Annotated in this window: 53 protein-coding genes (1 of these 53 cut by a window edge); 15 read left to right on the top strand and 38 right to left on the bottom strand. The window is 68.4% G+C overall.

Annotated features, from left to right (window positions below; genetic code table 11):
• On the top strand, positions 1–966 hold the 3' portion of the coding sequence (locus BLT64_RS12215) for a glycosyltransferase family 2 protein (protein WP_041530454.1). 48 nt of this gene lie to the left of the window's left edge; 966 of the gene's 1014 nt are visible here — the last part of the coding sequence; the start codon falls outside the window, past its left edge; its stop codon occupies positions 964–966.
• Entirely contained in the window at positions 963–2036 is a 1074-nt protein-coding gene (locus BLT64_RS12210) for a hypothetical protein (protein WP_041530455.1), read from the top strand. The genes BLT64_RS12215 and BLT64_RS12210 overlap by 4 nt, the downstream gene beginning before the upstream one ends.
• A 15-nt stretch (positions 2037–2051) precedes the next feature.
• On the opposite strand, the gene BLT64_RS12205 is transcribed toward BLT64_RS12210, so the two are convergent.
• Positions 2052–2420, bottom strand: a complete 369-nt coding sequence (locus tag BLT64_RS12205; RefSeq protein ID WP_011750393.1) for a winged helix-turn-helix transcriptional regulator — start codon at positions 2418–2420, stop codon at positions 2052–2054.
• A 135-nt stretch (positions 2421–2555) separates the two neighbouring features.
• Here BLT64_RS12205 and BLT64_RS12200 point away from each other — a divergent pair, with 135 nt between their 5' ends.
• Positions 2556–3104, top strand: a complete 549-nt coding sequence (locus BLT64_RS12200; protein WP_011750394.1) for an FMN-dependent NADH-azoreductase — start codon at positions 2556–2558, stop codon at positions 3102–3104.
• Between the two features lie 19 nt (positions 3105–3123).
• On the opposite strand, the gene BLT64_RS12195 is transcribed toward BLT64_RS12200, so the two are convergent.
• From BLT64_RS12195 to BLT64_RS12160, 8 genes are all read right to left on the bottom strand, one after another.
• Entirely contained in the window at positions 3124–4293 is a 1170-nt protein-coding gene (locus BLT64_RS12195; RefSeq protein WP_011750395.1) for an NnrS family protein, read from the bottom strand.
• Positions 4290–5039: an ABC transporter ATP-binding protein gene (locus BLT64_RS12190; protein WP_011750396.1), complete on the bottom strand. Its 750-nt coding sequence runs from the start codon at positions 5037–5039 to the stop codon at positions 4290–4292. The genes BLT64_RS12195 and BLT64_RS12190 overlap by 4 nt, the downstream gene beginning before the upstream one ends.
• On the bottom strand, positions 5036–5854 hold the full coding sequence (locus BLT64_RS12185) for an ABC transporter permease (protein ID WP_011750397.1): 819 nt from the start codon (positions 5852–5854) through the stop codon (positions 5036–5038). Before BLT64_RS12185 ends, BLT64_RS12190 begins: the two co-directional genes overlap by 4 nt.
• Positions 5851–6846 (bottom strand): ABC transporter substrate-binding protein, encoded by a 996-nt coding sequence (locus BLT64_RS12180; RefSeq protein ID WP_011750398.1) that lies wholly within the window; start codon positions 6844–6846, stop codon positions 5851–5853. The genes BLT64_RS12185 and BLT64_RS12180 overlap by 4 nt, the downstream gene beginning before the upstream one ends.
• 105 nt (positions 6847–6951) lie before the next feature.
• Complete coding sequence (locus BLT64_RS12175) at positions 6952–7257, bottom strand: TehB family protein (protein WP_011750399.1); 306 nt, start codon at positions 7255–7257, stop codon at positions 6952–6954.
• Complete coding sequence (locus BLT64_RS12170) at positions 7254–7874, bottom strand: hypothetical protein (RefSeq protein ID WP_011750400.1); 621 nt, start codon at positions 7872–7874, stop codon at positions 7254–7256. Before BLT64_RS12170 ends, BLT64_RS12175 begins: the two co-directional genes overlap by 4 nt.
• A 3-nt stretch (positions 7875–7877) precedes the next feature.
• Positions 7878–8285, bottom strand: coding sequence for an RrF2 family transcriptional regulator (locus tag BLT64_RS12165; RefSeq protein WP_041530657.1), 408 nt, complete (start codon positions 8283–8285; stop codon positions 7878–7880).
• A gap of 140 nt (positions 8286–8425) precedes the next feature.
• The gene (locus BLT64_RS12160; RefSeq protein WP_011750402.1) at positions 8426–10645 is read right to left on the bottom strand and encodes a TonB-dependent receptor family protein; all 2220 of its coding nucleotides are present in this window, start codon (positions 10643–10645) and stop codon (positions 8426–8428) included.
• 323 nt (positions 10646–10968) lie between these two features.
• Here BLT64_RS12160 and BLT64_RS12155 point away from each other — a divergent pair, with 323 nt between their 5' ends.
• Positions 10969–11901 carry a sugar-binding transcriptional regulator gene (locus tag BLT64_RS12155; RefSeq protein ID WP_011750403.1) on the top strand — a complete coding sequence of 311 codons (933 nt, stop codon included), beginning with the start codon at positions 10969–10971 and terminating at the stop codon, positions 11899–11901.
• 3 nt (positions 11902–11904) lie between these two features.
• Here the strand turns inward: BLT64_RS12155 and BLT64_RS12150 are convergent, their stop codons facing one another.
• The 12 genes from BLT64_RS12150 to BLT64_RS26840 form a co-directional block, all read right to left on the bottom strand.
• The gene (locus BLT64_RS12150) at positions 11905–13347 is read right to left on the bottom strand and encodes an FGGY-family carbohydrate kinase (protein ID WP_011750404.1); all 1443 of its coding nucleotides are present in this window, start codon (positions 13345–13347) and stop codon (positions 11905–11907) included.
• Positions 13348–13361: 14 nt separating this feature from the next.
• Positions 13362–14018, bottom strand: coding sequence for an HAD family hydrolase (locus tag BLT64_RS12145; protein WP_011750405.1), 657 nt, complete (start codon positions 14016–14018; stop codon positions 13362–13364).
• Between the two features lie 3 nt (positions 14019–14021).
• On the bottom strand, positions 14022–15485 hold the full coding sequence (locus BLT64_RS12140) for a mannitol dehydrogenase family protein (RefSeq protein ID WP_011750406.1): 1464 nt from the start codon (positions 15483–15485) through the stop codon (positions 14022–14024).
• Positions 15486–15554: 69 nt separating this feature from the next.
• On the bottom strand, positions 15555–16553 hold the full coding sequence (locus BLT64_RS12135) for an ABC transporter ATP-binding protein (protein WP_011750407.1): 999 nt from the start codon (positions 16551–16553) through the stop codon (positions 15555–15557).
• A gap of 11 nt (positions 16554–16564) precedes the next feature.
• Entirely contained in the window at positions 16565–17395 is an 831-nt protein-coding gene (locus BLT64_RS12130) for a carbohydrate ABC transporter permease (protein WP_011750408.1), read from the bottom strand.
• A gap of 5 nt (positions 17396–17400) precedes the next feature.
• On the bottom strand, positions 17401–18270 hold the full coding sequence (locus tag BLT64_RS12125) for a carbohydrate ABC transporter permease (protein WP_011750409.1): 870 nt from the start codon (positions 18268–18270) through the stop codon (positions 17401–17403).
• Positions 18271–18368: 98 nt separating this feature from the next.
• Positions 18369–19676, bottom strand: a complete 1308-nt coding sequence (locus BLT64_RS12120; protein WP_011750410.1) for an ABC transporter substrate-binding protein — start codon at positions 19674–19676, stop codon at positions 18369–18371.
• 148 nt (positions 19677–19824) lie between these two features.
• Positions 19825–20289 carry a preQ(1) synthase gene (gene queF, locus BLT64_RS12115; RefSeq protein ID WP_011750411.1) on the bottom strand — a complete coding sequence of 155 codons (465 nt, stop codon included), beginning with the start codon at positions 20287–20289 and terminating at the stop codon, positions 19825–19827.
• A 15-nt stretch (positions 20290–20304) separates the two neighbouring features.
• The gene (queE, locus tag BLT64_RS12110) at positions 20305–21012 is read right to left on the bottom strand and encodes a 7-carboxy-7-deazaguanine synthase QueE (protein ID WP_011750412.1); all 708 of its coding nucleotides are present in this window, start codon (positions 21010–21012) and stop codon (positions 20305–20307) included.
• Entirely contained in the window at positions 21009–21362 is a 354-nt protein-coding gene (locus BLT64_RS12105; protein WP_011750413.1) for a 6-pyruvoyl trahydropterin synthase family protein, read from the bottom strand. Before BLT64_RS12105 ends, queE begins: the two co-directional genes overlap by 4 nt.
• Positions 21362–22063 (bottom strand): 7-cyano-7-deazaguanine synthase QueC, encoded by a 702-nt coding sequence (queC, locus tag BLT64_RS12100; protein WP_011750414.1) that lies wholly within the window; start codon positions 22061–22063, stop codon positions 21362–21364. Before queC ends, BLT64_RS12105 begins: the two co-directional genes overlap by 1 nt.
• A gap of 94 nt (positions 22064–22157) precedes the next feature.
• Positions 22158–22364 carry a hypothetical protein gene (locus tag BLT64_RS26840; RefSeq protein ID WP_157137459.1) on the bottom strand — a complete coding sequence of 69 codons (207 nt, stop codon included), beginning with the start codon at positions 22362–22364 and terminating at the stop codon, positions 22158–22160.
• Between BLT64_RS26840 and ligD the strand changes: the two genes are divergently transcribed.
• Positions 22336–23253 carry a non-homologous end-joining DNA ligase gene (ligD, locus tag BLT64_RS12095; protein WP_041530658.1) on the top strand — a complete coding sequence of 306 codons (918 nt, stop codon included), beginning with the start codon at positions 22336–22338 and terminating at the stop codon, positions 23251–23253. The two genes, BLT64_RS26840 and ligD, sit on opposite strands and share 29 nt — an antisense overlap.
• Before the next feature lie 9 nt (positions 23254–23262).
• Here ligD and BLT64_RS12090 read toward each other — a convergent pair whose 3' ends face one another.
• Genes BLT64_RS12090 through ugpB form a run of 4 tightly spaced genes read right to left on the bottom strand, consistent with a single transcriptional unit; the run spans position 23263 to position 27407 of the window.
• Entirely contained in the window at positions 23263–24324 is a 1062-nt protein-coding gene (locus BLT64_RS12090; protein ID WP_011750416.1) for a sn-glycerol-3-phosphate import ATP-binding protein UgpC, read from the bottom strand.
• Positions 24325–25188: a sn-glycerol-3-phosphate ABC transporter permease UgpE gene (ugpE, locus tag BLT64_RS12085; RefSeq protein ID WP_011750417.1), complete on the bottom strand. Its 864-nt coding sequence runs from the start codon at positions 25186–25188 to the stop codon at positions 24325–24327.
• Positions 25181–26062 (bottom strand): sn-glycerol-3-phosphate ABC transporter permease UgpA, encoded by an 882-nt coding sequence (ugpA, locus tag BLT64_RS12080; RefSeq protein ID WP_011750418.1) that lies wholly within the window; start codon positions 26060–26062, stop codon positions 25181–25183. Before ugpA ends, ugpE begins: the two co-directional genes overlap by 8 nt.
• A gap of 49 nt (positions 26063–26111) precedes the next feature.
• Positions 26112–27407 (bottom strand): sn-glycerol-3-phosphate ABC transporter substrate-binding protein UgpB, encoded by a 1296-nt coding sequence (gene ugpB / locus BLT64_RS12075; protein WP_011750419.1) that lies wholly within the window; start codon positions 27405–27407, stop codon positions 26112–26114.
• A gap of 439 nt (positions 27408–27846) precedes the next feature.
• On the opposite strand from ugpB, the gene BLT64_RS12070 reads away from it, so the two are divergent.
• The 3 genes from BLT64_RS12070 to BLT64_RS12060 are packed head-to-tail and all read left to right on the top strand — an operon-like array spanning position 27847 to position 30891.
• Positions 27847–28725, top strand: coding sequence for a YcaO-like family protein (locus BLT64_RS12070; protein WP_128493070.1), 879 nt, complete (start codon positions 27847–27849; stop codon positions 28723–28725).
• Between the two features lie 8 nt (positions 28726–28733).
• Positions 28734–30149: a peroxidase family protein gene (locus BLT64_RS12065; protein WP_011750421.1), complete on the top strand. Its 1416-nt coding sequence runs from the start codon at positions 28734–28736 to the stop codon at positions 30147–30149.
• A gap of 13 nt (positions 30150–30162) precedes the next feature.
• A complete protein-coding gene (locus BLT64_RS12060) occupies positions 30163–30891 on the top strand; it encodes a hypothetical protein (protein WP_011750422.1) in 729 nt (242 codons plus the stop codon).
• Here BLT64_RS12060 and BLT64_RS12055 read toward each other — a convergent pair.
• The 6 genes from BLT64_RS12055 to BLT64_RS12030 all read right to left on the bottom strand — a co-directional run bounded on the left by BLT64_RS12055 (position 30888) and on the right by BLT64_RS12030 (position 38369).
• Entirely contained in the window at positions 30888–32777 is a 1890-nt protein-coding gene (locus BLT64_RS12055; protein WP_011750423.1) for an AfsR/SARP family transcriptional regulator, read from the bottom strand. The genes BLT64_RS12060 and BLT64_RS12055 overlap by 4 nt on opposite strands.
• A 127-nt stretch (positions 32778–32904) precedes the next feature.
• Positions 32905–33684 (bottom strand): SagB/ThcOx family dehydrogenase, encoded by a 780-nt coding sequence (locus BLT64_RS12050; RefSeq protein WP_011750424.1) that lies wholly within the window; start codon positions 33682–33684, stop codon positions 32905–32907.
• A 4-nt stretch (positions 33685–33688) separates the two neighbouring features.
• Positions 33689–34999: a YcaO-like family protein gene (locus BLT64_RS12045; protein WP_011750425.1), complete on the bottom strand. Its 1311-nt coding sequence runs from the start codon at positions 34997–34999 to the stop codon at positions 33689–33691.
• The gene (locus tag BLT64_RS12040) at positions 34996–36090 is read right to left on the bottom strand and encodes a TOMM precursor leader peptide-binding protein (protein ID WP_157137460.1); all 1095 of its coding nucleotides are present in this window, start codon (positions 36088–36090) and stop codon (positions 34996–34998) included. Before BLT64_RS12040 ends, BLT64_RS12045 begins: the two co-directional genes overlap by 4 nt.
• Entirely contained in the window at positions 36083–37945 is a 1863-nt protein-coding gene (locus BLT64_RS12035) for a RiPP maturation radical SAM C-methyltransferase (RefSeq protein WP_011750427.1), read from the bottom strand. The genes BLT64_RS12040 and BLT64_RS12035 overlap by 8 nt, the downstream gene beginning before the upstream one ends.
• A 31-nt stretch (positions 37946–37976) precedes the next feature.
• On the bottom strand, positions 37977–38369 hold the full coding sequence (locus BLT64_RS12030) for a hypothetical protein (RefSeq protein ID WP_011750428.1): 393 nt from the start codon (positions 38367–38369) through the stop codon (positions 37977–37979).
• Between the two features lie 605 nt (positions 38370–38974).
• Between BLT64_RS12030 and BLT64_RS12025 the strand changes: the two genes are divergently transcribed.
• Positions 38975–40675 (top strand): ABC transporter ATP-binding protein, encoded by a 1701-nt coding sequence (locus BLT64_RS12025; protein WP_011750429.1) that lies wholly within the window; start codon positions 38975–38977, stop codon positions 40673–40675.
• A gap of 105 nt (positions 40676–40780) precedes the next feature.
• On the opposite strand, the gene BLT64_RS12020 is transcribed toward BLT64_RS12025, so the two are convergent.
• Positions 40781–42841: a TonB-dependent receptor domain-containing protein gene (locus BLT64_RS12020; protein ID WP_011750430.1), complete on the bottom strand. Its 2061-nt coding sequence runs from the start codon at positions 42839–42841 to the stop codon at positions 40781–40783.
• A gap of 159 nt (positions 42842–43000) precedes the next feature.
• On the opposite strand from BLT64_RS12020, the gene BLT64_RS12015 reads away from it, so the two are divergent.
• From BLT64_RS12015 to BLT64_RS11990, 6 genes are all read left to right on the top strand, one after another.
• Entirely contained in the window at positions 43001–44041 is a 1041-nt protein-coding gene (locus tag BLT64_RS12015; RefSeq protein WP_011750431.1) for a hemin-degrading factor, read from the top strand.
• Entirely contained in the window at positions 44038–44913 is an 876-nt protein-coding gene (locus BLT64_RS12010; RefSeq protein WP_011750432.1) for a heme/hemin ABC transporter substrate-binding protein, read from the top strand. Before BLT64_RS12015 ends, BLT64_RS12010 begins: the two co-directional genes overlap by 4 nt.
• On the top strand, positions 44913–45989 hold the full coding sequence (locus tag BLT64_RS12005) for a FecCD family ABC transporter permease (RefSeq protein WP_011750433.1): 1077 nt from the start codon (positions 44913–44915) through the stop codon (positions 45987–45989). The genes BLT64_RS12010 and BLT64_RS12005 overlap by 1 nt, the downstream gene beginning before the upstream one ends.
• Positions 45986–46759, top strand: coding sequence for a heme ABC transporter ATP-binding protein (locus BLT64_RS12000; RefSeq protein WP_011750434.1), 774 nt, complete (start codon positions 45986–45988; stop codon positions 46757–46759). The genes BLT64_RS12005 and BLT64_RS12000 overlap by 4 nt, the downstream gene beginning before the upstream one ends.
• A 109-nt stretch (positions 46760–46868) precedes the next feature.
• The gene (locus BLT64_RS11995; protein ID WP_232290555.1) at positions 46869–47843 is read left to right on the top strand and encodes a zinc-dependent alcohol dehydrogenase family protein; all 975 of its coding nucleotides are present in this window, start codon (positions 46869–46871) and stop codon (positions 47841–47843) included.
• A gap of 57 nt (positions 47844–47900) precedes the next feature.
• Positions 47901–49670, top strand: a complete 1770-nt coding sequence (locus tag BLT64_RS11990) for a PHA/PHB synthase family protein (protein ID WP_011750436.1) — start codon at positions 47901–47903, stop codon at positions 49668–49670.
• Here BLT64_RS11990 and BLT64_RS11985 read toward each other — a convergent pair.
• From BLT64_RS11985 to acs, 6 genes are all read right to left on the bottom strand, one after another.
• Complete coding sequence (locus tag BLT64_RS11985; protein ID WP_011750437.1) at positions 49667–50770, bottom strand: acetate/propionate family kinase; 1104 nt, start codon at positions 50768–50770, stop codon at positions 49667–49669. The genes BLT64_RS11990 and BLT64_RS11985 overlap by 4 nt on opposite strands.
• A complete protein-coding gene (locus BLT64_RS11980) occupies positions 50767–51801 on the bottom strand; it encodes a bifunctional enoyl-CoA hydratase/phosphate acetyltransferase (RefSeq protein ID WP_261766718.1) in 1035 nt (344 codons plus the stop codon). The genes BLT64_RS11985 and BLT64_RS11980 overlap by 4 nt, the downstream gene beginning before the upstream one ends.
• A 65-nt stretch (positions 51802–51866) precedes the next feature.
• Positions 51867–52238, bottom strand: coding sequence for a response regulator transcription factor (locus BLT64_RS11975; RefSeq protein ID WP_011750439.1), 372 nt, complete (start codon positions 52236–52238; stop codon positions 51867–51869).
• Positions 52239–52331: 93 nt separating this feature from the next.
• Complete coding sequence (locus BLT64_RS11970; protein ID WP_011750440.1) at positions 52332–54047, bottom strand: cation acetate symporter; 1716 nt, start codon at positions 54045–54047, stop codon at positions 52332–52334.
• Positions 54044–54352 carry a DUF485 domain-containing protein gene (locus BLT64_RS11965; protein WP_011750441.1) on the bottom strand — a complete coding sequence of 103 codons (309 nt, stop codon included), beginning with the start codon at positions 54350–54352 and terminating at the stop codon, positions 54044–54046. The genes BLT64_RS11970 and BLT64_RS11965 overlap by 4 nt, the downstream gene beginning before the upstream one ends.
• A 206-nt stretch (positions 54353–54558) precedes the next feature.
• Entirely contained in the window at positions 54559–56514 is a 1956-nt protein-coding gene (gene acs / locus BLT64_RS11960) for an acetate--CoA ligase (RefSeq protein ID WP_011750442.1), read from the bottom strand.
• Between the last annotated feature and the right edge of the window lies 1 nt (position 56515).

The following is a 56515-nucleotide window of genomic DNA, read 5'->3' as shown; positions in this document are numbered from 1 at the left end:
ACGCAAGCCATGGTGACATTGCTTGCACGCAACTCTTCCTGGTTCATTCGGAAGTTCATCGAGCATCATTTTTCGCTTGGCGCAGCACATATCCTTGTGATCGACAACGGCTCGACCGATGCAACCGTAGATATTTGCAGGAATTATGATCGGCTGACCGTTCTGCAGAACGACCTTCCGGCCAAGCTGTATGAAAGCGCATTGCGCTCGGAATTGTCGCAAAGGGTTGCAAAGGGCGGATGGATACTGTTCGCCGATTCCGACGAGCTGATCGAAATTCCCACCGGCGGGTTGACCCGGTTGCTGGGATATTGCAACGATCGGGGATATACTTCGGTCTTGGGGCAAATGCTCGATCACTTCTCAACCCTGCCCTATCGTGAGTTGCGATATATGGATTATGCGGAATCCATCAAGGCGCATAATCTCTATTCCCTCAGGCAGATCGAGGTCATTCCATATTTCGACCAACATGCCACGAGCTTCAACTGGTTCCTTCGCAACAACATATGCGACCATCCGCAAATAAGCTTTCGGCGCGGCGGCGTGCGGGCCGAGCTTTTCGGGGAAAATCCCTTTCTGTCGAAACATTCCCTCGTGCGGAACCTGCCCGGCATAACGCCGATGCCGCACCCGCATTGCGCCACGAACGTCACGCTGGCCGATACCATGCTGCTTGTCCGCCATTACAAACTGGCCGGGGATTGGGTGGCGCGCGACCGGCTGGCGATCCGCGAGGGCCGGTGGGATCACGGCGAGGACAGCAGGCGCATTTCCGCCATCGGCGACGAAAACGCCATGCGGCTGGACCCGCAGGAGCCTCGTCCATGGCGCGGGATCGATACCTTGCGGGACGAGGGCTTTCTGTTCTCGTCAGCGGAGTTTCTCGCCGCCATGCAGGACGATCCCGAAACATCCGGCCAAGTCGCATGCGCCCAGATCAGAGCAGGGGGAGCGGGTCTTTGAAAATCCTTCTTTTCCAGATCTACGGAAATCAGCGCGCCTATCATCTTGAACTGACCTACTGCGTCCTTTCCGCCATGCGCTTTCTGCAGGACGACCCGGCCGGGATTCGCATTGTCCTGGCCGCGGATGCGGAAAACCGTCGCCCCGATCTTCCCGCCGATCACCTGCCGATCACGCCCGATACGCTTCTGGAATGGCAGATGAACGGCAGCTATACCCATGCCATCCAGGCCCATGCGCTGCACCATGCCGTCCGGCATTTCGACGCGCCGACGATCCTGATCGACAGCGATACCGTTTTCCACGCCCACCCCAAGCACCTGTTCGACCGGATAGGGCCGGGCAAGACCCTGATGCATGCCCGCGAAGGAATATTGCGGGACAGCCCGGAATGGCCGGAATGGGAAAGCCTGATCCGCAATACCGGCGGCGTATTGGCAGGCTGGCCGGTCGACCGGAATACGGTCATGCACAATGCCGGCGTTCTGGGCCTGCACCCCAGCGACGCCGCGCTCATGGAGCGCGTAAAGGCCGCGATGCAGGAAATCCGCGCACAAAGCTCGGTGTTCACGGCCGTGCAACTGGCCGCGTCGCTGGGTTTCGGCAATGAGACGGAACTGTCGGATTGCGACGACCTGGTCGAGCATTATTGGAACGGGCCGCGGGCCTATTACCACTATCAGATCAAGCGCATGTTTCCGAAAATCCTGCAAGGCGGCGGGATAGAGGGAATGAACATGCCGCTTGCACCGCTGGAAAGAAACCCGCCCTGCCGGATGGGAAACCGCATTGCCGCGCGAATCAAGCGGATGCGGCGGGGCGGCGATGGCGAATATGCCTATGCCTATCTGGCCTATCTCAATGCGCTGTCGCTGCGCAGAAGCGATATGGACATGGCGAATGTGTGGGCGGTCACGGCATTGGACATGCTGTCATGGGGCGTATCGCGCCAACACCAGGAAATCACTACGGATTTCTCGCATTTCTCTCCGGCAGGCCTGGACGCGCAAGACTGGATGCAACCCACCTTGCGCCGGCGTTGGCATGATTACTGGGCGGCGCGGACATGACCTGAAAAGGCGGGGCTAGACCTTTTCGCCATTCGCCCGGTCGAAGCGCGACTGGGCGGTATGGATCGCGTCGATATTCGCCATCGCCCATTCCGCAAGGGCGCAGACCGGCTTGCGCAGCGATTGGCCAAGCTCGGTCAGTTCGTAATCGACGCGGGGCGGGATGCTGGGCGTCACCGTGCGCGACACCAGCCCGTCGCGTTCCAGCCCGCGCAGGGTCAGCGTCAGCATGCGCTGGGAAATGCTGGGGATCTCGCGCCGCAATTCGTTGAACCGCTTCGGCCCTTCGGCCAGGACCGAGACGATCAGCAAGCTCCATTTGTCGCCGATCCTTTGCAGGACGGCGGTGAAGGCCCTGCAACCGAAACTGTTCGGATCATGCATCTGGTTTCTCCGGTTACCTCGGTGTGACCAGGTCACAGCCATGTAAGTGCGGCACAGGATTGTGCCTTCTTGCGGGGGGTTCCCCGATGGTTACTTAGGGGATCTCAGTATAGATTCCATACCTAGGAGACAAGAGTGACCATCCTGCATATCGACAGCAGCATCACCGGCGAGAACAGCGTCAGCCGCATCGTCAGCCAGGCGATCATCGACCGGCTGGCCGAGGCGCAGCCCGGCATCCCCGTCATTCGCCGCGATCTTGCCAGCGCGCCGCTGCCGCACCTGACGCTGGATGCGCTTGGCGACACTTCGGTGCTGGACGAGTTCCTGGCCGCCGATACGGTGGTGATCGGCGCGCCGATGTATAACTTCACCCTGCCCAGCCAGCTCAAGGCATGGATCGACCGCATCGTCGTTGCCGGCAAGACCTTCCGCTATACCGCCGAAGGGCCGGAGGGGCTGGCCAAGGGCAAGCGCGTGATCGTCGCCCTGGCGCGCGGCGGTTTTTACAGCGACGAGGCCAGGATCGCGCTGGAGCATCTGGAAAGCTATCTGCGCTCGGTCTTTGCCTTCATCGGCATCGAGGCCGAATTCGTGATGGCCGATGGCGTGAGCATCGGTCCCGAACAGCGCCAGGCCGCCATCGACCAGGCGCTTGGCCAGACCCGGCAGCTTGCCGCCTGAGCGCGCCGCCGCCTGTCCTTCACGGCAGGCGGCTGATCGCCGGCCAGTAATCGGCCAGCCACAGCAGGAACGCCGCCGCCCACAGGACCGCCGCGACCAGATGCAGCGGGCCGGGCGGCCAGGGCATCAGCCCCATCTCGGGCAGGGCGCGCAGCAGCACCGCCGCGGCGGCCAGCACGAAAGCGGCCCGGGTCTGCCAGTTCAGGCCCAGCCCCTGCCCGGTATGGAACCGCCCCGCAATCGCCAGCACCGCCAGGACGCCCAGGCCCAAGCCCCCCATCAGCGCCAGATGCAGCGGCCCGGCCTCGGCCCAGGGCGCACCCAAGGCTGCGGCACCCAGACCCAGCAGCCCCACTCCGGCAAAGCCCGCCGCCGCCATCAGCACCATGATCTCGGCGCAAAACGCCTCGGGGCCGACAAAGCCCTCGGCCATGCGGTCCATGAAGGCGGCGCCGGCGGCGATCCACAGAAAGCCCGCGACCGCCGGCGACAGGCCCGCAACCTGCCCGATCAGCGCCAGGGCCACCAGCCCGGCCGACAGGTTCAGCCGCCCCGGATGCGGTCGGAAGGGCGAGGTCCTTTCGCTGGGGTCCAGCACGATGTTCGTGACCGGCACGGTGATCCGCGCCAGGGCAAGGGCGAGCAGCCCCAGAAACACCAGCCCCGCGATGCGCAGCCATTCCGCCGCCGCCTCGACCTGCCCCGCCAGCATCGCCATGCGCGCCATCAGCCCCGCCAGCGTCAGCGCGAAAAGCCAGCCCGCAAAGCTTAGCAGCCGCGTCGTGCGCTGCTCCAGCGAGACCTTCAGGAAATAGGCCAGCAGCAGCACCAGCCAGGCCAGATCCGCCAGCATCGCCGGCAGGATCAGCGCGTCCGCGCCCATAAGCCCCGCGATCCGCGCCAGCCCCCAAAGCGCGGCAAGCCACCACAGCGGCCGCCCGCGCAGGCGCGGCGTGTCCGTCCATTCCGGCGCGGCAGTGGTCAGAAAGCCCAGCAGCGCCGCGCCCCAGGCGCCGAAGATCATCTCGTTCGCATGCCAGATGCCGGGCGGGATCCGGCGCGCAAAGGGCAGGTCAAAGGACCAGAGCGCCACCCAAAGCAGCGGCCACAACGCCGCATGCAGCGCCGCCAGCGGAAAGAACAGCCTGAAGCCTTCGTCGGAAAGCACGCGATGCAAGGGGGGCTTCATGGGCGCAGCCGTTCGTCGATGTCGTGGATATGCGCAAACAGCGGGTCGGCGGTCAGGTAATGCTGGCGCAGGGCAAAGATCGCCGCCTCGTCGCGGGTTCCGGGGTTGCCGGGCGGCAGGCGCTCGCCCGCGATGCCGCGCCCGCCCGCGTCCAGCACCAGGATGCGGTGGCTGATGCGGATGGCCTCCAGCAGGTCGTGGGTGATGAACAGCGCCGCGAACCGCGCCGAGGCGGCGGCCTCGATCACCAGGTCCTGCATCCGCCGTTTCAGCGCGACATCCAGCGCCGTAAAGGGTTCGTCGAAATAGATGAAATCCGGGTCGGTCACCAGCGCGCGGGCGATGGCGGCGCGCTGGCGCATGCCGCCCGAAAGCTCGGAGGGGTATTTCCCCAGATCCTCGGGCAAGAGCCCGGCGCGCAGCGCGGCATCTCCGATCATCCGGCGCCGCATCCGGCGCGGCGCGCGCGACAGGCGCAGCGGAAAGCCGATATTGCCGGCCGCCGTCGCCCAAGGCATCAGTCGCGGATCCTGGAACACCATCGCATGGCGAAGGTAGCGGCGGGCGACGCGCCCCTCGCGCGGCTCGACCAGCCCGGCGGCGATATGGGCGAGGGTCGACTTGCCCGAACCCGACGGCCCGACCAGCGCCACGATCTCTTGCCGCTCGACGGTCAGGGTGATGCCCTCCAGCACGGTGCGGCCGAAAAAGGCGTGGCCGATGCGATTCAGCTCCAGCAGGCTCATCGCTTGACGCCCCAGGGTGCGGCGGCTTCGCGCCAGCGTTCCAGTTCGGCCCGGACCGGACGGATCAGGACGTATTCGACAGCGATCAGCGCGGCGACGGCCAGGCTGACCCAGGCCAGCGCCTCGGCAATGTCCAGCATGGCCCGCGCCCGCGCCAGCGCGCCGCCGATGCCACCGGCATTGGCCAGCAGTTCCGCCATGATCGCGACCTTGAAGGCCGAGCCGAGTGCCAGGATCAGCGCCGGGAACAGCTGCGCCGAAATCTGCCGGGCCGATACGAACAGAAAGCGCCGCAAGGGGCCGGCGCCAAAGACCCGCGCCATGTCGTCAAGGCCGCGGTCGCGCGTCACCACCCCCTCGACCGCGCCGACAAAGACCACAGGCGTGGCCGAGATCAGGATCGTCACCGCCACGGTCATGTCCGAGGGGCCGAACCAGATCATCGCCAGCACGATCCAGGCGATCGGCGGCACGCCCAGAAGCAGGGTCAGGACCGGCCGCGACAGCCGCAGCGTGGCCGGCGAATAGCCCGCCGCCACCCCGGCCAGCGTGCCGATCAGCGCACAAAGCCCGAAACCGGCCAGCGCTCGGGCGGTGGTCAGCGCCAGCAGTTCCTGCGCCCTGCCCTCGTGCAAAAGCCGCGCCGCGGCGGCCAGCGTGTCCAGCGGCGCGGTCAGGATGAAGTCGCCATAGGCCTCGTGCCCCGCCTGCCACAGCGCACCGATCAGCGCGAGCCCCGCCAGCCCGGCCCAGGCCGACCACAGGAACCGGCCCAGCCGCGCCAGCCGGTCGAGACAGGCCGCAAGCAGGCTCACAGCAGATAGAACCCCGCATCGGGCAGCTTGCCGCCGATGATCGCGGCATCGGTTTCCGCCATCAGCGACAGGATCGCCTCGACGGCCGGCCGCGCCTCTCCGGCCGGGCGCACGGCCAGCCGGGAATGGGGAACCGACAGCGCCAGGATCGGGGCGGGCATGTCCAGCGGGCCGGAGGCTTCGGTCGCGGCCTGCACCGGATCGGCCAGAACCTCGTCATTCGCCCGCACCAGCGCGGCCTGCAACGGCTCCAGCAGTTCCACGCCCCCGGCCAGAAAAGCGTCGGTCGCGGCCAGCCCGGCCTGCGGCAGCACCGGGCCGACATCGCCCTGCCGGCCCCATTCCGCTTGCAGGTCGATCACCCGGGCGAAAGCCTTGCCCACCGTCCGGCCGCGCATGATCGCGACGCTGGAGGCAGGCTCGCTCAGCAGCGCCGCCTCGATCTGGCCGGCCAGCAGCATCTGCGCGGCCTCGATGGGGCTGCCGACGGGCACCAGTTGCACCTTGTCGGCGATGCCCTGCCGCGCCAGCAGCGCGCGCAGCACGAAATCGGGCGTGTCGTTGACGAAGGGCACGGCCAGCCGCATGCCCTCCAGCGCCGCGAGATCCGCGACCGTGCCGGATTCGGCCACGATGAACAGCAGCCCGTCCGTCATCGTATTGACCAGCCGCAGCCCCATGCCGCGGTTGTAAAGGTTCGCCGCGACCTGCACCGGCACCACCGACAGGTCGATGGTCCCCGAGGTCAGGCCGGCGCGCAACTCGTCCGGGCTGCGCCAGACGGTCAGCGACACCTCGGCCGACAGATCCTTCAGCGCGCCGCTGGCCACGGCATGGGCCAGGGTGATGCTGGGTCCGGCAGGCGGGCCGAACAGCGCCAGACGGGCAAGCGGCGCAGCGCGCAGGAGGCGGGGTGCCGCCAGCGTGGCGGCCAGCGTCCCCGCCCCGGCAAGGACGGTGCGGCGCGAGGGATTGCGAAGGATAAGGGACATGGCTGCCCTCCTGGCAGGCGCAAGGTGAACGGGGGTCGCTGGCGGAGGGCTGGCGCGGCGTTGTCGATACCATAGGCCGGTACGGCCGGGCATCCTTGACATAGGTCAGGTCGAGGCCGCGAAATCGCCCGGCCGGGCACAGAACTCGACGAAAAACCGCACCGGCGCCGGGGCCGCAACCTCGTGCGGCCGCTCTGGATGGATCAGCGGATGGATGCCCGGCCCCAGCAGCAGTTCGGCACCGTCCACCAGATCGCGAAAGAGCAGCCGCCCCTCCAGCACATGCAGCCGCGCCCAGGTGCCGGAGCGGGTCGCATGGGCACGCAAGAGGCCGCCCGGCACGGTGGTTTCGGTGAATTCCGGGGTGCGCCGATAGGGGGCGGCGTCACCGGGCCAAGCCGGGCGGTTCATTCCGCCGGCCAGTCGTAGAGATGGATCAGCTTGGGGTCGTCGGCCGCCGCCAGCATCCGGCGCACCCGGTCCTGGAACAATACCGCGAAACGGGCCTGTTCGGCCGGATCGGCCAGTCCCGCGACCGCGGGCGGCATCAGGTCGGCGATGGCCGGGTCGTGCGGGACATGGCCGGTGTCGATGTCGATGACCACACCCGCGCCATCATCGCGCCGCCGCAGCGCCATGACGCCGTCGATCGGCGCCTCGAAGCGCAAAAGCCCGCGGCGCGAGAACAGATGCCCCGACCCGATGCCGTGAAAGCCGCCCTCGGCCGCGGCACCCGTGACCAGCGTCGCGACCGAGGCGGTGACGCCGGTCGTGCCCTGCGCAACACCGTCGCGCATATGGACCTCGATGCCGCCGCGTTCGGGCAGGTCGTCGCCGTAAAGCCATTCCAGCCCGGCCAGCACCATCAGCCAGGCGCCGGCGACCACCGGGCAGGAATGGCCGCAAAGCCGCACGGCATCGGCATAGCGATAGGTCATCGCCCCGCCCTCGGCCGTGCCGAGAAAACCCGCCAGCGGATCACGGACCCGGATCACCGGCGCATCGTCGAAGAAGGCGGGAAAACCCATGGCTCACTCCTGTTCGTCGGCCAGCAGGTCGGCCAGCGTGCGGCGGTCCATCACCTGCAGGAAGGCGGCAAGCGCATCCCGGATCGCCGCGTCCAGCGCGCCGGGGCGGTTGGGATCGCGGATCTCTTCGGGGCCGAAGCATTCGGCGGCGGCCATGTCCGGCTCGGTCACCCGCAGCACCTCGCCCAGCCGCAGCGCGGCCGGATCGCGGCCCAGCTCCAACCCGCCCGAGCGGCCGCGAACCGAGTTCAGGAACCCTGCCCGCGTCAGCACATTGGCCACCTTGGTCAGATGGCTGCGCGAGATGTCATAGGCAAGGGCCGCCCCTTCGATGGTCACCAGCCGGTCGGGATGGCGCGCCGCATAGATCAGCAGCCGCAGCGCATAATCCGAAAAGCTGGTCAGTCGCATGAAGGGGGCTTCCTCGATCCGCCCGCACAAAAGCACGGCCCGCGCCCGCCGGTCAATGGCACGCACCGGGACACGGTGCGGCCCTCTCGCATGAACCGCAGGCAAGGCATGGGGCATCCGGGCGGCGGCGCGCTCCATCATCAGAACCGCAGCCGCGTGCCCAGATAGAAGGCCCGCCCTTCGCCCGGGATGAAGGCCGCCTGCCCCGCCGATGCCTGGTCCACGACCAGCGTCGAGGCGGCATATCGTTCATCCGTCAGGTTGGTGACCTGGAGATGGACCAGGGCATTCGGCGTCAGCGCGTATTCGACCCCCAGATCGACCAGCGCATAAGGGTCGTTGAATACCGTGTTCATGTTGTCCACCGGCGTCTTGCCCGGCACCCAATGCAACTTGCCGGTGACCGTCAGCCGCTCGACCGGGCGCCAGTCCAGCACCAGCGAGATCACGTTGCGCGGCGCGCCGGCAATGCGGTTGTCGCCGCGCAAGGGATCGTCGTCGAAGCGGAAATCCTGCCAGGTCCATGCCAGCCGCGCCGCCAGCGTTTCCGCAAGATCGCCCGACAGGCCAAGCTCGACCCCGCTGTGCCGCGTCCGCCCGGCATTGACCGAGGCCAGCGTGGCGCCGGTCACGTCGCGCAGCGAAAGCAGTTCGTTCTTCAGCCGCGCGTGATAGACGGTCGCGTCCCAGGACAGGTTCTGCCACGTCCCGCGCCAGCCCAGCTCCAGCGTGGTCGAGGTCTGCGCCTCCAGGTCGGGCGTCGCGAACATCGCCGCCGGCGCCGCGGGATCGGCGGGGTTCGGCCGGCCCGGCCCGCTGTTCGGCGTGCCGCCCACCGTGCCCAGCAGGTCGTCATGGGTCGGCGGCTCGAAACCCCGCGCCAGCGAGATCCAGGCGAACTGCCCCTCGGCCGGGGTCCAGGACAGGGCCAGCGCCGGGGTGAAGCCGCTATAGCTGCGGTCGTAGCTGGTCGAGACCGCCGGCACCGCCCCATCGGGCAGGCGCATGCCGGGGTTCATCGGGCTGTAGGCCACCGTCGGCCGGGTCGCCCCGCCCCAGCGGTCATCGCTTTCGCGACTGGCATGGTTGAAGGCGATCGAGGGCGACAAGGTGAACCCACCCAGCGGCAGGTTCGCCCCGGCAAAGACCGACACCGTATCGGCCGTCAGCCGGTTGCGGCCGAAGGCCGGGCCGCGCGCGCCGCCCAAGTTGTGGAAATAATCGCGGTCGGCCTTGCCGAAGGACCAGGTCAGGCCGGTCTCGAACAACGGCAACGCCCCCTCGCCCAGTCGGCTGTAGCGCGCGGTCAGCGTCGCGTCGGTGCCCTCGGTGTCGCGGAACCCGGCCGAGATCGGAAAGGCGAAGCTGTCATCCGTCCGCGACAGGCTCAGGCCGAAGTCATAGATGTTCTCGCCGCGCTCCAGCGTCGTCCGCGCCCCGGCCAGGGTCTGCCGGGTCTCGCGCCGGGGCCGGTCGCGCAGCACGTTCGGCCCCGGCCCCTCCGGCACGCCGCCGACGATCACCGGCCCGGCATGGTTGCTTTCTGGATCGTTCCGGATCGCGTCCCAGGTCAGCGGCCCGGCCACGTCGAATTCCAGGTCGGTATGGCTGAGGAACAGCCGCGTCACAGCCTCGCCCGTCTGCAAGGTGACGTTGCCGCCGATCCCCGTGCGGCGCGAGCCGTTGTAGTCGCGATAGCCGTCCTTCTGCGCGTGTTCGAAGCGCAGCAGCACATCGGCGCGCTCGCCGTCGATGCCATAGCTGCCCGCGACCTCGCCCCGCCCGAAGCTGCCGCCGCCGAAGCTGAGCCGCATCCCCGGCGCCGAGGCCCCCGAGGGCGAGGCGAAGTTGATCGCACCGCCCAGCACGTTCGCGCCGATGCGGTTGGCCGAGGCGCCGCGAAACACCTCGATGCTCTCGGCCTGGCCGGGCGCCGCAAGGCCGACGACATAGGAGCCGTCGGCGCGGTTCACCGGCATGCCGTCCTGAAGGATCAGCAGGCCGCGCTCGGCCGGGTTCTGTTGCAGGCCCGAGCCGCGGATCTGGATGCGCGGCTGGTCGTTGCCGCCGAAGAACTCCTGCACGACGACGCCGGGCACCTCGGACAGCGTGTCGGCCAGCGTCGGCGCCGCCTCGCCCGACGCATCGCTGCGGTCGATCAGCGCCACAGCGCCCGGCGTCGCCTCGAAGCGCCGCGCGGTGGTGTCGGCGCGGATCTCGATCTGGTCCAGCACGATCACCGCGCCGGGCGAGGCCGATTGCGCCAGCGCAGCACCCGCCTGCAAGGACAGGCCGGCGGCCAGCCCGGTCAGCGCGGGGATCATCCGGGGAAAGGCTCTGGTCTTGTCGTCTGCATCCATGGCGGCACGTCCTTGATCTTCCCGCGAGGGACAGCGCCGGCGGCGATGCACAGGCGCGAGGGTGGCAATGAGACGGCTGGCACAAGGCTTGCGATGCGGCATGGCGGCTGCGGGCATGGGCTGCGGGCGCGCCGGAATGAGCCCGTCTTGGATAGGCCAATCAAACATGAATGTGAAGGTCATATTTTAGCCAAGGCACTTTTGCCGCAGCCCGGCGCGCGCGGGGATGCGCGGGGTGCGCGCTGGACAGCCCGGTCGCCGGCAAGCTACACAGGGACGGCAAAAGCGACCCGAAACAGCGCGAAAGACGGAAAAGCCAACCCATGTCGAACCAGGGCCGGAAACTGGAACAGGCGGCCAAGGCGGCGTGGCTCTCTTACGTCGCGGGCAAGACCCAGGACGAGATCGCGGGGATCATGGGCATCTCGCGCCAGACCGCGCAGCGCCTGGTCGCGCAGGCCATGGCCGAGGGCATCGTCAAGATCCGCATCGACCATCCCTTTGCCCATTGCATGGACCTTGCCGCCGAATTGCAGCGCAAATACCGGCTGGATTTCTGCCAGATCGCGCCCTCGGACGCACCCGAGGCCGGGGTGGCCCTGATGCTGGCCGACGTGATCGAGCAATGGCTGCGCCGGGCCGAGCCGATGACCATGGCGATCGGCACCGGCCGCACCCTGCGCAGCGCCATCGCGCAATTGCCGCATATCGACTGCCCGCAGCACCGCATCGTCTCGCTGACCGGCAATATCGCGCCGGACGGCTCGACTGCCTATTACAACGTGCTGTTCACGCTTTCGGACCTGGTCAGCGCGCGCAGCTTTCCCCTGCCGCTGCCGGTCATCGCCCCCAGCGTGCGCGAACGGCAGGCAGTCAACAGCCAGCCCAGCATCGAGCGGCTGATCCGCATGTCCGCCGGGGCCGCGGTCGCCTTCGTCGGCATCGGCACGGTGGGCGCGCAGGCTCCGCTGATGCTGGACGGGTTCCTGTCGCAGCCCGACCTGGACGCGCTGGTCGCGGCCGGCGCGGTGGGCGAGATCACCGGCTGGGCCTACGACGCGCGGGGCGCGCTGGTGGCGGGGCTCAGCAACGACCGCGTGGCCTCGGCACCGATCCCGCCGCGCGAGACGACGCTGGTGATCGGCGCGGCCCATGGCGCCGAAAAGGTGCCGGCGATCCGCGGCGCGCTGCGCGGCGGGCTGATCAGCGGGCTGATCACCGATGCCGCGACCGGGGCCGCATTGCTGGCCGATTGATCGCTACATCGCCGCGATCTCGGCGCGCTGCTGCTGCATGCGCAGAAAGATGCGCCAGTCCCGCTCGCGCCGGGCACGGGCGGCGGGGTCGGGGCGGGTCACCTCGACCGGCCTTGCGAAACGGTCGCGCGCCGGGCGGATTCCGCCCAGCAAAGGCGCGGCGGCGGCGATGGCGGTGCCGCGCAGCACCGCATCCTCGGGCTGCCAGTGGATCTCGGCCCCGGTCGCATCAGCGTAAAGCTGGCGCAGCAGGGCCGAACGCGCCTGGCCCCCGGCCATGGCCAGCGCGGCGGGCGCCAGGCCCATATGCGCGATGACCTGCCGCGTCCCCAGCGCGATGCCGACCGCCGCGCGCCAGTAAAGCGCATCCAGCGCCGGCGCGCTGCGTTCCAGCGTCAGGCCGTGGATCGCGCCGCGCAGCAGCGGATCGGCAAAGGGCGTGCGGCTGCCCTTGATGTCGGGCAGGACATGCAGGTCGGGCTCCGGCTCGGGATCGGCGGCGATGCGGGCCAGGATCTCATCATGGCTGACCGGCTGCGGATAAAGCCCGCGCACCCGCTCCAGCAACGCGCCGGTGGCGGATTGGCCTCCCTCGGTCACGCTTTCCCCGGGCAGGATCGCACCGGGATAGGGGCCCCACAGCGCCGGGCGCGGCGCGAGCCCTGTCGCCATGACGCAATTCGATGTGCCGGCGATCAGCGCCGGCATGTCCGGCGCCGCGCCAAGCGCGCCGGCAAAGGCGTCGATCAGCCCGGTGGCGACCAGCGCTTCGGGCTCCAGCCCCAGCTCGGCCGCGCCCTGCGGCGACAGCGGACCGATCCGCGTGCCGGGCGGCAGGACCGCGCCGGGGCGCGGGAAATCGGTAATGCCGAGCTTTTCCAGCAGATCCGCCTGCCAGCCGCCCCGGTCGGGCAGCCAGGGCCATTTCGCCGCGGCCGCGCAAAGCGACCGCGCCTCGATCCCGGTGGCGCGAAAGGCCAGGTGGTCGCAAAGATCGCGCACCCCAGCCAGCACGGCCCAGACCTCGGGCCGATGGCGGGCCAGCCACATCAGCTTCGGCGTCTGCATCTCGGGCGAGACCGAGCCGCCGGCCCGCGCGACGATCTCATGCGGAATGCGGCTGAGTTCGCCCGCCTCGGCGATGGCGCGGTGGTCGTGCCAGGCGATCACGTCGGGCGCAAAGCCCGGCGCCTCGACCACCAGCGAGCAGGTGGCGTCGAAGGCCAGCGCGCCCACCTGTGCCGGGCTGGCGCCGGCCTGCCGCCGCGCCTCGGCCAGCGCTTCGGCCACGGCCTGCCAGATCTCGGCGAAATCGTGCATGGATTGCCGGTCCGGCCCCGGAATGGTGGCGAAACCCCGGCTCGCGCGGGCGACCAACCGGCCGTCGAGGGTAAAGAGCCCCGCTCGCGCACGGGCCGAGCCCACATCCACGGCCCCGATCAGCACGCCGATTCCCCTTCCTAGCCCAGACCGGCGAGAGTCTTGGGCAAATCCCGGGCATGGTCAATCAGCGCGTCGGGGGCCAGCGCCGCCAGCTTTTCGGCCAGGCGCGCGGGCGCGGCATGGCTGCCGCCCAGAAAGCCGATCACCCGCATCCCCGCGGCACGGGCGGCGGACAGGCCGGCCGGGCTGTCCTCGATCACCACGCAATCGGCCGGCGCGATGCCCAGATGCCGGGCGGTGAACAGGAACAGGTCCGGCTCGGGCTTGCCGCGCGCCACCTGCGTCGCGGAATAGACATGCGGCCCGAAAAGCGGCGCGAGGCCCGTCAGCGACAAGGACAGCCGCAACCGCTCGGGCGCGCTGGAGGAGGCCACGGCGCGCGGCCCGGAAAGCTGCGCCAGCGCTTCGGCCATGCCGGGCACCGGGCGCAATTCGCGGCGCAAGCGCAGGGCCAGCGCTTCGGCATAGCCGGGCAGCGCCGGACCCAGGTCGACGCCATGGTCCCGCGCCGCATCGACGATGGTCGAGAACGAGCGGCCCAGGAATTCGTCATAGATGCGGGTGCGGGTGATGGGCGCACCCAGCCTTTGTAAAAGCGCCTCGATCTCGGCCGCGGCAAGCGGTTCGGAATCGACCAGCACGCCGTCGCAATCGAAGATCAGCCCCCGCGCCACCGCCTAGCCCTTGAGATAGGCATCAAGCGTCGAGCGCGTGCCCCTGTCCCACAGCATGGCGAGCCATCGCGCGAAAGGCTCGGCCAGGCGCGGATCGCGGCCGGTCCCGCCATAGATCTCGGCCATGCCGAGCCAGGCCGAAGGGTCGGTCCGGGCCGCCTGCGCCACCTGGACGAGCTTGTCCCAATCCGGGTCGTTCGGCTCGATCACCGCGCCGCTGTCGGTGGTCCCGGCGCAATAGCGGCACCACAGCGCCGATTCCAGCGCCAGCCCCTCGACCGGCAACCCGCGCTCCAGCCGGTGCGCGATGGTCGGCACGATGAATTTCGGCTGCCGGTTCGAGCCGTCCAGGCAAAGCCGGCGCACCGTATCGCCGATCTTGGGATTGGCGCAGCGTTCGGCCACCTTGGCGAAATAGGCGCCAAGGTCAGTGCCGGGCACCGGCGGCACGGCGGGGATGATCTCATCCGCCTCGATCTTTTCCAGGAAGGCGCGGACCTGCGCGTCCTCCATCGCCTCATGCACGAAATGGATGTCCAGAAGCCCGGCCGGATAGGCGATCACCGCATGGCCGCCGTTCAGGATGCGGATCTTCATCAGCTCCCATGGCGTCACGTCGGCGACGAACTCGACACCGGCCTTTTCCAGCGGCGGCCGGCCGGCGGGAAAGTTGTCCTCGAGCACCCATTGGATGAAATCCTCGCAAAACACCGGGGCTTCGTCATGGATGCCGAAATCCTCGCGCACCATGCGGCGCTCGCGATCCGAGGTCGCCGGCGTGATGCGGTCCACCATGGCATTCGGAAAGGCGACATTCGCCAGGATCCACTCGGCCAGCTGCGTGTCCAAGAGCCGCGCTGTTTCGGCCACCGCCTCGCGGGTGACATGGCCGTTATGCGGGATGTTGTCGCAGCACATGACGGTGAAGGGCGCGTGCCCCGCCGCCCGGCGCGCCTTGAGCCCCGCGACGATCAGGCCGAAGACGGTCTGCGGCGCGTCGGGGCTGGCGGCATCGGCGGCGATGGCGGGATGCGTGGGGTCGAAATGCCCGGTGGCGGCGTCGATGAAATAGCCGCCCTCGGTGATGGTCAGCGCCACGATGCGGATCGCCGGATCGGCCAGCGCCGCAATCACCCGCCGATGGTCGCCCGGCGCGATATAGTCCACGATCGGCCCCAGCACGCGCGCGTCCGAGCGCTCGGCCGATTGCTCGACCAGCGTATAGAGGTAATCCTGCGCGGCCAGCGTGTCGCGCATCCTGGCGTCGCCCGGCATGACGCCGGCGCCGATGATGGCGAAGTCCTGCGCCAGCCCCATGTTCATCAGCCGGTCCAGATAGGCGGCCTGATGGGCGCGAAAGAAGTTGCCGACCCCGAAATGCAGGATGCCGGCGCGCAGGGCGGCGCGGTCGTAGCCCGGCACCGGCTGGCCGAGGCGGTCGAGGGTCTGGTTGGAAAGCCTGTCCATCCGAATTCATCCCGGTTCTGTATTGCAGGAAATAGGGCCGCCGACGCGACCCCGAGGGGAAAGGCGCGGCTAGAGCGCCAGCCCCTGCTGGTCGAAGCGATAGACCCGGCCGTCCTGCGGGGTCAGGTAGATGCGGTCGCCGTGATGAACCGGAAACTCGCCCGCCGCCCGCGCGACGATATGGGTGCCGCCGTCCAGGTCGACATGCAGGAAGGTATCCGACCCCAGATGCTCGGCCACGCCCACGGTGCCGGCGAACTGGCCCTCGCTGGTGGACATGGCGAAATGCTCGGGGCGCACGCCGATGGCATGGGCGCCCAGCCGGGCCGCCGCCTCGCCCTCGATGAAGTTCATGTTCGGGCTGCCGATGAAGCCGGCGACGAAGCGGTTCCGCGGCGTGCGGTACAGCTCCAGCGGGCTGCCGACCTGCTCGACCAGGCCGGCGCGCAGGACGACGATCTTGTCGGCCATGGTCATCGCCTCGACCTGGTCGTGGGTGACGTAGATCATCGTCGTCGCCAGCTTCTTGTGCAGCTCGGAAATCTCGACCCGCATGTTCACCCGCAACGCCGCATCAAGGTTCGACAAGGGCTCGTCGAACAGGAAGGCCGAAGGCTCGCGCACGATCGCGCGGCCGATGGCGACGCGCTGGCGCTGGCCGCCCGACAGCTGGCCGGGGCGGCGGTCCAGGTAATCGGTCAGGTTCAGGATGCCGGCCGCGTGCTGGACGCGCCGCTCCTGCTCATCCGCCGCCATGCCCGCCATCTTCAGCGGAAAGGCGATATTCTTCCTGACCGACATATGCGGGTAAAGCGCATAGGACTGGAACACCATGGCAAGCTTGCGCTTTGCCGGCGCCGCCTGGGTCACGTCCTGCCCGTCGATCAGGATCTGGCCCGAGGTCACGTCCTCGAGCCCCGCGATCAGCCGCAAGAGCGTGGACTTGCCGCAGCCCGAGGGGCCGACGAAGACCACGAACTCGCCGTCGTGGATCTCCAGATCGACGCCCGGGATGACCTCGACATCGCCGAAAGCCTTGCGGACCTGTTGAAGCGTGATGCTACCCATCATTCCCCCCTTTATTTCACCGCGCCGAAGGTCAGGCCGCGCACGAGTTGCTTCTGGCTGAACCAGCCGAGGATCAGGATCGGGGCGATGGCCATGGTGCTCGCCGCCGAGAGTTTCGCGTAGAAAAGCCCTTCGGGACTGGAATAGCTGGCGATGAAGGTCGTCAGCGGTGCCGCTTTGCTGGTGGTCAGGTTCAGCGTCCAGAACGCCTCGTTCCAGGCCAGGATCACGTTCAGAAGCAGCGTCGAGGCGATGCCGGGCACGGCCATCGGCGTCAGCACATGCAGGATCTCGTTCTTGAGGCTTGCCCCGTCCATCCGCGCCGCTTCCAGGATCTCGGACGGGATCTCGCGGAAATAGGTATAGAGCATCCAGGTGATGATCGGCAGGTTGATCAGCATCAGCACCACGGTGATGCCCATCCGCGTATCCAGAAGCCCCCAGCTGCGGAACAGCAGATACATCGGGATCAACACGCCGGCGGCCGGCATCATCTTGGTGGACAGCATCCACATCAGCAGGTCCTTGGTGCGCTTGGCCGGCTGGAAGGCCATCGACCAGGCGGCCGGAATGGCGATCAGAAGGCCCAAGAGCGTCGAACCGACCGAGATGATGACCGAGTTCATGAAATGCCGGAAATAGGGCGAGCGGGACTGCACCTCGGCATAGTTCTGGGTCGTCCAGTCAAAGAACAGGAACTTCGGCGGCGAGGCGATGGCGTCGGCCTCGGACTTGAAGCTGGTCAGGATCGTCCAGAGGATCGGAAAGAAGATCAGCAGCGCCACGCCCCAGGCCAGGATGGTAAAGCCCCAGCGGCGGGTATCGGAAATCTTGCGGGCCATGGTTTTTACTCCAGCGTCTTGCCAATCATCCGCATCAGGAAGATCGCGACGATATTGGCAAGGATGACGGCGATGATGCCCCCGGCGGATGCGCCGCCCACGTCGAATTGCAAAAGCGCCTGCGAAAAGACCAGATAGGTCAGGTTGGTGGACTGATAGCCGGGCCCGCCATTGGTGGTGACCAGGATCTCGGCAAAGACCGAAAGCAGGAAGATCGTCTCGATCAGGATCACCACGGTGATGGCGCGCGACAGGTGCGGCAGGATCAGGTGGATGAACTTGGACAGCGCGCTGGCCCCGTCCATCTCGGCCGCCTCCATCTGCTCGCTGTCCAGCGATTGCAGCGCCGTCAGCAGGATCAGCGTGGCAAAGGGCAGCCATTGCCAGGCGACGATCAGGATGATCGACATCAGCGGATATTGCGCGAGGAAATCGATGGGCTGCGCGCCCACCGCCTTGGCAAGCCAGGCGAAAAGCCCGTTCACCGGGTTCATGAACATGTTCTTCCACACCAGCGCCGAGACGGTCGGCATGATGAAGAAGGGCGCGATCACCAGGATGCGCACGATCCCTTGCCCGAACATGGGCTGGTCCAGCAGCAGCGCCAGCAGGATGCCGCCGCCCACGGTGATGACCAGCACGCCCCCGACCAGCAGCAACGTGTTCTGCATCGCGGTCCAGAAGGCGGGATCGGACAGGAAATACTTGTAGTTGGTCCAGCCGATGAACTGTTCCATGCCGGGCGAGAGCAGGTTGTAGCTCTGGAAGCTGAACCACAGCGTCATGGCCAGCGGCACGATCATCCAGCCCAGAAGCAGCAGGACCGAGGGCGCGACCATCAGGCGCGCGAGTGTTTTCTGATGTCGGGTAGCCATCGGCGCGCCTCCCACGCGAGCGATGAGGGTTCGGATTGCGGCAGGGGCCGGGCACGCCGCCCCCCGCCCGGTTCGTGGCCGTCAGGCCAGGCCGCGCATCACTTCGGATAGCCGGCCTTGGCCATCTCGCGCTCGGCGATCTGCTGGGCCATCTGCAGCGCCTGGTCGACGCTGGCCTGCCCGGCCAGGGCGGCCGAGAATTGCTGGCCGACCGCGGTGCCAAGCGCTTGGAACTCGGGGATGCCCACCCATTGCGTGCCGATATAGGGCACCTCGGCGGTGGTCGGGTTCTTCAGGTCGGCCGACATGATGCTGTCGAGCGTCGGCTTGGCGAAGGGCGCGGCCTCCTGATAGGCGGGGTTCTCGTAGAGCGAGGTCCGGGTGCCCGGCGGCACGTTCGCCCAGCCCTCTTCCGCCGCGACCTGCTCGGTATAGGCTTTCGAGGTCGCCCAGGCGACGAACTTCTTGGCCGCATCCGGCGCGTCGGTCGAGGACGGGATCGCCAGCGTCCAGGCCCAAAGCCACATCTGCGGCTTCTCGCCCTCGGGGGCCAGCGCATAGCCGACCTTGTCGGCCACGGTCGAATCCTTGGGGTTCGACACGAAGCTTGCCGCCACGGTGGCGTCGATCCACATGCCGCATTTGCCGGTCTGGAACAGCGCCAGGTTCTCGTTGAAGCCGTTGGACGAGGCGCCGGGCGGGCCGGCCTCGTTCATGATCGCGACGTAGTCGGTCAGCGCCTTCTTCCACGCCTCGCCGGTGAATTGCGGCTTCCATTCCATGTCGAACCAGGGCGCACCGTAGCTTGCGCCCATCGAGGTCAGGAAGGCCATGTTCTCGCCCCAGCCGGCCTTGCCGCGCAGGCAGATACCATAGACCTCGGCCGACTTGTCGGTCATCTTGCGCGCCGCGTCATAGATGAAGTCCCAGGTCGGGCGCTCGGGCATCTCCAGCCCGGCCTTTTCCATCAGGTCGGTGCGATACATGATCATCGCGGATTCGCCATAGAAGGGCGCGGCATAAAGCTTGCCGTCCAGCGACAGCCCCTCGGCGATGGGCGGCAGGATGTCGGCGGCATCGTAATCCGCGCCCATGTCCTCAAGCGCCAGGAGCCAGCCTTGCTTGGCCCAGATCGGCACCTCGTAATTGCCGACGGTCACGATGTCATATTGCCCGCCCTTGGTGGCGATGTCGGTGGTGACGCGCTGGCGCAGCACGTTCTCTTCCAGCGTGACCCATTCCAGCTGGATGTCCGGGTTCGCGTCGGTGAACGGCTTGGTCATCTTCTGCATGCGGATCATGTCGCCGTTGTTCACGGTGGCGATGGTCAGCGTCTCGGCCCATGCGGGCGCGGCCAGCGCCGTCATGGCGCAGGCCCCCATCAGGCCGCGCAGCATCATGCTCATTCGATTGTCCTCCCCTGCGGATCAGCATTTGCTAATACGATGGGCAAATGCTCACATATTCGCAGCGGGACTGTCAAGCGAAATCGGCGCGGCCCGATACCCGGGACCGCGCCGACCGATGATTTCTTGCAGGGTGGTGGGGCCGGATTCAGCCGCGGCCGCGATAGGGCGGCACGTCCTGATCGGGGATCCAGACCCCCTCGGGCATGGGGCCGGTCTGCCAGAACACGTCGATGGGCATGCCGCCGCGCGGATACCAATAGCCGCCGATGCGCAGCCAGCGCGGCGCAAGGAACCCTGCCAGCCGCCGACCGATCGAGACGGTGCAGTCCTCGTGAAAAGCACCGTGATTCCGAAAGCTTCCAAGGTAAAGCTTCAGCGACTTCGATTCGACCAGCCATTCGCCCGGCACATAGTCGATCACCAGGTGCGCGAAATCCGGCTGCCCGGTCATCGGGCAAAGCGAGGTGAACTCGGGCGCGGTGAAGCGCACGTTGTAGGCCACGTCGGCCTGCGGGTTCCGCACCCGCTCCAGCTCGGCCTTGTCGGGGCTTTCGGGCAGCAGGGTGGCGCCGCCCAGTTGCTTGAGGCCGCTATAGATCGTCTCGGTCATGGTTCCCTCCGAATGTCAGACGCCGCGCCGGTTGCCCCAGATCAGGACATGCAGTTGCGGCAGGATGCGCGGTTTCAGCCAGCCGCGGCCGACCGTGTTCTCGACCAGCCACAGCAGCCGGTCGGCCAGGGCCTGCGGATCGACCGGCAGGGCGGGATCGGTCTCGGGGTTGCCGGGTTGCAGGTAAAGCGGCAGGCCGGGATGGCGGGCGGCAACCTCGCGCGCCCAGTCCAGGTCGACCTGGTCGAAGATCACGATCTTCAGCACCCGCTGCCCCGCACCCTCGCCCGCCTTCAGGCAGCGGTCGAAAGCGTCCCAATCGACCACCTGCCCGCTCGACGGCGGCTTCGGCGACAGCACCAGCGTGGACAGCTCCGCGAACCAGGGCTGCGCGACCGAGCCCTGCGTCTCGCAGGCGAAACGATAGCCCTGCTCGCGCCCCAGCGCGATCAGCGGGGTGAAGTCCTGGATCGCCGGATTGCCGCCGGACAGCGAGACGGTCAGCGGCTGGCCGCCGGACAGGCGCCGCACCTCGGCCCAGACCGCCTCGGCGCTCATCGGCCGCCATTCGTGGCGGTGGCTGCTCTCTACCGCGTGCAGGCTGTCGCACCAGACGCAGCGATAATCGCAGCCGCCGGCGCGGACAAAGACCGTGGGCTCGCCGATCAGCGCGCCCTCGCCCTGGATGGTCGGGCCGAAGATCTCGGCAATGCGCAGCGTCATGGCCGATACTCGGCCCAGGTCTTGGGCGTCTCGGACACCCGGACCGCCACCGTCTCGGGCCAGCGCGCCTTGCACCAGTCATGGAAATGTCGCGCCATGTTCTCGGCGGTCGAGGGACCGTCCAGCACGTCGTTCAGGTGGCGATGATCGAAATGCGTGTCGATATAGTGCTTCAGCGGCGCAAGCTCGTGATAGTCGCGCACGAAGCCGTCGGCATTCAGTTCCTCCGCCGCCAGTTCGACCACGACGATGTAATTGTGCCCGTGCAGCCGGGCGCATTGGTGGTCGGGCGGCAGATGCGCAAGCTGGTGCGAGGCCGAGAAATGGAACTCCTTCGAGATGCGGAACATCAGGCCCGCTCCCGTTCCGCGATGGCCTGCCGCCAGAAATCCGCGTCCTCATAGGCGGTCGGGTCGGGGATGCCGGCCAGGTGGAACGCCTCGCGCCGCTCGACGCAGGTGCCGCAGCGCCCGCAGTGAAGCGCTCCACCCTTGTAGCAGGACCAGGTCTCGGCAAAGGGCGTGTCGTGGCGGGCGCCCTCGGTCACGATGTCGGCTTTGGTGCGATGCACGAAGGGCGTCAGCAGCCGCGCCTGCGCATAGCCGTCCAGCGCGGCGTCCTGCATCTGCTGGAACGCCTGGGTAAAGGCGGGGCGGCAGTCGGGATAGATGAAATGGTCGCCGCCATGCACGGCGGTCGCCACCGCCTGATCGCCCATCGCCGCCGCCATGCCGAAGGCGACGGTCAGCATGATGGCGTTGCGGTTCGGGACCACGGTGATGCGCATGGTCTCCTCGGCATAATGCCCGTCCGGCACCTCGGCCCCGCCGGTCAGGGCCGAGCCGGTCAGCACCGCCCCCACACCGCGCATGTCGATGACGTGATGCGGCACGCCCAGCCGCCGGGCGGCAAGGGCGGCGTAATCCAGCTCCTTGCGGTGGCGCTGGCCGTAGTCGAAGGAGATCAGGCGCGTCAGCCCGCCTTGCGCGGCGACCATATGCGCCAGCGAAACGGAATCGAGTCCGCCCGAGCAGACAACTATCGTCTTCATGATGTGACCCTTGTTTTGATGACCGGGTAGGCTGCGACCGGTATGGGCGCCCGACATAGCGGGCTTTGGCCGGCGGCGCAACCGCCGGGCCGCATCACTCGGAAAGGTCCAGCGCCGGGGTTTCGCCGCTTTCCTGCAGATGCCGGACCGCCTGCCAGCGCCCGTCGCGGCACACAACAGCGGTGACGCTGGGCCGGATGCGGATCGGATGGCCGGCGGCGAACCGCGACCCCGCCGCCGGCGTTGGTCCCGAAAGCAGCAAGGAGCCGACCATGACCGAGCGGATCGAGGGTGTGACCATCTCGCATCCCGAGCGGGTGATCTTTGCCGATGCCGGGCCGGGCAAGGCGGGGCTGACCAAGGCGGGGCTGACCAAGGCGAGGCTGGCGCGTTACTACCAGCAGATCGCGCCCCTGATGCTGGAAGAGGCCGCGAACCGCCCGCTGTCGCTTCTGCGCCTGCCCGACGGGATGGCGGGCGAGCGGTTCTTTCAGAAGCATCCCGGCAAGGGCTTTCCCAAGGCGATCCGGCAGATGCAGATCACCGAAAGCGACGGCGAAGCCGCGCCCTATGCCTATGTCACCGATGCCGCGGGGCTGGTCGCCGCCGTGCAGATGGGCACGGTCGAGTTCCATATCTGGCCCGCCCGCCGCGACCGGCTGGAGCGGCCCGACCGGCTGGTCCTGGACCTCGACCCCGATGAGGGGCTGGGCTTCGATGCGGTGCGCAGCGCCGCCCTGTCGCTGCGCGGCCGGCTGCTGGACCTGGGGCTTGAGCCCTGGGCGATGCTGACCGGCGGCAAGGGCGTGCATCTGGTGGTCCCGCTGCGCCGCAGCCTCGGCTGGGACGATCTCAAGCGTTTCGCCCGCGGCTTTGCCGCGCTTTGCGCGCAAGAGGAACCGGATCGCTATACGGTGGAACTGGCCAAGGCCAGCCGCAGGGGCCGGATCTTCATCGACTGGCTGCGCAACGAGCGCGGCTCGACGGCGGTCGCGCCCTTTTCGGTGCGCGCCCGGCCCGGCGCGCCGGTGGCGGCCCCGATCGGCTGGGACGAACTGGCCCGGATCAGCACCGCCCGCGCCTTCGGCATCGCTGCGGCGCAAGAGCGCGGCTGGGCCGGCGTGACGCGGGTGCAACAAAGCCTGACCCGGCCCATGTTCGAGGCGGTGGAGAAGGCGCTGGCCGGTTGAACGCCCCCTTCAGCCCTCGATGCGCCGTCCGCTGACGGGATCGAAGAAATGCAGATGCGCCGGATCCGGCACCGCCTCGACCCGGTCGCCGCGCGACAGTTGGCTGGTGCCGGGCAGGCGCAGCACCATCGGCACCTCGGAGCCCTCGATCATGCCGTAGCCGAAGGCATCCGCGCCCAGCCTTTCGACCGAACGCAGCACAACCGGAATCGCCGCCTCGCCCGGCTGTGCGGTTCGCAGATGCTCGGGGCGCAGGCCAAGCCGAAGGTCGCCGCCGCGCGGCACCGGCAGCGGCAGGACCGCGCCGCCCGGCAGGGTGACGCGCCCGTCGGCAGCATCGACGGTAAAGATGTTCATTGCCGGCGAGCCGATGAAACCGGCGACGAACTCGCTGGCCGGCCGCTCATAGACTTCCAGCGGCGTCGCGATCTGTTCCGCCACGCCCTTGTTCATCACGATCAGCCGGTCGGCCAGCGTCATCGCCTCGACCTGGTCATGGGTGACGTAAAGCGTGGTCTGGCCGGTGCGCAGGTGCATCTCCTTGATCTGCAAGCGCATCTGCACCCGCAGCTTGGCATCGAGGTTCGACAGCGGCTCGTCCAGCAGCAGCGCGGCCGGCTCGCGCACCAGCGCCCGGCCCATGGCGACGCGCTGGCGCTGGCCGCCCGACAGCGCACGCGGCTTGCGGTCCAGATAGGGCTCCAGTTCCAGCATGGTCGCGGCCTTGGCGACGCGGGCCTCGATCTCGGTTTTCGGCAGTTTCGCGATCTTGAGGCCGTAAGCCATGTTCTCGCGCACCGACATATGCGGATAAAGCGCATAGTTCTGGAACACCATGGCGATGTCGCGCTGGCGCGGTTCCAGGTCGTTGACCACCTTGCCGCCGATCTCGACCGTGCCGGCGCTGATGGCTTCCAGCCCGGCCACCATGCGCAGCAGCGTGGACTTGCCGCAGCCCGAGGGGCCGACGATCACCACGAACTCGCCGTCGGCGATCTCCATGGTGATGCCGTGGATGACCTGGTTTCCCGCATAGCTCTTGCGGACGTCGTTGAGCAGGATGCGGGCCATCTATTTCTCCGTCTCGACCAGGCCCTTGACGAACCAGCGCTGCATCAGCACCACCACCAGGATCGGCGGCAGGATGGCCAGCACGCTTGTGACCATCACGAGGTTCCAGGGCGTATCGGCATCGGCAAAGGAGATCATCTTCTTCAGCGCGATGACGATGGTGTTCATTTCGTTGGAATTGGTGACCAGCAGCGGCCACAGGTATTGCGTCCAGCCATAGATGAACTGGATCACGAAGATCGCCGCGACATTGGTCAGCGACAGGGGCCACAGGATGTCCTTGAAGAACCGCCATGGCCCCGCGCCGTCGACGCGCGCCGCCTCCAGCAACTCGTCCGGGATGGTCATGAAGAACTGCCGGAACAGAAGCGTCGCGGTGGCCGAGGCGATCAGCGGCAGGATCAGCCCCGGATAGGTGTCGATCAGCCCCAGGTCGACCATGACCTTGTAGGTGGGCTGGATGCGCACCTCGACCGGCAGCATCAGCGTGATGAAGATCAGCCAGAAACAGGCCATGCGCAGCGGAAACCGGAAGAAGACGATGGCATAGGCCGAGGCCATCGAGATCGCGATCTTTCCCAGCGCGATGCCCATGGCGACAATGGTGGTATTGGCCAGGAGCCGCCACAGGCTGACCCCGCCGATGCGGCTGATCCCGCCCGAGAAGGCGTCGGAATAGTTCCTCGCCGCCTCGGGTCCGGGCAGCAGGGGCAGCGGCGGGCGCAGGATGGTCTGCACCGAATGGGTCGAGGCGACGAAGACATAATAGACCGGAAAGGCCACCACGATCACGCCCAGCACCATCCAGAAATGCGCCAGCAATCGCCCGGCGCCGCGCGCGGCCAGCGGAGAGGGCTCAGCCATAATGCACCCTCCTCTCGATGAAGCGGAACTGGAAGGCGGTCAGCGCGATCACGATGATCATCAGGATCACCGATTGCGCGGCGGAATCGCCCATGATCAGGTTCACGAAGCCGTCGTTATAGACCTTGTAGACCAGCGTCTCGGTCGCCTTGCCCGGGCCGCCGCCGGTCACGGCATGGATGATGCCGAAGGTGTCGAACAGCGCATAGACCGTATTCACCACCAGCAGGAAGAATGTCGTCGGCGCCAGCAGCGGAAAGGTGATGGTCCAGAAGGCATGGCGACGCGAGGCGCCGTCGATGGCCGCAGCCTCCAGAAGCGATCGGGGAACCGCCTGCAAGCCCGCGACGAAGAACAGGAAATTATAGCTGATCTGCTTCCACGTCGCGGCCGCGACCACCAGCGCCATCGCCTGTTCGCCATCCAGCAGCGGGTTCCAGTAGATGCCCATCTGCCGCAGCGGCCAGGCCAGCGTGCCGAAGCTGGGATTGAACATGAACAGCCACAGCATGCCGGCGATGGCGGGCGCAACCGCATAGGGCCAGATCATCAATGTGCGGTAGAAGCCCTTGCCGCGAATGATCTTTTCCGCCTGCACCGCCAGGAACAGCGCAATCGCCATGGCGCAAAAGGCGACGAGCACCGAGAACACCACCGTCACCCGGACCGAGTTCAGATAGTTCGGATCGCTCAGCACCTTGCGGAAATTCGCCAGCCCCACGAAGGTCGTCTTCAGGCCAAAGGCATCCTCGCGCAGCACGGACTGGCGAAAGGCCTGCGCCGCCGGCCAATAGAAGAAGATCAGCGTGATCGCCAGTTGAGGCGCCAGCAGCAGCCAGGGCAACAGCTTGTGCGGAAAGACCGTGCGTCTCATCCGTCCCCCTTGTCGGATCGAGCGGGCGCCGGGACGCCCGCCCATGGTTTCAGCCGCCCACGGCTTCCCTGATCGCGGCATTGCCGCGCTCGACGGCGTTCTTCAGCGCCGTGGCCGCGTCCTGCTGGCCGGCCAGCATCTTTTCGTATTCCTCGTTCTGGATGTCGCGCAGCTGCGGCAGGTTCGGCGCGCGCACGCCCTTGGAGTTCTCGGTCGGCTCTTTGCCCATCATCTGCAGGATCGGCGTCTCGCGGCCCGGGTTCTGCTGGTAGAAGTCCGAACCCTTCGTGACTTCGTAAGCCGCCATGGTCACCGGCAGATAGCCCGACTGCTCGTGCAGGTATTGCTGCACGTCGGTCTGCGACAGGTAGTTGAAGAAGGCGGCGACGCCCTTGTAGGTCTCTTCCGACTTGCCGCCCATCACCCAGAGCGAGGCGCCGCCCGGCGTGGTGTTCTGCGGCGCACCCTCGGCCGTCTCGTCATAGGGCAGCTGGCCGATGCCGTAGTTCATGCCCGACTTGACGATGTCGCCAAGCCCGCCCGAGCTTTCGGTCAGGATGCCGCATTCGCCCGAGGTGAAGTTCTGCTTGGCCTCGCTGGTGCGGCCGCCATAGACGAAGACGCCCTCTTTCGCCAGATCCGCAAGCTCCTGGAAGTGCTTGACGAACAGCGGGCCGTCGATCTTCAGTTCGGGCGGGCCGGCCAGGCCGTTCTCGTTCGTGCCCCAGCTGACGTCGTTCCAGGCGGCGAAGTTCTCGGTATGGATCCAGGTCAGCCAGGTCGAGGTATAGCCGCAGGTCGCGGCCCCCGATTCCTTGATCTGGCGCGCGGCGGCCCAGACCTCGGCCCAGGTCTTGGGCGGGTTCTCGACATCCAGCCCCGCCTTTTCGAAGATGTCCTTGTTGTAATACAGGATCGGCGAGGAGGAGTTGTAGGGGAAGGACAGCATGTCGCCCTCGGGCGTCGAGTAATAGCCGACGATGCCGGGCAGATACTGCCCCTTGTCGAAGGCATAGCCGCCCTCTTGCAGCACCTCGGCCACCGGCTTGATCGCGCCCTGCGCGCCCATCATCACGCCCGTGCCCACGTCGAAGACCTGAATGATGTCGGGCGCCTGCCCAGCGCGGAAGGCGGCGATGCCGGCGTTCAGCGTCTCGGGATAGGTGCCCTTGAAGACCGGCTTCACCTCGTAATCCGATTGGCTCGCGTTGAAGTCGCCGGCGATCTTGGTCACCACCTCGGCATTGGCGCCGGTCATCGCGTGCCACCACGAGATTTCGGTCTTGGCCTCGGCCGCGACGGGCAGCGCCATCATCCCCGCAAGCCAGAATAGGGTTCTTTGCATGATAATCCTCCGAGTCGTGCCTTGCGGCGTCATCGTTCCCGGACGGCAGCACCTGGGCCAAGGCCCGCCATGCGCCATCCGCCTCCTTCTGCGGATTTGTCACCTGCCAGGGGCCGGGGTGTCAATTCGCAACTGGACCGTCTGGTATGGCAGGCAGCAGGCAGACACCGCGCCGGTCACCGCGGCTCTGTCGCATTGTTTTATGAAAATTCAATGACACCAGTATGTAATATTCAAATTATGATGTTGTTTCTTGCTTCATGCGCATGGCCTGCGCATCGGAAAGCGGCCCGGGTTCCGTAGCGTCCGCCCGCCGGCATCCGGCAGCGCCGCGGAATGTTTGCCATTCGTCCCGCCAGCGGGCGCGGGAAATTCACGCCGCAATCACAGGCTTGCGCGAAGATCGGGAAAGCCCTCTGCCAAGGACACCCGCGACGCGATGGAAAAACCCGGCCCCCGCGCCCCCGACCTGACCGAAAACTGGCAACGCCATGACTGGCGCGAAAGCTTCTTTGCCCCCGGCTTCGTCATCCTGCAGGCGCTGACCCGGGACGGCCGCACCGCCAGCGGCGCCGGCCGGAACCGGGACGAAGCCTTCGACCGCTGCATCGGCGAGACCGCCGAGATCCTGGCGCTGGCCGCCTTTCGCGCCGGGGGCGGAGCGTTCGAGCCCTGGCGCGACGGGCTGGCGGCGCATCTCGATCCCGGCCCGGCGCGCGAGGCCGCGATGGACGAGGCCTGCGAACGGCGCGCGGTCGCGGATTGGTGGCTGGGCCGGCGTCCCGCCGTGCCGGTGGCTGCGGAATGGGTTCGGCAGGCCGGGCTGGCCGCACAGCTTGATCGCGCGCGCGACGGGGCGGCGCTGCGGCGGCGCACCGACTGGTGGCAGATCGGGGCCGCGGGCGACCCTCGCATCATGATCTGCCGCAGCATGAGCCCCGAGGGGCAGGACCCGGTGCTGGGCTATGGCGCCCATCGCGATCCGGTGCGGGCGGCCGGGAAAGCCCTGCGCGAGCTGCTGCTGATGGAGTTGAACCTGATGGAGCTGCTGGCCGCCCGCTCCTTCGGCCGCGAGGGCGCGCTGCAAGCGGTGCGCAACCGCATCCGCGGCTATGCCCGCCGCGCCGCCCTGCTGTTCCCCGAGGCCGTCGCCATCCATCCCGCGCCGCCGGGCGATGCGGATGCCGGCGGCTGCTTCGACACCCCGCCCGCCTGCCATGAGATCTCGCCGCCCGAAGGGCCGCTCAGCGTCTGGATCTGCCGTCCCGACGCAGCCGCGCCGCCTTTCACCGACGAGACGGGCCTGCCCTATCTGTGAGGATTGCGATGCGCGACGACAGCCTGGCCAGAAACCTGCGGGCACCGGGACCGGGGCAAGGCGGCTGCCCCATGGGCTGCGCGCCGCTGATGGGGTCGCTGCGCGACATGGGGGCGCTGGCCTCGCCGCTGTCCCAGGCCGACGACCGCCCCGATATCGGCCAGCGCCTGCCCCAGATCCTGCTGAACACAACGCCCGACTGGCGCGCGGCCTGCCTTGAGCTGACCGCGCATATCCCCTCGGGCTATACCTATCTGGCGCAACTGATGGGCCATGACATGGGCAGCAGCGTGCCGGCCGACAGCGTGCCCTATGCCCGGCCCGAAGGCGGCGTCGGCCCGGCCAGGCGCTACAACCTGATCGACAATCCGCTGACGCTGGAAACGGTCTATGGTCCCGGCCCGGCCATGCTGACGCATGTCTACGATCCCGAGACCTGCCTGTTCCGCCTGACCCGCGGTGCGCGGCTGGCGCGGCTTTATGGCCGTGCCGCCGGCGCCTCGTCGGACCCCGATCCCCGGCCGATCCGGGCGCTCTATGACGAGCGCAACCGCGACTCGCTGATGCTGCACGAGCTGACGGTGGCCTGGATGCAGTTCCACAACCGGCTGGCCCGCCACCTGATGGCCGAGGGGCTGGAGCCGTTCCGCGCCTATGTCCTGGCCCGCGCCCATGCCCTGCGCTGCTGGCACGGCATCCTGGCCGGCGACCTGCTGCCGCGTTTCCTGCATCCCCGGATCGCGGCGCTGGACGGCGATGCCCTGCCCGGTTGCTGGGCGCTGGACGAGACCACGTTGCTGCATGGGCTGTGCCGCGCCTTCCACGCCCTGCCGCTGGCGGCCTATCACCTGGGCCGCTCGGGACTGCACAACCTGGGCACGCTGCTCAAGCGCGGCTACGCCCCCAGCGAGGCCGAGACCGACTGGCATATCGACTGGCCGCTGTTCCTCGGCGCCAGCCCCGGCGCGCCGCTGACCGGCATCTCGGCCAGCGTGGCGCCCGAACTGCGCGCGCCGGTGACGGCGGCGGCGGTGATCGCGCTCGACAACCGCTCGGCCGCCGAGGCCGGATCGCTGCGGCCCGGCAACGATCCGATCCGCGCCGCCATCGCCGCCCTGCCCGGCGACTGGCCCACGCGCATCGCCCCCGCCCGGCTGGCCGACGATTTCGCCGCCGCCCATCCGCAGGCGCCGATCCGCATCGATGCCGAGGGGCTGGAATGGGGGCCGCTCTACCAGTTCCTGATGGTCGAGGCGCAGCTGCACGGCCGGCTGGGCGGCTTCGGCCCGCTGGGCAGCGCCTTGTTGCGCGGCTCGGTCCTGGGCTCGATCCGCCGCGTCGTGCTGGCGCCCGAAACCGAAGCGACCGCCGGCCTGCCCCGGCCCGCGACCATGCTGGAACTGATCACGCTTGCCAGGCAATAACGGAGAAACGACCATGACAGGGACGCGCCGCAAATACATCATCATCGGGGCCGAGGTGGACCAGCCCGAGGCGTGGCTGCACAAGGACGGCAGCATCAACGCCAAAAAGGGCGGCGACGGCGAGCCGCTGAACGTCGAATATATCGGCCGGCTGATGGTCGATCTGTCGCAGCGCGGCAAGTCCGGCGTGCCCAAGGCCGAACTGGACGCGCTGGAGGAACGCATCAAGCGCGCGCTGGTGGTGCAGGATTTCTCGGCTCATGACGGCACGGCGCCGCTGAGCGATGCCGAGCGAGAGGCGATCCTGGACGCCACCACCGTCCGCATCGAGTTCGAAAGCCGCCGCCGCGGCAGCAAAAAGCCCGACCGCAACACCCGCATCCTGGTCGTGCCCTCGGACGAGACGCTGGCCATCGCCGATGCCATGCTGCGCGCCCAGGGCGAGGCCGAGGGGTTTCGCCCGCCGCTGTCCTATGAACTGGACCGGGCGCTGATGCTGGCCGGCATGCAGACCGAGATCATGGAGATGGTGCGTGAGTTCGCCGCCCGCGCCGAGCCGGGCTGGACCCCGGCGCTGCAAACCGCGCTGGAGGCGCATGTCGAGCAGGCGATCCGCGAGCGCAGCCGCTTCAAGGACGCCAGCGGCAGGCCGGCCAGGGACGTGAAGAACGAGATCATGTCGAGCCCCCTGCGCGCCTTTCACCGCTCGGTCGGGATCTATGCCACGAACATGTGCCGCTAGGCGTGAAAGCGGCAACTGGACGCGCCGGCCTGTTCCAGCGTCTCGCGCAGCTCTTGCCGCCAGTCTTCGTTGCGCAGGGGAAAGATGGACAGGAACCAGTCGAGGATCTGCGCATCCGTCGGGTCGGGGGGGCCGTGCCATTGCCCGCGCAACTCGGCCAGATAGGCGTGAATCCGCCGCGCCGCCGCCTCGGCCTGTCCCAGCCGCCACAAGGCGGCGCTGTGCCAGCCGCCCACCGTCGGCATCAGCCCGGCGCCGCCTTCGCATTGCCGCGCCGCCGCCGCGAAGTCGCCGCACAGATAATCCGCCGCCGCCAGATAGATCCGGTGAAAGGGCTCCATCACCGCGGCATGGCGCTTGGTCTCGGCCACCAGCCCGGCGGCCTTCCCCAGATCGCCCGCAAAGGCGAAGCCGAGCGCGCAGGAGGCCAGCGTCAGCGGGTTGTTGCGGTTCAGCACCAGCGCCTGGTCGAAATGGAACTCGGCCAGGTCGAAATAGCCCAGATGGCAAAAGCACCAGGCCAGCACGCGATGCGCGCGAGTGTCCAGCGGATCGGCGGTGACGGCGACGATGGCGTGATGCATGGCGTCGCGCTTGAGCTCCTCGGTCTGGTAGGTGCCGGGCAAAAGCACATGGCGCACGTTCAGCGCGCCCGCCAGTTCGGCATGGGCGGGGCCGAAGGGCGGCGAGCGCGCGGCGATCTCGCGCAGGATGGCCAGCGCCTCGGCCTCGGTCTCGGGCGACCAGCTGTCCAGAAGCGCCTGCGCCCTGAGCCAGTTGTCATAGATGCCCGAGCCGGAATCCGACAGCGACCGGTCCGAGACCACCACCGACAGCGCATTGGCGATGTTGGACAGCAGGACGCGGACCTTGGCCTCCCAATCGGTCTGCGGCGCCTCGATCCATTCCGACCAGACCAGATGCCCGCCGGCGCCGCGCTGCACCTCGACGAAAAGCCGCAGCCCGGCGGGCAGGTGGAACGGCTTCAGCGTGACGCGCACCTGCGCGGGATCGGGGGCGCCCTCCTCGACGATGCACCATTCGCGGAAGCGGCCCATGCGCATGCGCAGATCCGAAAAGAGCACGTTGGTCAGGCTTTCCAGCCCGTGCCCCTCGCCCTCGGCCTCCAGCAGCAGGACCGACAGGCTGGCCTGCGGCAGCCGGTCGCGCTGCCGGTGCTGCCCGCCCCCGCCGGGGTCCAGCTTGATCGCCGCCAGCAGCTCGACGGTCTCGGCCTCGGGCTCCTGGTCGAACATCTCGTCCAGATGGGCGTAAAGCGTGTTGTAGCGCTCGATGGCGCGGGTCGGCCGGCCCGCCTGCCAGTCGAGCCGCATCAGAAGCCGCGTGGCGTTCTCGTTCGACGGCTCCAGCGCGACGGCGAATTCGGCCAGCGCGCGCTGGGTTTCCGGGTCGGAACCTGCAAGCCCCGCAAGGCGGCGGTCCAGCACCTGCCGCACCCCGGCCAGCAGGCCGGCACGGGTGATCGCCAGCCAGCTGTCGAACGAGGCGCTGATCCCCTCGAGCTGCACGGTCTGGTCGATCAGCAGCCGGATGCGGCCGGCCTCGCCGGCATCCCAGCCCGAGGCCGACAGCCGCGCCGCCAGCTCTTCTTGCAGCACGAAGCCGCCCGGCAGGCGCAGCGCGATCTCGCCCGCGCTGGTTTCCAGCGCCCAGCCCGGCATGGCCTCCATGGCGCGGCGGATATGCTTGACCGCCTGCCGATAAGAGGCCGAGGCCTTGTGCTCGTCCGAGTTCTGCCAGAACAGGTCGGTGACCTTTTCCGTGCGATGCACCGGCGTCCGGTCGGCCAGCAGGAAATACAGAAGCGCCCGCGCCTTGCGCAGCCGCAGCGCCTCAAGAACCTGCAAAAGGCCGTCCAACTGCATATGCATCCCTTGCCGCGACTCGCACCTGACGCGCGACACACCCGCAACCCATGAGTTTTCCAAGGATTCGCCATAACGGGGCGGCGATCAACGGTTCATCGCGGCAAAGCGGCGGTTTTTGCCGGCGCTACCCGGCCGAACTGCCGGGCTGCGCCTCGCCCGGGGCGACGGGGCGGCCGAAGGCCAGGGTGTAGACCACGCCCTCCCCGGGCTGGGAAAGCCCGATCAGCGCGTTCAGCCGGCTGTCGCGGAACCCGCCCATGCACAGGCTCGCCAACCCCTGCTCGGCCGCCGCAAGGCAAAGGTTCTGCGCGGCATGCCCTGCCTCGAGCAGCACATAGCGATAGCCGCGCGGCCCGTATTTCTTCTGCGTGCGCGAAAAGATCGCGGCCAGGCACAGGATGACCGGCGCCTCGGCCACGAAGGGCCAGGTGTAGAACATCGGCTCGGCCTCGGCCTGCCAGGGGCCGGGGCGCAGCAGTTCCATCGCATCGCCCTGGGCGTCGTAGTGATGGATGCCGGGCGCCAGCCCCTCGACCCGCGCCACCAGCGCATAGATCTCCAGCGGATAGGTGCCGCCGGCCGAGGGCACGCTGCGGCGCAGGAACCGGCCGCCGGTCTCGAATGGCTCGGGGCCGGTCAGCCCGTATCCGGCGCGCATCAGCCGCGCCAGGGCTGCAAGCGGCAACGGCTCGGGCAGGAAGGCGCGGGTCGAGCGGCGCCCCATCGCCAGCGCCTCGACCGCGCCCGGGTCGGTTGCGGGCAAGACCACGCGCGGCGCCTGCGGATAGCTGCGGAAATCCTGCAGATAGGGACCGGCGCGATAGGCTGCCTCGTTCAGCCAGGGCTCGGAATTCAGGTGAAACAGGCGAGACAGGGCGGTAGGGTCGTGGACGGGAATGCTCATCGGATCACGCCAGCGGATGGGGACAGGGATTCAGGTCGGCCTCGGCCAGCGGCTCGGCGCGCAGGCCCCAGCGCAGCGGCGCCTCGTAAAGCCGGCGCCCGCCCAGGCGGCCCTCGCCATGGCCGAAATGGATCGGCTGGAACCCGGTCGCAAAGCAGCGCACCACGCGCGGGCCAAGCGGCGCGATGTCCGGCGCGGTGATATCGACATAGGCGATGCGGGCACCGGCGGCATTCGCGGCCTCGACCAGCCGGGCCAGCACCGCCTCGGGGTCCGGGGCAGCCGGGCGCGGCAGGTCGTCCAGCCGCACCCGGCTGCCCGAGGCGAACAGGAAATCGAACGCGCCCAGATTGCGCGGCAGGGCATGATAAAGCGGGTGGTCGTCGAGGTCGCGCACATCCTCGGGGCCGCGCAACCGCTCGGCCGCGTCGCTGCGGGCAAGGCGCGAGATCATGCTGGGCCGGGCCTGGCACAGCTCGAACATCGCCTTGTCGACGGCAGAGGCCGGGTCGGGGTCGCAACCCATGCCGACGATGCGCGCGCCCTGCGCCGGGTCCGGGTTCTCGGCCACGGCCATGACCACGAAGGCGGCCTGGTCGGTGGCCAGCGACAAAAGCCGCACCACGACCCCGAAGCGGCGGTAGTGCCTGATGATCGCGGCGGCCATGCAGCCGGTCTCGGGCGTCTCGATCAGCGTGGCGGGCAGGCGGTTGAGCCAGGTGATCATCAGCGCATCGCGCTCGATCAACTCGCAAAGCCCGCCGATGACGGCGCGGGTCAGGTCGGACCCTGCCGCCAGCCCGTTCGAGGTGACGGCGGCGACATGATCCTGGGGCCGTGGCAGCGGGCTGAGCAGATAGACCAGCCCCGCCGGCAGTTCGACCGGCCGGCCCGAGGGCAGCTCGACCCCCTCGATCCAGCTCGTCTCGGTCGCGGGACTCCAGCGCGGATAGGGCAGGCCGGCGCGATATTGCGCCTCGGAATGCAGCACGCAATCGGCGGGGGTGATCGCGCCGGGCAGCGCCGGGCCGACGCGGATGCGCGAGGCGTCCCAGTGATAGGCCGAATACCGCTCGATCGCCTCGCCCAGGGCGGAAAGCCGCGCCTCGGCCTCGGTCCGGCCCTTGCCGGCATTCAGCCGCTCGGAGGGACCGGCGGCGCGGAAATCATAATGCGCCAGCGTCGCCGTCCACAGATGCGGCGGACAGGGTTCCTCGGGGCCCCTGCCCTGCGGCGCGAGTTCGCGCACCAGCCCGCAACGGCGGCTGACCAGCGCCGCACCCAGCCGTTCGGCCTGCACCGCATCGTCCCTCATCTCGCCGTCCCGCCGCAGACCGGGCAGCCGGGCTTGCGCAGCACGCCATGCTTTTCCTGCCGCAGCCCGGGCAGTTCCACCACGAGGAAACGCCCGTCCAGCGCCGGCTCTCCGGCACCGGTCAGCACCGCGACCGCCTCGGCCGCCATCATGCCGCCGACGATATCGGCACCCATGGCCAGGTTCTCGCGCCGGGCGGACAGGTCGCGGCGCAGCCGGTCCAGATGCCGCTCCAGCGCGAAACGGGCCTGCGGATTAGCGGCGCAGGCAACCTCGCGCATGCGCCAGCACATGTAGCAGGCGGCATCGGGGTCGCCGGAAAAGCCGGGGCCGACGACAAGGTCCAGCCCCTCCATGCCACCGGCCAGCCAGCGCATGCCGAGGTCGCGGCAGGCCCGGTTCAGCTTCAGCGCCAGGTTCAGCTCTCCGGCGTCGAGACAGCAAAGCACCATGGCCGCCCCCTCGATCAGCGCGGCGATGTCCTGCGGGCTGTCGGGGCGAGTGGTCCGGGTGCGGATGCGGCAATCCGGCGCCAGTTCGGCCAGCGCATCAGCCAGGGCCTCGGCGCGCAGGCTGCCGGCATCGCCGGGCCGGAACAGCGGCGAGAAATAGCTGTCGCTGGCGCCGACCTCGGCCGGATCGACGATCAGCAATTCGCCGATCCCGGCGGCCGCGAGGCCACGCGCCGCCGCCGCACCCGGCCCGCCGCCCCCGAACAGCACCACGCGCGCCGCCGTCAGGTGCCGCTGAGCGGCACGGCCCTCGGGCGCGGCCTCGCTGAGCCAGGCGAGCTGCGGCTGCAACCCGGCCGGCAGGGCGGCCGCATCCGCCCCTCCGCCCTCGACCACGACCCCCTGCCCGCCCAGCATCTCCAGCGCGGCCTCCAGATCCTCGCGGGCGAAGATGTCGGCAACCTCGTCGCAGATCCGGTCGATGCCGGTGCGGCCGTCGAGCAGCGGCACCACCTCGCGGCTGAATTCGCGGAAGGAATGGCCCTTGAGCGTCAGCGCCCGCCGCCATGACACGATGCGCAGCAACTCGTCGCCGCCCTCGTCGGGGGGCTCGGCCCAGGCCAGGAAATGCTCAGGCAACAGCGGGTTCCGAAAGGGCATGGCTCTCTGCCTGGATGGTCGGGGGACGGATGCGGAAGACGGCGAGCGCCAGCGCGCGCTCGCCCTGCCGGGCGATCAGCCGTGCGCGGTCCAGATCGGCCAGTTCGGCCTCGATCCGCGCCTCGGGCTCGGCGGTGGCATGGGCGAGCCCGGCGATCGAGGCCGCGCTGTCGCAAAGCGCGTAAAGCCGCGCGGCAAGCCCGGTCAGCCGGTGGCGGCGGGCGGTCGCGACGGCACGGCTGTCGCGGATGGTGACGCCGCCCGCATCGAATTCCGCATCCAGCATGGGCCGGCCCTCGGGGGCCAGGCTGGCATTGCGCCAATCGGCGACCGCGGCCTGGACGGGGCTGACATAGACGGCCGGCTCGCAACCCGGCTCGTGGTCGAAATCGAAGAAATAGGCCAGCCGCGACAATTCCCGCCGACCCAGCGGATAGACGTAGAAATAGGCCCGCGCCGGACGCATGCGGCGAATGCCCAGGGCCTCGGCCCGGCTGTGGAACGGGCTGAAGCGGTCCAGCCGCAGCATGCCGCAGGAACAGGGCGGGTCCAGATGCGTCAACTGCGGGATCAGCCGGGCCATGGCGGCATATTCCTCGGGCTCCTCGCCCGGAAAGCCGGAAAGCACGTTCCAGGCCACCTCGATCCCCAGCTCGCGGCACCAGCGCATCAACTGGATGTTCTGAAATCCGGTGCAGCCCTTGTCCATCAGCTTCAGCACCCGGTCGGAAAAGCTTTCGATGCCGGGCTGGATCTGGGTCACGCCCCCCGCCCGCATCTGCCGCAACTGGTCCAGCCGGAGGTTCGACTTGACCTCGTAGAACAGGTCGAGGTGATAGCCCGCCTCGGCCAGCCGCGGAAACAGCGTGGTGACGTATTTCATGTCGAGGATGTTGTCCACGCAGCCGACCCGGCTGGCCTTGTGGCGTTGTGCGAGCCAGGTGATCTCGTCAAAGGCCCGGTCGGGGGATTTCGAGCGGAAGGCCATGGTGTCGCCGTTCAGCCCGCAGAAGGTGCAGTGATGCTTGGCGCCCCACCAGCAGCCGCGCGAGGTCTCGAAGACCAGGTGCCCCTGGAACTGGCCCGCCAGCGGCGATTGCGCCAGGTGCAAGAAGTAATCGTCGAAATCGGGATAGGGCAGCCGGTCCATCTGCGTCACGCCCTGCGAGCGCAGCGGCGCCTCGGCCGCGCCCCGGTCCAGCACGCCGGGGATCGGCCCCGGCTCGCGCCGACCCGAGAGCCGGTCGAGCAGCAGCGGAAAGCTGATATCCGCCTCGCCCGAGCAGACATGGTCGATCCAGGGAAAGCTGCGGATCATCTGCCAGCCCATCTCGCCTTCGCAATTCGCGCCGCCGAACACGACGACCGGCGGATCGGGCAGCGCCTTCAGCCGCCGCGCCAAGGCAAGGCAGGCGCAGGTCTGGTGAAAGACCGTGCTGAAACCGACCACGTCGGGACGGCGCGCGATGATTTGGGCCATGCAGGCGTCCAGATAATCCGGCAGCAGCGCCCGGATTTGCCGCATCGCGGCATAAATGTCGCGGTCATCGCCCAAATGCGGATGCAGAATGTCGCGAATGAATTCATCGGGCGATGATATTTCATCCCCGAACAATTCCGCGGCGAAAAGCCATTCGCCGATCAGCAGGTTCGGCGGGAAATTCGTGGCAATGCGCTGATAGGGCACCAGCCCGATGCGGGCGGCCATGTCGATATTCAGATAAAGCGCCTCGGCGCTGTGACCGGCCTCGCGCGCCTCGGCGATCAGCAGGCCGACACCCATGGCCGGCCGGCCGATATCGGCGAAGGGAACGACGGGAAACAGGACATGCATTCGCCCCTCCACTGGTCATGCAACGGGCTGCTCAGCCGCCCAGGCCGCCGAAACCTCCTCCGCTGAAGCCGCCGCCGCCGGGCGCGCAGCCGCCGCCGCATTCGTTGATGCAGGGCTGGATGATGGTGCAGGCGCGGATGGTGCAGGCTTGCACCACGCAAGGCCGGATACATTGCGAAATCACAGTGCATTGGCTGATCACGCAGGGGCGGACGCATTGCTGTATCACGCAGGCATCCGGCACGGGGGTCAGGGCCGGGCTGGTTGCCGCGGCCGCGGGCTGGGCCGTGGCCATCATCGAGGCGACCTTGTTATAGGCGCGCATTTCCTCTTCGGTGACCTCCAGGCCCTTCAGCTTGTCCTCGAGCTCGGCCACCCGCATTTCCAGGGTCTTTCCCGTCTCCTTCTTCTCACTACCGGCCATCGTGGAATCCTCCGACAGAACGTGGGTTGCTCCATTTTCGATCCTATCACGAAATCTTGCGGCTCGATAATGTTTTCGTGAACACAGGCTGTTTCGAATAAACCATTAATCGAAAAGACTGCGGGTTGTGATTTTCACGATTGGGCTGCTGGAAATGAAAGGCGTCGGGCATTCGATCATCACGAAAAAATGGGATTCCGGGGCCTGTCTTTTCCCGGTGCGGGAATATGCGGCATTCTCCCCTGGGTTGTCATGCCGCGCGATTCGCGCCGTGCCGGGAATATCCCGGCACGGCGACTGCGCCCCGGCCGCAAAAAAGCCGACAGGTTTCCCTGGAACGCCGTGGCAGAACGACGGCGCGATCCCAACGGCACACATGGCCGGCCGGTCAGGGCTATCGGGGACCGGCCCTGGAGGCCGCGTAAGCCGGGGGCTTCCCCCCGCCCGCCGGATATGCCACGCACGGGGCCGCAGCGCCGTCATCGCCCTGCCCGAACTGGCCAAGCGGACGGAACGGGCGACCCGATGCGGCCGCGGGTGCTGCACCGCGAGGATGGCGACCCGTCGCCGGCCCCGCCCGACGAAGGAATTGGAAGGAAACTGCCATGCTGCGCGCGTTCTTCGCCTATTACCGCCCCTGGATGGGGCTTTTCTGGCTGGATTTCGGCTGCGCGGTGTTGTCGGGCCTGTTGGAGCTGGCCTTCCCGCTGGCGGTCACCGCCTTCATCGACCACCTGCTGCCGCAGGGCGACTGGGGCCTGACCATGCTGGCGGCTGCCGGGTTGCTGGGACTGTACACGCTGAATGCCGGGCTGATGGCGATCGTCACCTATTGGGGCCACAAGCTGGGCATCAACATCGAGACCGAGATGCGCGCCCGCGCCTTCGACCACCTGACCCGGCTGTCCTGGCGCTGGTATGACCGCGCCCGCACCGGCAAGCTGGTCGCCCGCGTCACCCGCGACCTGGAAGAGATCGGCGAGGTCGCCCATCACGGCCCCGAGGATGCCTTCATCGCCATCATGACCTTTTTCGGCGCCTTCGCGCTGATGTTCGCGATCAATCCCGATCTGGCGCTGGTCGTGGCGCTGGTGGTGCCGGCGATGCTGGCGCTGGTGATCGTCTATGGCGGGCGCATGACCCAGACCTGGCAGGCGATCTACTCCCGCGTCGGCGATTTCAACGTCCGGCTGGAAGAGGCGCTTGGCGGCGTGCGCGTCGTGCAGGCCTTCGGCAACGAGGCGCATGAAAGCGAACTGTTCGCCGCCGACAACCAGCGTTATCGCGCCGCCAAGCTCGATGCCTATCGCATCATGGCCGGATCGCTGGCGCTGCAATACATGGGGCTGCGGCTGGTGCAGGTAGTGGTGATGGTGATCGGCGCCGGCTTCGTGCTGACGGGCGCGTTGACCACCGGCGGCTTCGTCGGCTTCCTGCTGCTCGTCGGCGTCTTCTACCGCCCGCTGGAAAAGATCGCCGCGGTGATCGAGACCTATCCGCGCGGCATCGCCGGCTTTCGCCGCTATCAGGAACTGCTGGCGACCGAGCCCGAGATCCGCGACGCCCCGGATGCCGTTCCCGCCCCGCCGCTTGGGGGCGACATCCGCTTCGAGGGCGTGGGCTTTTCCTACGATGCCAACCGCCCGATCCTGCGAGGCATCGACCTGACCATCCGCTCGGGCGAGACGGTGGCCTTCGTCGGCCCCTCGGGCGCCGGCAAGACGACGCTGCTGGCGCTGCTGCCCCGCTTTTACGAACCGACGCAGGGCCGCATCACCGTGGACGGCATCGCGCTGGACCGGATGCAGCTTCACAGCCTGCGCCGCCAGATCGGGCTGGTCAGCCAGGACGTGTTCCTGTTCGGCGGCACGCTGCGCGAGAACATCGCCTATGGCCGGCTGGGTGCCTCGGACGCCGAGATCATCGAGGCTGCGCGCCAGGCCCGGCTGGGGCCGCTGATCGAAAGCCTGCCCGAAGGGCTCGACACCCTTGTCGGCGAACGCGGGGTGATGCTGTCGGGCGGGCAGAAGCAGCGCGTCGCCATCGCCCGCGCCTTCCTCAAGAACCCGCCGATCCTGATCCTGGACGAAGCGACCTCGGCGCTGGACAGCCAGACCGAACGCGAGATCCAGTCGGCGCTGGACGCGCTGGCCGTGGGCCGCACCACGCTGGTCATCGCGCATCGGCTGGGCACGATCCGCCATGCCGACCGCATCGTGGTCATGCAGGAGGGCCACATCGTCGAGGCGGGCGATCACGGCGCGCTGATCGCCCGCGGCGGGGTCTATGCCCGGCTGGCAGGGTGACCGCCCAGGCGGCGCAGGGACGCTTGAGTATTTGGGGAACGGTGAAGCCCTCAAGGGAAACGGCCAGCCTTGCAAGGCTGGCCGTCATCCCCGGGGTGGTGCGGATCAGAAGCTGCGAGAGACCGACAGCTTGAAGTTCCGCCCCGGCGCCGGACCGCTGAGCCAGGTTGCGGGCGTGTAGTCGCGGTCGGTGACATTGTCGACGCCGACATGGACCTCGATCCCCGCCGCCGCACCGCCCTGCGGCACCCAGGTGGCAAAGACGTCATGCACGCCGTAGCCGGCGCGATGCGTGCCGTTAGGCTTGTCGCGGCCATCGGCCAGCGTGCTGCGCAGGCCAAGGCGCAAAGCGTCGCTGGCTTGCCAGATCGCCTGCAGGGTCACGCGGTTGTTGGGCAGCGTGTCCAGGTCGGCACCGTCCTGATCCACCCCATTTACGACCGAGAAGGCCGCTCCGAACTCCCATGCGGCGACGGAATAGGTCGCCTCGAGTTCGCCGCCGCGCAGATAGGCGCGGTCGATATTGACATAGGCCGGCATCGGCGCGGGCGCATTGGTGCGCACGATCATGTCGTCGATATGGTTTCGGAACAGCGTGAGCTTCACCACCGCCTCGTCGCTCGCGGTCAGGATGCCGCTGCCGTGATAGGACAGGCCCAGCTCGATGTTCTTGCCCTTCTCGTCCTTCAGGTCACCCGAAGGCGCGCCTCCCATGAAGCTGTCGTAAAGTTCGTCCACCGTCGGCATGCGGTTCACGAAAGCCACTGAGCCAAAGACCGACAGGCTGTCGTTCAGGCGGTAGATGGCGGCGACCTGCGGTTCGACCGAATCCGCGTCGTAGGTGTCATCCGTCACCGTGACCGAGGATTTCGGCTCGGTGCGCTGCTTTTCGTATCGCAGGCCGGAGTTGATCGTCAGGTCGCCCCAGGTCAATTCGGACAACGCATAGGCGGCCCAGGCGCGGGTATAGGCCTCGGGATGCGAGCTCGACGGAACGCTGGAGGAGCGGTCCTGTTTCAGCACCTCGGCGCCGGTGGTCAGGTGGTGGTCGTAACCCGCCCCCGACAGGTCTGCGACGTTGCTCAGCTTGAATTTCCACAGCCGGTAGTCGCGTTCTCCCAGCAGCGAATCCATGATCGGCTCGTCCGGGTCGTCGCCCTGCCGCACGTCCTTGAGCGTGTTGGTATAGGACAGGGTAGCGGTCAGGTCGACGTAGCGATTGTCTTCGGGGTTCCAGCCCCAGATGAAGCGCGCGGTCTGGTCGCGGGTCGTGATGTCGCCAACCCCCCAACCCGGAAAGCCGGGAAACAGCCCGACCTGCGCGCCTTCGAGCTGGTTGAAGTCCTGATCGTCGCCCTTGGCCTCCAGATGCTGATAGGAGAAGGCGACATACTGGTCGCCGAAGGTCTTCTTGGCTTTCAGAAGCAGGTTCGGCGTCTTGGAATTCGCGCGCACGGTGGTATTGCCGTCCGCATCCTTGGTATCGCCCAGCTTGCGCCAGGCGAAGGCGGCGAGCGCCTCGAAATCCTCGGCCGGGCGCCAGCCAAGCGCGACGCTGCCCAGCACCGTGTCGGGATTGCTGGCATAGCCGAGCTTGGTCCGGCCGCCGAAGGTCTGGCCCTCGGCGATCAGGTCGCCGGCCTCGATCGTCTCCATGGCGATCACGCCGCCAAGCGCGCCCGAACCGTAAAGCGTGGACGAGCCGGGACCGCGCAACACCTCGACCTGGCGCAGGAAGTCAGGTTCCACGAACAAGGCACCCTGGCGGTAGGATTCGTAATATTTCTCTTCTCCGTCGATCAGCTGGACGATGCCGGACTCTGACGCCGCGGCACCCGAGGAGCCGAAGCCGCGGATGTTGAACCCCTGCCCGAAGAAGCTGCCCGAGCCGACGCCGGCGACGCCGGGCACCGTGGCCAGCACCTCGCCGATATGGATGGGCGCGATGTCCTCAAGCTGCCGGCTGTCCACGACCGAGACCGATTGCGGCACTTCCGACGCCACCTTGGGCTTGCCGGCGCGCAGCACGATCTGGTCGAGCACATAGGTGGATTGTGCGGAATCGGCCCCGGCGCGTTCCTGCGCCAGCAGCGGGGCGGTGAAGGTCAAGGCGGTCAGGCAGGCCGTTCCGGCCAGAAGTGCGCCGCGGATCGAGTGGCGTGGCATGTGTCCCCGTTGTCATGTCGTGAAGTTCGCGGCTGGCCACGGGGCTGGCATCTTGCGCGAAGTAAAATATTCTTAGTAAAACTGTCAATGATTCCTTGCGCCCTGACTGGAACCGAACAGGGCCGAGGCCGGCGCGCAACAGCAATGAAGGACACCGCGATGACCGACCATTCCCCCGCAGAGCTGCGCCGCATCCTGGCCGAGGACGGCGGCCGCCCCTTCGACCTAGCCGAACGGCTGGGCGTCCCCGAGGCGGCGCTGGTTGCGGCCCGGATCGGCCACGGCACCACCCGCATCGACCCGCTGCCCGGCCGGCTGATCCCGCGGGTGCAGGCACTGGGCGAGGTCATGGCGCTGACCCGCAACCGCTCTTGCGTGATCGAGAAGATCGGCACCTACAACGACTTCCACGACGGCGAACATGCCGCCATGACCGTGGACCCCGAGATCGACCTGCGCATCTTTCCGCGCCATTGGGTCCATGCCTTCGCCGTCGAGCAAGAGGCCGAGACGGGCACGCGCCGCTCGATCCAGGTCTTCGACGCGGCGGGCGATGCGGTCCACAAGATCCACCTGCGCGAGGGCTCGGACCTGCCGGCCTGGGAGGCGCTGAAGCGCGACCTGGCGCTGCCGGACCAGTCGGACACCGCCAGCTTCGAGCCCCGCGCGCCGGTCGAGCCGCCAAGGGCCGGCGCCGAGCGCGCCGATGCGCTGCGCCGGGAATGGGCGGCGATGACCGATACGCATCAGTTCAACATCCTGATCCGGCGGCTCAAGATGAACCGGCTGGGCGCCTATCGCATCGCCGGCGCGCCCCTGGTGCGGCCGCTGGCGGTCGAGGCGGTGCCGGCGCTTCTGGAGCGCGTCCATGCCGGGGGCGTGGGCGTGATGTTCTTCGTCGGCAACATGGGCTGCATCGAGATCCATTCCGGCAAGGTCCATTCGCTCAGGCCCATGGGGCCGTGGCTGAACGTGATGGACCCGCGCTTCAACCTGCACCTGCGCGGCGATCATGTCGCCGAGGTCTGGGCGGTGGACAAGCCCACCAAGCGCGGCCCGGCCATCTCGGTCGAGGCGTTCGACGCCGAGGGGGCGCTGATCTTCCAATGCTTCGGGCTGCGCCCGGAAAAGGGCGGGAATGCCGAGCAATGGGCGACGCTGGTCGCCGACCTGCCGGCGCTGGCAGAGGCGGCGGAATGAAACGGCTGGCCCTTGCCCTGATCCTGCTGGCGGGCACCGCCGGCGCCGAGACCTATCCCGAGGCCCGGCGCGTGCTGTCGCTGGGCGGCTCGGTGACCGAGATCGTCTATGCGCTTGGCGAAGAGGCGCGGCTGATCGGCCGCGACACCACCTCGAACTGGCCGCCCGAGGCCAATGCCCTGCCCGATGTCGGCTATGTCCGCGCGCTGTCGCCCGAAGGGGTGCTGTCGGTCTCGCCCGACCTGATCATCGCCGAGGACGGCGCCGGCCCGCCCGAAGCGGTGGCGGTGCTGCAATCGGCCGGGGTGGCCTTTGTCAGCGTCGAGGAACGCTATGACGCCGAAGGCGTGCTGGACAAGGTCGATGCGGTCGCCGAGGCGCTCGGCGTGCCCGACAAGGGCCGCGCGCTGCACGAAAGGCTGGCGGCCGACCTGCAAGCGGCGCTCGGCCGGGCGCAGGCCGTGGGCGAGCCGAAGAAGGTGCTGTTCGTGCTGTCCCTGCAGGGCGGGCGCGTCATGGCCGGCGGCGCGGACACGGCGGCGGACGGCATCATCCGGCTGGCCGGGGCGCAGAACGCCATGCAGGGCGTCCAGGGCTACAAGCCCGTTACCGACGAGGCGGTGATCGAGGCGGCGCCCGATGTCATCCTGATGATGCGGCGCGGCGACGAACGGGCGGACGCGGATGCCAATGGCGGCAGCAGCCACACGGCGGCGAAAGAGGCCGCGCTGGCCATGCCGGCGCTGGCCCAGACCCCGGCCGGGCGCGAGGGCCGGCTGGTGATGATGGACGGGCTGAAACTGCTGGGCTTCGGCCCCCGCACCGGCGAAGCCGCGGTCGAGCTGCACGACCTGATCTATACGGGGTCGTGATGGTGGCCGTGACGCCCGACCTTCGCCCCGAACGGCTGGAAGGGGACCGCAGCCACCGCGCCCGGCGCCTGGGCCTGTTCCTGGCGCTGCTGCTGGCCGTGGTGGCGGTGATCTCGCTGGGCTGGGGGGCCTCGGGGACGTCGCTCACGCGGGCGGTCTCGGACCTGATGGCGGGGCGCGAGCTTGCGGTGCAGGACCGGGTGGTGCTGATGGACATCCGCCTGCCGCGCGTGCTGATGGGCATCTTCGTCGGTGCCTCGCTGGCGGTCTCGGGCGCGGTGATGCAGGGGCTGTTTCGCAACCCGCTGGCCGATCCGGGCATCGTCGGCGTCAGCTCGGGCGCCTCGCTGGGCGCGATCCTGGCCATCGTGCTGGGCAGCGCGCTGCCCGCCGGGATCGCGGCGTTCTTCGGCTGGTATCTGGTGCCCGTCGCGGCCTTTGCCGGCGGCTGGCTGACCACCATCGCGCTTTACCGCATCGCCACGCGGCGCGGGCGCACCTCGGTCGCGACCATGCTGCTGGCCGGCATCGCGCTGGCCGCGATCATGGGGGCGCTTTCGGGCGTGGTGATCCTGCGCGCCAGTGACCGGGAATTGCGCGACCTGACCTTCTGGGGGCTGGGCTCGCTTGCCGGGGCGAACTGGCCCAAGCTGCTGGCCGGGGCGCCGATCATGGCGCTGGCGCTGCTTTACGCCCCCTGGCTGGCGCGCGGTCTGAACGCGCTGGCGCTGGGAGAGGCGGCAGCCGGCCATGTCGGCATCCGGGTGCAAAAGGTCAAGAACCGCGCCATCCTGACCGTCGCCGCCGCCACCGGCGCCGCCGTTGCGGTCTCGGGCGGCATCGGCTTCGTCGGCATCGTCGTGCCGCACCTCTTGCGGCTGGCCAGCGGGCCGGACCACCGCTGGCTGCTGGTCAACTCGGCGCTTCTGGGCGCGGTGACGCTGCTGCTGGCCGACATGGTCAGCCGCACCGTCATCGCCCCGGCCGAACTGCCGATCGGCATCGTCACCGCCATCATGGGCGGGCCCTTCTTCCTGTGGATCCTGCTGCGCAACCGGGGGGTGCTGGACCTGTGAGCCTGATCGCCACCGACATCCGGGTCAGCCTTGGCCGCAAGGAAATCCTGCACGCCGTCTCGGTCGAGGCGCGCGCGGGCGAGATCACCGCCATCGTCGGGCCGAACGGCTCGGGCAAGACCACGCTGATGCGCAGCCTGACCGGAGAGCTGCCCAGCCGCGGCCGCATCGCCCTGAACGGGCGCGACATCGCCCGCATGTCGCCCGAGGAGCTGGCGCAGCGCCGGGGCGTGCTGCCGCAGGCCGCCGCGCTGTCCTTCCCCTTCACCGTGGCCGAGGTGGTGCGCATCGGCGTCGAGGCGCGCGGCGAACGCGCCGAGGCGCTGGTGCCGGCGGCGCTGGCGGCGGTCGATCTGCCAGGCTTTTCCGGCCGGCTTTACCAGGAACTGTCGGGCGGCGAACAGCAGCGGGTGCAGCTTGCCCGCGTGCTGGCGCAGGTCTGGCAGCCGGTAGACGCGGACGGCCCGCGCTGGCTGATGCTGGACGAGCCGGTCAGCAGCCTGGACATCGCGCATCAGCTGACGGTGATGCGGCTGGCCGCCGATTACGCCCAGGCCGGCGGCGGCGTGGTCGCGATCATGCACGACCTGAACCTGACTGCGCTTTTCGCGCAAAAGCTGGTGCTGATGAGCGGCGGCCGCGTGCTGTGCCAGGGCCGGCCCGGCGAGGTGCTGACCGACGACTCCCTGTCGCTCGCCTATGGCTGCCGGCTGCGGGTCAATGCCGTGCCCGACAGCGGCATCTGGGTGCTGCCCCACGCGGCGGCGTGACCGGCAAGCGCGAAAACTCCGCGACCTAAAGCCGCGCCCATTTGCAAGCCGGGCCCGCCGCCCGCATATTGGGCATGACCCCGGCGATGGGAGAAGGCGGATGCATGCCATGGTGCTGGAACGGATCGGCGCGCCGCTGGTCTGGACCGAACTTCCCGACCGCGAGCCCGGCCCGGCCCAGATCCGGGTCGCCGTCTCGGCCTGCGGCGTCTGCCGCACCGACCTGCATGTGGTCGACGGAGAGTTGCCCGACCCGGTGCTGCCGATCATCCCGGGGCATGAGGTCGTCGGCCGGATCGAGGCGCTTGGCCCCGGCGTCGCCGGCCTTGCCCTGGGCCAGCGGGTCGGCATCCCCTGGCTGGGCCATAGCTGCGGCGCCTGCCCCTATTGCCGCGAGGGGCGCGAGAACCTGTGCGATGCGCCGGGCTTCACCGGCTATACCCGCGACGGCGGCTATGCGACCTCGGTGATCGCCGACGCGCGTTTCGCCTTTCCCCTGGGCGAGACGGGCGAGGACGTGGCGCTGGCGCCGCTGCTTTGCGCCGGGCTGATCGGCTGGCGCGCGCTGGTGATCGCGGGCAAGGCGCCTCGGCTGGGACTTTACGGCTTTGGCGCCGCGGCCCATATCGTCGCGCAGGTGGCGGCATGGCAGGGCCGTGCGGTCCATGCCTTCACCCGCCCCGGCGACCTGCGCTCGCAGGACTTCGCGCACAGCCTGGGCGCGGTCTGGGCAGGCGGCTCGGACCAGGCGCCGCCCGAACCCCTGGATGCGGCGATCATCTTCGCCCCGGTTGGCGATCTGGTGCCCCTGGCGTTGAAAGCGGTGCGCAAGGGCGGCCGCGTGGTCTGCGCCGGCATCCATATGAGCGACATCCCCGCCTTTCCCTATGCCCTGCTCTGGCATGAACGCCAGATCGCCTCGGTCGCCAACCTGACGCGGCAGGACGGGCTGGACTTCCTGTCGCTCGCGCCCCGCATCGGGATCGCGACCGAAACCACGACCTATCCGCTGCGCGAGGCCAATCGCGCGCTGGACGACCTGCGCGCCGGCCGTTTCGACGGCGCGGCCGTGCTGGTGCCCTGAGCCGCCCGCCGGGCGCGGTGGCGCCCGGCCCATGCCTTTCCTGCCGGGATCCCTGCCATGACGCATAAGGTGAACACCCCCGAAGCCGGCCCCGCCGGGACCGATACCGCCCCGTATCGCACCATCGACCGGCTGCGCGAGGCGATGGCCGCCGGATTCGGCACCGGCGTCTCGCCGCTGGCGCTTGGCATGGCGCTGATCGACTGGTCGGCGCATCTGGCCGCCGCGCCGGGCAAGCGGCTGGAACTGGCCGACCGGGCCGCGCGCGAGACGGCCGAGCTTATGGCCCATATCGCCGCGCTGGCCACGGACCCCAAGGCCGAGCCGGTGATCCGCCCCGGCCCGCAGGACCGGCGATTTGCCGCCGCGGCCTGGCAGAACCCGCCCTTCAGCATCTGGGTCCAGGGCTTCCTGCTGGCGCGGCAATGGTGGCACGAGGCCACCCATGACGTGCCCGGAACCGATCCGCATTACGAAAACCTGCTTTCGGCAATGGTGCGGCAATGGCTCGACATGGCCTCTCCGGCGAACCTGCCCTTCACCAATCCCGAGATCATCGCCCGCAGCATGCAGACCGCCGGGCTGAACCATCTGGCCGGCATGCGCAACTGGTGCGAGGACATGGCACGGCTCGCCGCCGGCAAGCCCCCGGTCGGAACCGAGCGGTTCCGCGTCGGTTACGAGGTCGCGGCGACGCCCGGCAAGGTGGTGTTCCGCAATCACCTGATCGAGCTGATCCAATACGCCCCCGCGACCGAAACCGTGCTGGCCGAGCCGGTGCTGCTGATCCCGGCCTGGATCATGAAATACTATATCCTGGACCTATCGCCGGAAAACTCGCTGGTCCGGCATCTGGTCCAGGCCGGGCATACGGTCTTTTGCCTGTCCTGGCGCAATCCCACGGCCGACGACCGCGACCTGACGCTGGACGACTACCGCCGCCTGGGGGTCATGGCGGCGGTCGAGGCGATCAATGCCATCCTGCCCGGGCGGGGCATCCATGCGGCGGGCTATTGCCTGGGCGGCACGCTGCTGGCCATCGCGGCGGCGGCCATGGCCGGGGCGCGGGACGACCGGCTGGCCAGCGTCTCGCTTCTGGCGGCGCAGACGGATTTCACCGAGCCGGGGGATCTGGCGCTGTTCGTCGACCACGACCAGCTGCACAGCCTGGAAAATGCGATGCGGCAGCGCGGCTACCTGACGGCCGAGCAGATGCTGGGCGCCTTTCGCTTCCTGCGCTCGAACGACCTGGTCTGGTCGCGCATGGTGCACGCCTATCTGATGGGCGAGCGCGAGCCGATGACCGACATCCTTGCCTGGAGCAGCGATTCCACCCGCATGCCCTATCGCATGCAGGACGAATACCTGCGCCGGCTCTATCTGGAAAACGCGCTGGCCGGCGACCGGCTGCGGGCGGACGGCCGTCCCGTGGCGCTGCGCAACCTTCGCGCACCGATCTTTGCAGTCGGCACCGAAGAGGATTACGTCGCCCCCTGGCGATCGGTCTATCAGCTGCATTGCCTCAGCGATGCCGAGCTGACCTTCGTGCTGGCGGACAAGGATCATCTGGCGGGCATCATCTTCGACCCCTCGCAGCCGGGCAGCCATTACCGCATCGCCACCCGCGGCCCGGACGATACCTGCCTGCCCCCCGAGGACTGGCTGCGCGCCGCCGCATGGCGCGAGGGCTCATGGTGGCCGGCCTGGAGCGGTTGGCTGGCGCGGCATTCCGCCGCCGAGCGGGTGGCGCCCCCGGGCATCGGCGCCGCCGCCGCGGGCTATCCGGCGCTGGAGGATGCCCCGGGCAGCTATGTCCGCCAGCGCTAGGCCAGCAGCGCGGCGGCCTCCATCGCCATCATGCATTCCTCGTTGGCGGGGATGACCAGCGTGGCGAAATCGCCCAGCGGCGCCATGTGGCGCAGGATCGCCTCGCGCACCGGGGCGGCGTTCTCGCCGATGCCGCCGGTAAAGACCATCGCGTCGATGCCGCCCAGCGAAACCGCCATCGCGGCCGCCGCCTGCGCGCATCTCAGCGCAAAGAAGTCCAGCGCAAAGCGCGACTGCGCCGAGCCGTCCGTCAGCAGCGCCGCGACATCGTTCGAGCGGCCCGACATGCCCAAAAGGCCCGAGCGGTTATAGATCAGATCCTCGATCTCTTCGGGCGTCATGCCGAAGCTGCGCTGCATCAGCAGGATGGCGCCGGGATCGACCGCGCCCGAGCGCGTGCCCATGGGGATGCCGTCCACCGCGGTCATGCCCATGGTGGTATCGACGCTGCGCCCCTGATGCATGGCGCAAAGGCTGGCGCCATTGCCCAGATGCGCGGCGACGACCCGGCCGCGATGCAGCTCGGGATGGTCGCGCGCCAGAACCTGCGCCAGCCATTGATAGGACAGGCCGTGAAAGCCATAGCGGCGCACGCCCTGCTCGAACAGCGGCTCGGGCAGGGCGAAATGGGTGAACAGCGCGTCGCGCCCGGCATGAAAGGCGGTGTCGAAACAGGCGAGGTTCGGCACGTCCTCGCCCACCAGCCGGCGGGCGGCGGCGATGGCGGCCAGACCATGCGGCTGGTGCAGCGGCGCCAGCGGGATCAGCGCCGCCAGATCGACCAGCACCTGCGGCGTCACCGGGGTCGAGCGGGTATAGCGCGTGCCGCCATGCACGATGCGATGCGCCACCGCCTCGATCCGCCAGCCCTCGTCATGGGCGTCGATGAAATCCAGCACCGCCTGCATGGCGGCGGCATGATCGCCGCCGGCGACCGGGCTGCGGACCTGGGACGCGCCGGTCAGTTCGGCCACCAGTTCGGCATCCGCGCCGATGCGGCTGACCGCGCCGCGCGCCAAGAGCGCCAGCCCCTCGCGCGCAAAGACCCGGAACTTGAGGCTGGACGAGCCGGCGTTCAGCGTCAGGATCGCCGCGATCATTTCACCTGCCCCAGCCGGCGCGCCTCGGCCATCAGCACGGCCAGCGCGGTGGACAGCATGCGGGCGCGCACGGAATCGGCGCGGCTGGACAGCATGACCGGCACCCGCGCGCCCAGGACGATCCCCGCCGCATCGGCACCGCCCATGAAGATCAGCTGCTTGGCCAGCATGTTGCCCGATTCGATGTCGGGCACCAGCAGGATGTCGGCCTGCCCCGCCACCGGCGAGGCGATGCCCTTTTCCCGCGCCGCCGCCGGGCTGATCGCATTGTCGAAGGCCAGCGGACCGTCCAGCTCCGCATCCTCGATCTGGCGGCGATCGGCCATCTTGCACAGCGCCGCCGCATCCAGCGTGGCCTGCATCTTGGGATTGACCGTCTCGACCGCGGCGAGGATCGCGACCTTGGGCCGCGCCGGTCCCCAGAGCACGCGCCAAAGCCCGATGGCATTGTGCACGATGTCGGCCTTGACCATCAGGTCGGGCGCGATGTTGACCGCCGCATCGGTGATGATGAAGGGGCGCGGATAATCCTCGGTCAGCATCAGGAAGGCATGGCTGATCCGCCGCTCGGTGCGCAGCCCGCATTGCGGGTGAATGACCGCACCCAGCAACTCGTCGGAATGCAGCGAACCCTTCATGATGGCGCCGACCTGGCCGGCCGCGGCCATCTGCGCGGCGCGGGCGGCGGCGGCATGGCTGTGCTCGGTATCGACGATCTCATAGGCGTCGGGGGCATGGCCGGCCTCGGCCAGCGCGGCGGCGATGCGGGCGGCGGGGCCGATCAGCACCGGCTCGATCAGTCCGGCCGAACGCGCCTCCTCCACCGCCTCGAAGACGGCGTGCTGCACCGGGTGGACCACGGCGGTGCGCAGGGGCGGCAGCCCGGCGCAGCGGTCGATGATGGCTTGATAGGCGTCGGTCATCGCTATCCTTCCGTTCTGGCCTTCCGTTCCGGCGCGAGTCCTGATCCCGAGGATCCCGATCTGCCGGCCGGAGACAAGCGAAATCCCGGTCGCGACCCGGAATGCCACAGGAAACGCCGGCCCGCTGCGACGATCCGACACGGGCAGGCAGGATCCGGGGTCAGCGTTCGGGCTCAGTTGGTCGCGCCCAGCAGCCGCGCGATCTCGGCGCGCAGTTCCGACAACTCGAAGGGCTTGGCGATGAAGCCGTCAGCGCCAAGCGCCAACCCCTTGCGGCGCTCGACCACCGAGCCGCGCGCGGTCATCAGGAGCACCCGCACGTCGCGCAGGGCGGGATCGGCACGCAGCGCCCCGACGATCTCATAGCCCGAGATGTCGGGCAGCATGATGTCCAGAAGCACCAGGTCGGGCCGGTTGGCGCGGATCTCGTCCAGCGCACCGCCGCCGCCGGCGATCCGCCTGTAGCTGTGGCCGGCCCGCGCCAGCAGGAACTCCAGCGCGGCGGCGATGTTGTCCTCGTCCTCGACGATCAGGATATGGGCCATCACCCCTCCCAAAGACCGGACACCAGACCCGGCACGGCCGGATCGAGACGACGAAGGCCCGCCCCCGAAAGGGACGGGCCGCCATTCCCGGCTTCAGTGCGACGAGGCTTCCGACGCGCCGATCCCGGTTTCCGAGCGCACCTGCTGGGCCAGATAGCCCGCCCGGTCGATGCGTGCCCGCGCGCCGTTGTCCATCTTGGACACGATCCAGATGCCCAGGAAGGCCAGGGTCATCGAGAACAGCGCCGGCGAGGTATAGGGGAAGGGCGCCGATCCGGCAGGGTTGCCCAGCGTCGCCTCCCAGACCGAGGGCGACAGGATCGTCAGCACCACCGAGGAGATCAGCCCCAGGAAGCCGCCGGTCACCGCGCCCTTGGTCGTGCAATCCTTCCACAGCACCGACATGAACAGCACCGGGAAGTTGGCCGAGGCAGCCACCGCGAAGGCCAGCGACACCATGAAGGCGATGTTCTGGTTCTTGAAGGCGATGCCCAGCACGACCGCGACCAGGCCCAGCACCAGCGTGGTGATGCGCGAGACGCGCAGCTCGCTGCCCGGCGCGGGGTTGCCGTTCTTGATCACGGTCGCATAGAGGTCATGGCTGACCGCCGAGGCGCCCGAGAGCGTCAGCCCGGCGACCACCGCCAGGATGGTAGCGAAGGCCACGGCCGAGATGAAGCCCAGGAAGACGTTGCCGCCCACCGCCTGCGCCAGATGCACGGCCGCCATGTTGGAGCCGCCGACCAGCGCGCCGGAGCCGTCCAGGAACTCGGGATTGGTCAGCACGAAGGTGATGGCGCCAAAGCCGATGATGAAGGTCAGCAGGTAGAAGTAGCCGATCCAGCCGGTCGCCCACATCACCGACTTGCGCGCTTCCTTGGCGCTGGGAACGGTGAAGAAGCGCATCAGGATATGCGGCAGGCCGGCGGTGCCGAACATCAGCGCCATGCCGAAGCTGATGGCCGAGATCGGATCCTTGATGAAAGTGCCCGGACCCATGATCGACTGGCCCGCAACCGCGGCTTCCTCGGCGGTCTTGCCGCCGGCGGTTGCCAGCTCGGCCTTGACGCGCACGGCATCGGCGAACATCGCCTCGGGGCTGAAGCCATAGTGCCACATGACCATGAAGGACATGAAGGACGCGCCGCCCAGCAGCAGGCAGGCCTTGATGATCTGCACCCAGGTCGTCGCGGTCATGCCGCCGAAAAGCACATAGATCATCATCAGCGCGCCGACGATCACCACGGCGATCCAGTAGTCCAGCCCGAACAGCAGCTGGATCAGCGAGCCCGCGCCCACCATCTGCGCGATCAGGTAGAAGGCCACCACGACCAGCGTGCCCGAGGCGGCGAAGATGCGCACCGGGGTCTGGGCAAAGCGGAAGGCCGCCACGTCGGCAAAGGTGAAGCGGCCCAGGTTGCGCAGCCGCTCGGCCATCAGGAAGGTCAGGATCGGCCAGCCGACCAGGAAGCCGATCGAATAGATCAGCCCGTCATAGCCCGAGATCATCACGGCGGCCGAAATCCCCAGGAAGGATGCGGCCGACATGTAGTCGCCGGCGATGGCGAGGCCGTTCTGGAAGCCGGTGATGCCGCCGCCGGCGGTATAGAAATCCGCCGCCGACTTGGTTTTCGCGGCCGCCCATTTGGTGATGTAGAGCGTCGCCAGCACGAAGGCGGCGAACATGGTGATGGCGGTCCAGTTCGTCGCCTGTTTCTCGGCGCCCTGGATCACGTCGGCGGCCATGGCGCTGCCGGGCACGGCCAGGGCCGCGGCCAGCAGGCCCTTGCGCAGGATGTTGTGGTTCATTTCAGCGCCTCCCGCCGGACCTTCTCGCTCAGCTCGTCGAACTCGCCGTTCGCGCGGCGGACATAGACGCCGGTGATGATGATGGTGAAGATGATCACGCCAAAGCCCAGCGGGATGCCCCAGGTCATGACGCCGTCGCCGATCCGCGCGGCGAGCATCTCCTTGTCGAAGGCGATCAGCAGGATATAGCCGTAATAGACGATCAGCATCGCGATCGTCAGGATCCAGCCATAGCGGGATCGCTTCGCCTTCAGTGATTGATAGTTCGGATCTGCGGCGATCCGTTCGGCCAGGTTGTCTTGCATCGGGGTCGTGCTCCTCCACTGCCACGATCTGCGGTCTTTTCGGCCGCGCCGGCGGCATGCCGGCGAAGTCGGGCCTTGCTGGGCGGCTGTCGGCGGTTGGCGGGTTTCTCAAGCCAAGCCGCAGCCGGTCCATGGGCGCGGTGCTGCGCCCATGGTGATCGGTGTCTTGTCCGGGGCCGGCGGCGCGTTGCCGCCGGCCGCTGCCGTCAGTGACGGTTCATTCTGTTTTCGATGAGTTGGTCCACGACGCCCGGGTCTGCGAGCGTGGAGATGTCTCCGAGGGCGCCGAAATCGTCCTCGGCGATCTTGCGCAGGATGCGGCGCATGATCTTGCCCGAACGGGTCTTGGGCAGGCCCGGCGCCCATTGGATCAGGTCGGGCTTGGCGATCGGGCCGATCTCGGTGCGCACCCATTTCTCAAGGTCGGCGCGCAGCTCGTCGCTGGGCTCGACCCCGTTCATCAGCGTCACATAGGCATAGATGCCCTGGCCCTTCAGCGGGTGCGGATAGCCCACCACCGCCGCCTCGGCCACCTTCTCATGCGCCACCAGCGCCGATTCCACCTCGGCCGTGCCCATCCGGTGGCCCGAGACGTTGATCACGTCGTCCACCCGCCCGGTGATCCAGTAATAGCCGTCCTCGTCCCGCCGGCAGCCGTCGCCGGTGAAGTAATAGCCCGGATATTGCTGGAAATAGGTCTCCATGAAGCGCTGGTGGTCGCCCCAGACCGTGCGCATCTGCCCCGGCCAGCTGTCGGCGATGCACAGCACCCCCTCGACCCCGTCGCCCTCCTGCACCGCCCCGCTCGAGGCATCCAGAACCACCGGCCTGACCCCGAAGAAGGGCAGCGTCGCCGAGCCCGGCTTGGCCTCGATCGCGCCGGGCAGCGAGGTGATCATGTGACCCCCGGTCTCGGTCTGCCACCAGGTGTCGACGATCGGGCAGCGCCCCTTGCCCACATGCCGGTCGTACCAGACCCAGGCCTCGGGGTTGATCGGCTCGCCCACCGTGCCCAGCACCCGCAGGCTGGACAGGTCGTGCTTCTCGACCCATTCCGGCCCCTGCCCCATCAGCGCCCGGATGGCGGTCGGCGCGGTGTAGAACTGGTTGACCCCGTGCTTTTCGCAGACCGCCCAGAAGCGGCCGGCATCCGGCCAGGTCGGCACGCCCTCGAACATCAGCGTCGTGGCGCCGTTGGCCAGCGGGCCGTAGACGATATAGCTGTGCCCCGTCACCCACCCCACGTCGGCCGTGCACCAGAAGATGTCGCCGTCCTTGTAGTCGAAGACGTATTGATGCGTCATCGCGGCATAAAGCAGGTAGCCGGCGGTCGAATGCACCACGCCCTTGGGCTTGCCCGTCGAGCCCGAGGTATAGAGGATGAACAGCGGGTCCTCGGCATTCATCGGCCGCGGCGGGCAATCCGGGCTGACCTGCTCCATCATCGCCAGCACGTCCACGTCGCGCCCGTCGATCCAGCTGGTCTGGTCGCCGGTATGCCTGACCACCAGGCAGCGCACCCGGTCCGAGCAATGCAGCAGCGCCGCGTCGGTATTCGACTTCAGCGCCGTCTTGCGGCCGCCGCGCGGCGCGGTGTCGGCGGTGATCACCAGCTTGGCGCCGCTGTCGTTGATGCGGTTGGCCAGCGCGTCGGGCGAGAAGCCGGCGAAGACGATGGAGTGGATGGCGCCGATCCGCGCGCAGGCCAGCATGGCATAGGCCGCCTCGGGGATCATCGGCAGGTAGATCACCACCCGGTCGCCGCGCATCACCCCCTGGCTCAGCAGCACGTTGGCGAAGCGGTTCACCTTTTCCGACAGTTCCGCATAGGTGATGTGGCGCGCCGGCTGGTCCGGGTCGTCCGGCTCGAAGATGATCGCGGCCTGGTTCGCGCGCCCGGGCAGGTGGCGGTCGATGCAGTTGACCGAGGCGTTCAGGATGCCGTCCTCGAACCACTTCACCGAGACCTGGCCCATGGCGAAATCGGTGTTCTTCACCCTGGAATAGGGGTGGATCCAGTCCAGCCGCCTGCCCTCGCGGCCCCAGAACCCGTCAGGGTCCGAGATCGATTCGGCATACATGCGGGCGTAATCGCCAGGCTGGACCAGGGCATCCCCAAAACCCGGCGGAATCGGATGTTTCCCAGAAGTTTCAATGGTCATG

The organism is Paracoccus denitrificans, assembly GCF_900100045.1.
In the GTDB taxonomy this organism is placed as follows: Bacteria; Pseudomonadota; Alphaproteobacteria; order Rhodobacterales; family Rhodobacteraceae; genus Paracoccus; species Paracoccus denitrificans.
The sequence above is the reverse complement of the archived record's forward strand: the minus strand, read 5'-3'. Positions and strand labels throughout refer to the sequence as shown.

Excerpts from the sequence above, each read along its gene's own strand:
- BLT64_RS11975 (WP_011750439.1), bottom strand. The coding sequence starts at position 52,238 with ATGGCCCATATCCTGATCGTCGAGGACGAGGACAACATCGCCGCCGCG.
- ligD (WP_041530658.1), top strand. The coding sequence starts at position 22,336 with ATGACCGAGCGGATCGAGGGTGTGACCATCTCGCATCCCGAGCGGGTG.
- ugpB (WP_011750419.1), bottom strand. The coding sequence starts at position 27,407 with ATGCAAAGAACCCTATTCTGGCTTGCGGGGATGATGGCGCTGCCCGTC.
- BLT64_RS12015 (WP_011750431.1), top strand. The coding sequence starts at position 43,001 with ATGACCGACCATTCCCCCGCAGAGCTGCGCCGCATCCTGGCCGAGGAC.
- queE (WP_011750412.1), bottom strand. The coding sequence starts at position 21,012 with ATGACGCTGCGCATTGCCGAGATCTTCGGCCCGACCATCCAGGGCGAG.
- ugpA (WP_011750418.1), bottom strand. The coding sequence starts at position 26,062 with ATGAGACGCACGGTCTTTCCGCACAAGCTGTTGCCCTGGCTGCTGCTG.
- BLT64_RS12155 (WP_011750403.1), top strand. The coding sequence starts at position 10,969 with ATGTCGAACCAGGGCCGGAAACTGGAACAGGCGGCCAAGGCGGCGTGG.
- ugpE (WP_011750417.1), bottom strand. The coding sequence starts at position 25,188 with ATGGCTGAGCCCTCTCCGCTGGCCGCGCGCGGCGCCGGGCGATTGCTG.
- BLT64_RS12065 (WP_011750421.1), top strand. The coding sequence starts at position 28,734 with ATGCGCGACGACAGCCTGGCCAGAAACCTGCGGGCACCGGGACCGGGG.
- BLT64_RS11970 (WP_011750440.1), bottom strand. The coding sequence starts at position 54,047 with ATGAACCACAACATCCTGCGCAAGGGCCTGCTGGCCGCGGCCCTGGCC.
- BLT64_RS12165 (WP_041530657.1), bottom strand. The coding sequence starts at position 8,285 with ATGCGACTGACCAGCTTTTCGGATTATGCGCTGCGGCTGCTGATCTAT.
- BLT64_RS26840 (WP_157137459.1), bottom strand. The coding sequence starts at position 22,364 with ATGGTCACACCCTCGATCCGCTCGGTCATGGTCGGCTCCTTGCTGCTT.
- BLT64_RS12025 (WP_011750429.1), top strand. The coding sequence starts at position 38,975 with ATGCTGCGCGCGTTCTTCGCCTATTACCGCCCCTGGATGGGGCTTTTC.
- BLT64_RS12070 (WP_128493070.1), top strand. The coding sequence starts at position 27,847 with ATGGAAAAACCCGGCCCCCGCGCCCCCGACCTGACCGAAAACTGGCAA.
- BLT64_RS12175 (WP_011750399.1), bottom strand. The coding sequence starts at position 7,257 with ATGAACCGCCCGGCTTGGCCCGGTGACGCCGCCCCCTATCGGCGCACC.
- BLT64_RS12060 (WP_011750422.1), top strand. The coding sequence starts at position 30,163 with ATGACAGGGACGCGCCGCAAATACATCATCATCGGGGCCGAGGTGGAC.
- BLT64_RS12170 (WP_011750400.1), bottom strand. The coding sequence starts at position 7,874 with ATGGGTTTTCCCGCCTTCTTCGACGATGCGCCGGTGATCCGGGTCCGT.
- BLT64_RS12010 (WP_011750432.1), top strand. The coding sequence starts at position 44,038 with ATGAAACGGCTGGCCCTTGCCCTGATCCTGCTGGCGGGCACCGCCGGC.
- BLT64_RS12030 (WP_011750428.1), bottom strand. The coding sequence starts at position 38,369 with ATGGCCGGTAGTGAGAAGAAGGAGACGGGAAAGACCCTGGAAATGCGG.
- BLT64_RS12005 (WP_011750433.1), top strand. The coding sequence starts at position 44,913 with ATGGTGGCCGTGACGCCCGACCTTCGCCCCGAACGGCTGGAAGGGGAC.
- BLT64_RS12055 (WP_011750423.1), bottom strand. The coding sequence starts at position 32,777 with ATGCAGTTGGACGGCCTTTTGCAGGTTCTTGAGGCGCTGCGGCTGCGC.
- BLT64_RS12035 (WP_011750427.1), bottom strand. The coding sequence starts at position 37,945 with ATGCATGTCCTGTTTCCCGTCGTTCCCTTCGCCGATATCGGCCGGCCG.
- BLT64_RS12130 (WP_011750408.1), bottom strand. The coding sequence starts at position 17,395 with ATGGCCCGCAAGATTTCCGATACCCGCCGCTGGGGCTTTACCATCCTG.
- BLT64_RS12120 (WP_011750410.1), bottom strand. The coding sequence starts at position 19,676 with ATGAGCATGATGCTGCGCGGCCTGATGGGGGCCTGCGCCATGACGGCG.
- BLT64_RS12195 (WP_011750395.1), bottom strand. The coding sequence starts at position 4,293 with ATGAAGCCCCCCTTGCATCGCGTGCTTTCCGACGAAGGCTTCAGGCTG.
- BLT64_RS12190 (WP_011750396.1), bottom strand. The coding sequence starts at position 5,039 with ATGAGCCTGCTGGAGCTGAATCGCATCGGCCACGCCTTTTTCGGCCGC.
- BLT64_RS12105 (WP_011750413.1), bottom strand. The coding sequence starts at position 21,362 with ATGTTCCGCATCTCGAAGGAGTTCCATTTCTCGGCCTCGCACCAGCTT.
- BLT64_RS12020 (WP_011750430.1), bottom strand. The coding sequence starts at position 42,841 with ATGCCACGCCACTCGATCCGCGGCGCACTTCTGGCCGGAACGGCCTGC.
- BLT64_RS12050 (WP_011750424.1), bottom strand. The coding sequence starts at position 33,684 with ATGAGCATTCCCGTCCACGACCCTACCGCCCTGTCTCGCCTGTTTCAC.
- BLT64_RS12180 (WP_011750398.1), bottom strand. The coding sequence starts at position 6,846 with ATGTCCCTTATCCTTCGCAATCCCTCGCGCCGCACCGTCCTTGCCGGG.
- BLT64_RS11990 (WP_011750436.1), top strand. The coding sequence starts at position 47,901 with ATGACGCATAAGGTGAACACCCCCGAAGCCGGCCCCGCCGGGACCGAT.
- queC (WP_011750414.1), bottom strand. The coding sequence starts at position 22,063 with ATGAAGACGATAGTTGTCTGCTCGGGCGGACTCGATTCCGTTTCGCTG.
- BLT64_RS12045 (WP_011750425.1), bottom strand. The coding sequence starts at position 34,999 with ATGAGGGACGATGCGGTGCAGGCCGAACGGCTGGGTGCGGCGCTGGTC.
- BLT64_RS12090 (WP_011750416.1), bottom strand. The coding sequence starts at position 24,324 with ATGGCCCGCATCCTGCTCAACGACGTCCGCAAGAGCTATGCGGGAAAC.
- BLT64_RS12160 (WP_011750402.1), bottom strand. The coding sequence starts at position 10,645 with ATGGATGCAGACGACAAGACCAGAGCCTTTCCCCGGATGATCCCCGCG.
- BLT64_RS12125 (WP_011750409.1), bottom strand. The coding sequence starts at position 18,270 with ATGGCTACCCGACATCAGAAAACACTCGCGCGCCTGATGGTCGCGCCC.
- BLT64_RS11985 (WP_011750437.1), bottom strand. The coding sequence starts at position 50,770 with ATGATCGCGGCGATCCTGACGCTGAACGCCGGCTCGTCCAGCCTCAAG.
- BLT64_RS12135 (WP_011750407.1), bottom strand. The coding sequence starts at position 16,553 with ATGGGTAGCATCACGCTTCAACAGGTCCGCAAGGCTTTCGGCGATGTC.
- queF (WP_011750411.1), bottom strand. The coding sequence starts at position 20,289 with ATGACCGAGACGATCTATAGCGGCCTCAAGCAACTGGGCGGCGCCACC.
- BLT64_RS11995 (WP_232290555.1), top strand. The coding sequence starts at position 46,869 with ATGGTGCTGGAACGGATCGGCGCGCCGCTGGTCTGGACCGAACTTCCC.
- BLT64_RS12205 (WP_011750393.1), bottom strand. The coding sequence starts at position 2,420 with ATGCATGATCCGAACAGTTTCGGTTGCAGGGCCTTCACCGCCGTCCTG.
- BLT64_RS12140 (WP_011750406.1), bottom strand. The coding sequence starts at position 15,485 with ATGGACAGGCTTTCCAACCAGACCCTCGACCGCCTCGGCCAGCCGGTG.
- acs (WP_011750442.1), bottom strand. The coding sequence starts at position 56,514 with ATGACCATTGAAACTTCTGGGAAACATCCGATTCCGCCGGGTTTTGGG.
- BLT64_RS11965 (WP_011750441.1), bottom strand. The coding sequence starts at position 54,352 with ATGCAAGACAACCTGGCCGAACGGATCGCCGCAGATCCGAACTATCAA.